The 57,671-nt window shown below is 40.1% G+C and carries 46 protein-coding genes and 1 other RNA gene (2 of these 47 running past the window's edge); 20 read left to right on the top strand and 27 right to left on the bottom strand.

All coding sequences use genetic code 11. From position 1 onward, the window contains the following. Positions 1–1,168 carry the start of an ATP-dependent Clp protease ATP-binding subunit gene (locus KME09_12140; GenBank protein ID MBW4534675.1) on the bottom strand. The gene continues 1,304 nt to the left of window position 1, outside the view, so 1,168 of the gene's 2,472 nt are visible here — the first part of the coding sequence; it begins with the start codon at positions 1,166–1,168; the stop codon falls past the left edge of the window. A gap of 101 nt (positions 1,169–1,269) precedes the next feature. Beyond that, a complete protein-coding gene (gene rimI / locus KME09_12135) occupies positions 1,270–1,830 on the bottom strand; it encodes a ribosomal protein S18-alanine N-acetyltransferase (protein MBW4534674.1) in 561 nt (186 codons plus the stop codon). 203 nt (positions 1,831–2,033) lie between these two features. Here rimI and lysA point away from each other — a divergent pair, with 203 nt between their 5' ends. The 5 genes from lysA (at position 2,034) to modA (ending at position 6,425) form a co-directional block, all read left to right on the top strand. Next, complete coding sequence (lysA, locus tag KME09_12130; protein MBW4534673.1) at positions 2,034–3,515, top strand: diaminopimelate decarboxylase; 1,482 nt, start codon at positions 2,034–2,036, stop codon at positions 3,513–3,515. A 123-nt stretch (positions 3,516–3,638) separates the two neighbouring features. After that, positions 3,639–4,556 carry a diadenylate cyclase CdaA gene (gene cdaA, locus KME09_12125; protein ID MBW4534672.1) on the top strand — a complete coding sequence of 306 codons (918 nt, stop codon included), beginning with the start codon at positions 3,639–3,641 and terminating at the stop codon, positions 4,554–4,556. Between the two features lie 100 nt (positions 4,557–4,656). Continuing rightward, positions 4,657–5,409 (top strand): di-trans,poly-cis-decaprenylcistransferase, encoded by a 753-nt coding sequence (uppS, locus tag KME09_12120; protein MBW4534671.1) that lies wholly within the window; start codon positions 4,657–4,659, stop codon positions 5,407–5,409. Positions 5,410–5,451: 42 nt separating this feature from the next. Continuing rightward, positions 5,452–5,548: signal recognition particle sRNA small type (ffs, locus tag KME09_12115), an RNA gene on the top strand. 73 nt (positions 5,549–5,621) lie between these two features. Continuing rightward, the gene (gene modA, locus KME09_12110) at positions 5,622–6,425 is read left to right on the top strand and encodes a molybdate ABC transporter substrate-binding protein (protein MBW4534670.1); all 804 of its coding nucleotides are present in this window, start codon (positions 5,622–5,624) and stop codon (positions 6,423–6,425) included. Between the two features lie 35 nt (positions 6,426–6,460). Here modA and KME09_12105 read toward each other — a convergent pair whose 3' ends face one another. After that, positions 6,461–7,804, bottom strand: a complete 1,344-nt coding sequence (locus tag KME09_12105) for a TldD/PmbA family protein (protein ID MBW4534669.1) — start codon at positions 7,802–7,804, stop codon at positions 6,461–6,463. Positions 7,805–7,926: 122 nt separating this feature from the next. Here KME09_12105 and KME09_12100 point away from each other — a divergent pair, with 122 nt between their 5' ends. Continuing rightward, positions 7,927–8,910 (top strand): alpha-ketoacid dehydrogenase subunit beta, encoded by a 984-nt coding sequence (locus tag KME09_12100; GenBank protein MBW4534668.1) that lies wholly within the window; start codon positions 7,927–7,929, stop codon positions 8,908–8,910. A gap of 152 nt (positions 8,911–9,062) precedes the next feature. Here the strand turns inward: KME09_12100 and KME09_12095 are convergent, their stop codons facing one another. From KME09_12095 to KME09_12065, 7 genes are all read right to left on the bottom strand, one after another. After that, positions 9,063–10,589: a hypothetical protein gene (locus tag KME09_12095; protein MBW4534667.1), complete on the bottom strand. Its 1,527-nt coding sequence runs from the start codon at positions 10,587–10,589 to the stop codon at positions 9,063–9,065. A gap of 125 nt (positions 10,590–10,714) precedes the next feature. After that, on the bottom strand, positions 10,715–11,563 hold the full coding sequence (locus KME09_12090) for an FkbM family methyltransferase (GenBank protein ID MBW4534666.1): 849 nt from the start codon (positions 11,561–11,563) through the stop codon (positions 10,715–10,717). 125 nt (positions 11,564–11,688) lie between these two features. Beyond that, a complete protein-coding gene (locus tag KME09_12085) occupies positions 11,689–13,230 on the bottom strand; it encodes a hypothetical protein (protein ID MBW4534665.1) in 1,542 nt (513 codons plus the stop codon). Positions 13,231–13,261: 31 nt separating this feature from the next. After that, positions 13,262–14,260 (bottom strand): flippase-like domain-containing protein, encoded by a 999-nt coding sequence (locus tag KME09_12080; GenBank protein MBW4534664.1) that lies wholly within the window; start codon positions 14,258–14,260, stop codon positions 13,262–13,264. 114 nt (positions 14,261–14,374) lie between these two features. After that, entirely contained in the window at positions 14,375–15,310 is a 936-nt protein-coding gene (locus KME09_12075) for a sulfotransferase (GenBank protein ID MBW4534663.1), read from the bottom strand. A gap of 80 nt (positions 15,311–15,390) precedes the next feature. Next, positions 15,391–16,335 carry a glycosyltransferase gene (locus KME09_12070; protein MBW4534662.1) on the bottom strand — a complete coding sequence of 315 codons (945 nt, stop codon included), beginning with the start codon at positions 16,333–16,335 and terminating at the stop codon, positions 15,391–15,393. After that, on the bottom strand, positions 16,332–17,519 hold the full coding sequence (locus KME09_12065) for a glycosyltransferase family 2 protein (GenBank protein MBW4534661.1): 1,188 nt from the start codon (positions 17,517–17,519) through the stop codon (positions 16,332–16,334). Before KME09_12065 ends, KME09_12070 begins: the two co-directional genes overlap by 4 nt. A 608-nt stretch (positions 17,520–18,127) precedes the next feature. Here KME09_12065 and KME09_12060 point away from each other — a divergent pair. Beyond that, the gene (locus tag KME09_12060) at positions 18,128–20,851 is read left to right on the top strand and encodes a UPF0182 family protein (protein MBW4534660.1); all 2,724 of its coding nucleotides are present in this window, start codon (positions 18,128–18,130) and stop codon (positions 20,849–20,851) included. 137 nt (positions 20,852–20,988) lie between these two features. Next, the gene (locus KME09_12055) at positions 20,989–22,383 is read left to right on the top strand and encodes a TldD/PmbA family protein (GenBank protein ID MBW4534659.1); all 1,395 of its coding nucleotides are present in this window, start codon (positions 20,989–20,991) and stop codon (positions 22,381–22,383) included. A 103-nt stretch (positions 22,384–22,486) separates the two neighbouring features. Here KME09_12055 and cysE read toward each other — a convergent pair whose 3' ends face one another. Together cysE and KME09_12045 are read right to left on the bottom strand one after the other, a co-directional pair. Then, positions 22,487–23,254 (bottom strand): serine O-acetyltransferase, encoded by a 768-nt coding sequence (gene cysE, locus KME09_12050; GenBank protein MBW4534658.1) that lies wholly within the window; start codon positions 23,252–23,254, stop codon positions 22,487–22,489. Positions 23,255–23,406: 152 nt separating this feature from the next. Then, positions 23,407–25,749, bottom strand: coding sequence for a DUF4101 domain-containing protein (locus tag KME09_12045; GenBank protein ID MBW4534657.1), 2,343 nt, complete (start codon positions 25,747–25,749; stop codon positions 23,407–23,409). Positions 25,750–25,976: 227 nt separating this feature from the next. Here KME09_12045 and KME09_12040 point away from each other — a divergent pair, with 227 nt between their 5' ends. From KME09_12040 to smpB, 5 genes are all read left to right on the top strand, one after another. Further along, positions 25,977–27,302 (top strand): four-carbon acid sugar kinase family protein, encoded by a 1,326-nt coding sequence (locus KME09_12040; protein ID MBW4534656.1) that lies wholly within the window; start codon positions 25,977–25,979, stop codon positions 27,300–27,302. Between the two features lie 99 nt (positions 27,303–27,401). Next, positions 27,402–28,235 carry a septum site-determining protein MinC gene (gene minC / locus KME09_12035; GenBank protein ID MBW4534655.1) on the top strand — a complete coding sequence of 278 codons (834 nt, stop codon included), beginning with the start codon at positions 27,402–27,404 and terminating at the stop codon, positions 28,233–28,235. Positions 28,236–28,265: 30 nt separating this feature from the next. After that, complete coding sequence (gene minD / locus KME09_12030) at positions 28,266–29,063, top strand: septum site-determining protein MinD (protein ID MBW4534654.1); 798 nt, start codon at positions 28,266–28,268, stop codon at positions 29,061–29,063. An 87-nt stretch (positions 29,064–29,150) separates the two neighbouring features. After that, positions 29,151–29,519 (top strand): cell division topological specificity factor MinE, encoded by a 369-nt coding sequence (gene minE / locus KME09_12025; protein MBW4534653.1) that lies wholly within the window; start codon positions 29,151–29,153, stop codon positions 29,517–29,519. A gap of 490 nt (positions 29,520–30,009) precedes the next feature. Then, positions 30,010–30,477, top strand: coding sequence for an SsrA-binding protein SmpB (smpB, locus tag KME09_12020; protein MBW4534652.1), 468 nt, complete (start codon positions 30,010–30,012; stop codon positions 30,475–30,477). A gap of 196 nt (positions 30,478–30,673) precedes the next feature. Here the strand turns inward: smpB and KME09_12015 are convergent, their stop codons facing one another. Beyond that, a complete protein-coding gene (locus KME09_12015) occupies positions 30,674–32,131 on the bottom strand; it encodes a DASH family cryptochrome (protein ID MBW4534651.1) in 1,458 nt (485 codons plus the stop codon). 721 nt (positions 32,132–32,852) lie between these two features. Here KME09_12015 and KME09_12010 point away from each other — a divergent pair. Further along, positions 32,853–33,461, top strand: a complete 609-nt coding sequence (locus tag KME09_12010; GenBank protein ID MBW4534650.1) for a DUF938 domain-containing protein — start codon at positions 32,853–32,855, stop codon at positions 33,459–33,461. A gap of 28 nt (positions 33,462–33,489) precedes the next feature. Next, positions 33,490–34,245, top strand: coding sequence for a response regulator transcription factor (locus KME09_12005; protein ID MBW4534649.1), 756 nt, complete (start codon positions 33,490–33,492; stop codon positions 34,243–34,245). Positions 34,246–34,258: 13 nt separating this feature from the next. Here the strand turns inward: KME09_12005 and KME09_12000 are convergent, their stop codons facing one another. After that, positions 34,259–35,050 (bottom strand): Crp/Fnr family transcriptional regulator, encoded by a 792-nt coding sequence (locus KME09_12000; protein ID MBW4534648.1) that lies wholly within the window; start codon positions 35,048–35,050, stop codon positions 34,259–34,261. 552 nt (positions 35,051–35,602) lie between these two features. Here KME09_12000 and KME09_11995 point away from each other — a divergent pair. Beyond that, the gene (locus KME09_11995; protein MBW4534647.1) at positions 35,603–36,970 is read left to right on the top strand and encodes an NAD-dependent succinate-semialdehyde dehydrogenase; all 1,368 of its coding nucleotides are present in this window, start codon (positions 35,603–35,605) and stop codon (positions 36,968–36,970) included. A 238-nt stretch (positions 36,971–37,208) separates the two neighbouring features. Here KME09_11995 and glcD read toward each other — a convergent pair whose 3' ends face one another. The 4 genes from glcD to KME09_11975 form a co-directional block, all read right to left on the bottom strand. Next, positions 37,209–38,699: a glycolate oxidase subunit GlcD gene (gene glcD, locus KME09_11990; GenBank protein MBW4534646.1), complete on the bottom strand. Its 1,491-nt coding sequence runs from the start codon at positions 38,697–38,699 to the stop codon at positions 37,209–37,211. A 68-nt stretch (positions 38,700–38,767) separates the two neighbouring features. Further along, complete coding sequence (locus tag KME09_11985) at positions 38,768–39,337, bottom strand: Uma2 family endonuclease (protein ID MBW4534645.1); 570 nt, start codon at positions 39,335–39,337, stop codon at positions 38,768–38,770. A gap of 159 nt (positions 39,338–39,496) precedes the next feature. Next, positions 39,497–40,711, bottom strand: a complete 1,215-nt coding sequence (locus KME09_11980) for an ATP phosphoribosyltransferase regulatory subunit (GenBank protein MBW4534644.1) — start codon at positions 40,709–40,711, stop codon at positions 39,497–39,499. A 140-nt stretch (positions 40,712–40,851) separates the two neighbouring features. Beyond that, positions 40,852–41,841 (bottom strand): DnaJ domain-containing protein, encoded by a 990-nt coding sequence (locus KME09_11975; protein ID MBW4534643.1) that lies wholly within the window; start codon positions 41,839–41,841, stop codon positions 40,852–40,854. Positions 41,842–42,704: 863 nt separating this feature from the next. Here KME09_11975 and KME09_11970 point away from each other — a divergent pair. Next, the gene (locus tag KME09_11970; GenBank protein MBW4534642.1) at positions 42,705–43,730 is read left to right on the top strand and encodes a DUF1517 domain-containing protein; all 1,026 of its coding nucleotides are present in this window, start codon (positions 42,705–42,707) and stop codon (positions 43,728–43,730) included. 116 nt (positions 43,731–43,846) lie between these two features. Here KME09_11970 and KME09_11965 read toward each other — a convergent pair whose 3' ends face one another. The 8 genes from KME09_11965 to KME09_11930 all read right to left on the bottom strand — a co-directional run bounded on the left by KME09_11965 (position 43,847) and on the right by KME09_11930 (position 53,603). After that, positions 43,847–44,893 (bottom strand): tetratricopeptide repeat protein, encoded by a 1,047-nt coding sequence (locus tag KME09_11965; protein MBW4534641.1) that lies wholly within the window; start codon positions 44,891–44,893, stop codon positions 43,847–43,849. A gap of 95 nt (positions 44,894–44,988) precedes the next feature. Beyond that, entirely contained in the window at positions 44,989–46,041 is a 1,053-nt protein-coding gene (locus tag KME09_11960) for a CHAT domain-containing protein (GenBank protein ID MBW4534640.1), read from the bottom strand. Positions 46,042–46,162: 121 nt separating this feature from the next. Continuing rightward, positions 46,163–46,987, bottom strand: a complete 825-nt coding sequence (locus tag KME09_11955) for an inositol monophosphatase (GenBank protein MBW4534639.1) — start codon at positions 46,985–46,987, stop codon at positions 46,163–46,165. Then, the gene (locus tag KME09_11950) at positions 46,984–47,505 is read right to left on the bottom strand and encodes a thermonuclease family protein (protein ID MBW4534638.1); all 522 of its coding nucleotides are present in this window, start codon (positions 47,503–47,505) and stop codon (positions 46,984–46,986) included. The genes KME09_11955 and KME09_11950 overlap by 4 nt, the downstream gene beginning before the upstream one ends. A gap of 240 nt (positions 47,506–47,745) precedes the next feature. After that, positions 47,746–48,633, bottom strand: a complete 888-nt coding sequence (locus KME09_11945; protein ID MBW4534637.1) for a sugar ABC transporter permease — start codon at positions 48,631–48,633, stop codon at positions 47,746–47,748. 208 nt (positions 48,634–48,841) lie between these two features. Further along, on the bottom strand, positions 48,842–50,512 hold the full coding sequence (locus KME09_11940; GenBank protein ID MBW4534636.1) for an NAD+ synthase: 1,671 nt from the start codon (positions 50,510–50,512) through the stop codon (positions 48,842–48,844). A 98-nt stretch (positions 50,513–50,610) separates the two neighbouring features. Next, positions 50,611–51,357 (bottom strand): NUDIX hydrolase, encoded by a 747-nt coding sequence (locus KME09_11935; GenBank protein ID MBW4534635.1) that lies wholly within the window; start codon positions 51,355–51,357, stop codon positions 50,611–50,613. A 305-nt stretch (positions 51,358–51,662) separates the two neighbouring features. Then, positions 51,663–53,603 (bottom strand): hypothetical protein, encoded by a 1,941-nt coding sequence (locus KME09_11930; protein ID MBW4534634.1) that lies wholly within the window; start codon positions 53,601–53,603, stop codon positions 51,663–51,665. Positions 53,604–53,858: 255 nt separating this feature from the next. On the opposite strand from KME09_11930, the gene KME09_11925 reads away from it, so the two are divergent. The 3 genes from KME09_11925 to KME09_11915 all read left to right on the top strand — a co-directional run bounded on the left by KME09_11925 (position 53,859) and on the right by KME09_11915 (position 56,315). Continuing rightward, positions 53,859–54,215 carry a hypothetical protein gene (locus KME09_11925; protein MBW4534633.1) on the top strand — a complete coding sequence of 119 codons (357 nt, stop codon included), beginning with the start codon at positions 53,859–53,861 and terminating at the stop codon, positions 54,213–54,215. Positions 54,216–54,275: 60 nt separating this feature from the next. Further along, positions 54,276–54,890, top strand: a complete 615-nt coding sequence (locus KME09_11920; GenBank protein MBW4534632.1) for a 7-carboxy-7-deazaguanine synthase QueE — start codon at positions 54,276–54,278, stop codon at positions 54,888–54,890. A gap of 579 nt (positions 54,891–55,469) precedes the next feature. Then, complete coding sequence (locus tag KME09_11915; protein MBW4534631.1) at positions 55,470–56,315, top strand: MOSC domain-containing protein; 846 nt, start codon at positions 55,470–55,472, stop codon at positions 56,313–56,315. A 38-nt stretch (positions 56,316–56,353) separates the two neighbouring features. On the opposite strand, the gene KME09_11910 is transcribed toward KME09_11915, so the two are convergent. Next, a protein-coding gene (locus KME09_11910) for a bifunctional orotidine-5'-phosphate decarboxylase/orotate phosphoribosyltransferase (protein ID MBW4534630.1) crosses the window boundary here: on the bottom strand, positions 56,354–57,671 show its 3' portion. Its footprint extends 122 nt past the window's final position; only the last 1,318 of its 1,440 coding nucleotides appear in the window; its start codon lies beyond the right edge, outside the window; it ends in the stop codon at positions 56,354–56,356.

Here is a 57,671-nt window from a genome sequence, read left to right as displayed (position 1 = left end):
CGGGTAAAAAGCGATCGCTAATATAACGATCTGACAGCTTGGCTGCTGCTTCTAAGGCTTCGTCTAATATTTTTAGCTTATGGTGTTGTTCGTAACGCTCACGCAAACCGTAGAGAATTTCAATCGTTTCATCTACTGATGGTTCACCTACCTGAACAGGTTGGAAACGGCGTTCTAAGGCTGCATCTCGCTCGATGTGTTTGCGGTACTCATCTAAAGTGGTAGCACCGATACACTGCAATTCACCCCTAGCCAAAGCTGGCTTAAGAATATTGGCAGCATCGATCGCCCCTTCGGCAGCACCAGCACCAATCAGAGTATGTACCTCGTCGATTACCAGAATTACATTGCCAGCTTGGCGAATTTCATCCATGATTTTCTTGAGACGTTCCTCAAATTCACCACGGTATTTTGTCCCAGCTACCAATAGACCGATATCTAAAGTAACGACTCGCTTGTCTTCCAAAATATCAGGAATATCGCGATTGGCAATGCGTTGTGCCAAACCTTCAGCGATCGCCGTTTTACCAACCCCAGGTTCACCAATGAGAACAGGGTTATTCTTGGTACGACGACCCAGAATTTGAATGACTCGCTCAATTTCTTTTTGTCTACCCACCACAGGGTCGAGTTTTCCTTCCCCTGCCATCTGAGTTAGATTTGAGCCAAATTCATCCAGAGTAGGAGTTTTATTTCTACCTTGAGTACCGCCTGAACCAGCAGCCACTTCAGCAGTTTCCCCTAACATTCTAATTACTTGGGTGCGGACTTTGGACAAGTCTACGCCCAGGTTTTCGAGGACTCTTGCAGCAACTCCTTCCCCTTCTCTAATTAATCCTAAAAGAAGATGTTCAGTACCAATATAGTTATGACCTAATTGACGAGCTTCTTCTAGAGATAATTCCAGAACCCTTTTCGCTCTTGGGGTAAAGGGAATTTCTACTGCTACAAAACCAGAACCACGCCCGATGATTTTTTCAACTTCAATCCGAGCATCTTTTAGATTTACTCCCATTGATTTGAGAACCTTAGCGGCGACTCCCGTACCCTCTCCGATTAAACCCAAGAGAATCTGTTCAGTCCCTACGAAATTATGACCCAGACGGCGTGCTTCCTCCTGGGCTAACATAATCACTTTTATTGCCTTTTCTGTGAAGCGTTCAAACATGTCTTTTCCATCCACCTGCTATGCCCTTATTATTGGTGATTTTAGCACAGCCTTTTGGTTTCCTGACTCTACTAAAATGGAGGGGAAATACGGTAGGGAATTTAACAGAATTTAGTCTGCTTTAAGTAGTAAGAATTTTTACTTAGACGATCGCTTAAATGCTGTTGCCATTGAATGAGATTGGACTTAAAAGTATCTTGCTGAATGCCTTTGAGCCAAAGAACCAGAGCATCATCGCCTGTTGGTTGATAATAATTTTTTCTTTTCCCCGCAATTTGAAAACCATACTTTTGATAGAGATTGAGCGCAGCTAAATTGTATTCATTCACTTCTAAAGTTGCCCATTCTAGCTGACGAGCGATCGCATCTTTTAATAAAATAATTAACAGTAATTGCCCTAATCCTTGGTGACGATGCTCAGGATGAATAGCCAACAGGGTGATATGCGCCTCTTCGACAATTGACCACAAACAAGCCATGCCAATCATCTGCGTCTGCGCTTTTTCATGTAGTAGCTGCAAAATGATCAAGGTACTGCGATCGCTGTCAATTTCTCTTAAATATCCTTCCCTAGTCCACAAGCCTCCTAAACAAATCTGGTCTAAAGCTACTATTGCTGGAACTTCAGCAGGGGTCAGTAATTTTATAGCAATTTTTTTCACAGAATAGTCAATTAACTAATTAAATAATAGCTAAGTACTAATTAGCCTAAACCTAGCTAATTAATCGGAATTTTTGGAAACAGAGAGCTAAAAATAACCAAGTTTGGTAGAAGCTAATCTACTTTAAAGGCACTAGACAACTGTAGACTATTAAAATAAGTAATTATTTATAATTTCACTCATCAATTAACCAACATATCACTATGCTTTCGACCGATCGCAGTTTACCAAATACGGGACATCGTTACATTCCTCAAATCACTAGTCTCGAAATTCCTCCTTCACCCAATCAAGAGTTGATGCCTCTGACTGCTAAAGTCAATCGCCACAATCAGCTAGAAATTGGCGATTGTGAACTGCAACAGTTGGTTGAACAGTATGGTTCTCCTCTATATGTTTTAGATGAGTTTACCCTCAGAACGGCTTGCAGCCAGTATCGCGATAGTTTTGCTACCTACTATGGCGGAGAATCTTTGGTTATTTACGCCTCTAAAGCCTGGAGCTGTATGGCGGTATGTCGTATTATTGACAGTGAAGGTTTAGGTTTTGATGTCGTGTCAGGGGGAGAGCTATACACTACCCTCGAAGCTGGAGTAAGTAAAGACAAAATTTATTTTCACGGCAATAATAAGTCGGCTGCTGAACTGGAATTTGCGGTAGAAGCAGGCTGTACGATTATGGTTGATAACTGGTTAGAGTTAAAAACTTTAACGCAAATAGCTGCGGATAAAAGCGATGAGACCCCGCGTCGCCGAAAGGCGCGACACGAAGTTAGTCCTTTAGGGCAAGGGAATGCTCATCAAGAAAGTTCGCAACCAGTTCCTATTATGGTGCGTCTGACTCCAGGAATTGAGTGTCATACTCACGAATATATTCGCACAGGACATTTAGATAGTAAGTTCGGCTTCGATCCTAATCAACTAGAAGAAGTATTTACCTATCTCGCTCAACAGACAAGTATTAGCTGCATTGGTCTACATGCCCATATCGGTTCACAAATTTTTGAACGTCAACCACACCAAGATTTAGCAGGGGTATTAGTAGAGTGGCTGAAAAAAGCTCAGGGTTATGGCTTGCCTGTAACAACTCTTAACGTTGGTGGTGGCTTGGGTATTTGTTATACAGAATCAGACGATCCTCCAAGTATTTCAGAATGGGTCAAGGCAGTCAGTCAAGCAGTAGAAAAAGCCTGTAGTGAAGCGGATTTACCCTTGCCTAGACTAATTGCAGAACCTGGCAGATCTTTAATTGGTTCAGCTTGTGTCACAGCATACACCGTTGGCAGTCGCAAAGAAATTCCCAATTTTCATACTTATGTGGCGGTAGATGGGGGAATGTCGGATAATCCTCGTCCAATTACCTACCAGTCTGTATATCGCGCTGTAATTGCTAACCGTATGTCTGAGCCTCTAACCGAAGAAGTTACAGTAGCAGGAAAACATTGCGAATCTGGAGATGTGGTAATTAAGCAAGCGACCTTACCAAAAACCGAACCAGGAGATATATTAGTAGTCCTGGATACGGGGGCGTACAATTACAGCATGGCGTCAAACTATAATCGTATCGGTAGACCAGCAGCAGTGGTAGTTTGTGAAGGAGAAGCCAATTTAATCATTGAGCGTGAAACCTATCATAATCTAATCGAACGCGATCGCCTGCCCGAGAGACTGGTAAAACGTCAATAAATTTAGTATAAAAGCCAGCCTACTATCATAGTGGCTGGTTGACCAGATTCCTTATTGTCATTCAGTATCTTGATCCAGGTTTGTCTCAATACCTTAATCACTCATAGCCGAGCAACTAAAATAATGTCATTGTCGGGTTTGGTTCCTGACTTAAACCAGATTTTTCCTCAGTTGCCAGATTTAATTAACATCATCGATTTGGGCTTAGTCTTAATCCTAAGTTATGCCCTGCTGTTAATTATTGGCGAAGGAGAACGTCGTAGCCTATGGATGGTCAGGGGTTTTATTGTCTTAATGTTGGCAACTGTAGTCAGTGGACAATTAAAGCTACAGTTACTTAAGTTTTTACTGGAAAAATTAGTGCTAGGTTCGGCTGTTGCTATGGCAGTCATTTTTCAGTCCCAATTTCGCCGTCTACTGGAGCAAATTGGGCGAGGTGAAGTCTTAAAACTATTTCAAGGATCTGGTCGACCAAAAACTCAGCCTGATAGCGTGATCGATCGCATTGTTGAGGCGGTAAAAGAACTATCGCAAAACCGTACAGGGGCGCTGATCTTAATGGAAACCACTGGATCTTTAGAAGACGAAGATTATGTTTCTGTGGGGGTTATTTTAAATGCAGAGGTTTCTAAGGAACTGCTACAAACTATTTTTCAGACTACTACCTTGCTACACGATGGCGCAGTAGTCATCAGTGGCTCAAGAATTTTGGCAGCAGCAGCAATTTTGCCTCTTTCAGAGCGTACCGCCTCCCGCCAGTTAGGAACTCGTCATCGTGCAGCAATGGGAATTACGGAACGAGTAGAGAAATGTCTATGTATCGTCGTCTCGGAAGAAACAGGCTCAATTTCTCTAGCGGAAAGAGGAACGTTAAATAGACCCCTAACCAGTAGTAAACTAAAAGAGCTATTACGAGAAAGATTTGCCCCAATAGCTGAAGGAGATGCCGTGCGTCTTAGTCGCAAAATTGGATTTCAAGGAAAGGTTTTGCTAGAGCGCGTTTTGCGTTTCTGGCCCTCTAATTCTCGCAAAAAGCATTAATCATTTATTAATTGAGCGTAAATTTTAAGTCGATTAATTCGCCGATTAATTTAAAAGATTTAATGCTTAGTGGTCGATGTTAAATGTTCAGTGTCAAACAATGAGCGTAGAGTCAGTCATTTTGCAGCAGTTACCTATGGATTTGAGTAAAGACCGTCTCCCACAGCACGTAGCGGTGATTATGGATGGGAATGGTCGTTGGGCTAAAAACCAGGGCAAACCCCGAATCATTGGTCATCAGAAGGGTGTAGATGCGCTTAAAGATTTATTACGCTGTTGTAAAGATTGGGGTATTCCTGCTCTAACTGCCTACGCCTTTTCGACGGAGAATTGGGGTAGACCTCACGGTGAAGTCCAGTTTCTCATGACCCTATTTGAACGGGTATTGCGACGAGAATTGCAGGAAATGAAGGCCGAAAATGTCCGAATTCGCTTTGTCGGCAATTTACTAGATTTACCCGCTTCCCTGCGCGAAGAAATCGATCGCTCGATGGAAGATACCAAAAATAATCAGGGCATTCAGTTTACTGTAGCGACTAACTACGGTGGTAGACATGAAATTATTCAGGCTTGTCAAGCGATCGCCTTGAAAGTAGAACATGGGTACTTAAAACCTGCTCAAATCAACGAAGAATTATTTGAACAACATTTATACACTCAAGGCATTCCTCACCCTGACTTGTTGATTCGGACTAGCGGTGAGATGCGCATTAGCAATTTCTTGCTCTGGCAAATGGCCTATGCTGAAATCTACGTTACTCCAACCCTCTGGCCAGATTTTGATCGTCAAGAGTTTCATCAAGCTCTAGCTACCTATCAAAAACGCGATCGCCGTTTTGGTAAAGTTAAATGATTACTGGTTAGTGATCGCAGTAAATATGCTATGCTAGTAAGTGATTCGGACTCATGCAGTATTAACGCCCGAACCTTGTCAGGGTCGGAAGACAGCAGCAATAAGGGATGCTTAACACAGGCGTGATATCCGAATCATCTGATATTTAGTTAGATCAACTCGTTTCCAGGTCTAATTTAAATTAAGCTTTTAACAACCTGGCGCTTTTATTAATTACCGTGGGCATAAATAGCGGAATTCAAAAGTTTTTAATTTTTAACTGTCTATTCCTTGGTTTAATTAGCAGTTGCGTTCCAGAAGCAGATCGCCAATCTCCCCAAGCAGAAATAATCATATCTGCTGCTACCAGTATGCAAAATGCACTGGAAGAAATCAAAGTTCTCTACCAGCAAAAACATCCTCAAGCAAAAATAGTTTTTAACTTTGGTTCATCTGGTTCTTTGCAACATCAAATAGAACAGGGTGCAGCCGTAGATCTGTTTATTTCCGCTGCTCCACAGCAGATGAACCATCTAGCTAGCAAGAAATTACTTCTGAGCCAAACTCGTCATGATTTAGCCCAGAATAAAATGGTTTTGATCGTGCCGAGAAATAATCAATCGATAGATAGCTTTGCTGATTTAGCCGAGGAGTCAGTAGAGCAGATTGCTTTGGGAGAACCGACTACTGTTCCTGCGGGACAATATGCTCAAGAAATTTTAACCAGCCTAGATCTAATTGATGAAGTCAAGCCAAAGGCTATATATGGCACAGATGTTCGCCAGGTTTTTAACTATGTTGCTACAGGTAATACTGAAGCGGGGATAGTGTACCGTACAGAAGCTTTAGACAATAAGCAGGTGAAAATAGTCGCTATTGCCCCAGAGAATACCTATTCTCCAATAGTTTATCCCGTGGCAATTATCAAACAGAGCAAAAATATTCAAGCTGCTAAACAAGTCCTACAATTTCTCTTGACAAAGGAAGCTCAAGCTATTTTTCAACGTAATGGTTTTACGCCATTAGATAGGAAGTAGGAAGTAGGAAGTAGGAAATAGGAAGAGAGAATAGATTAGACACTATCGGTAATGCTACTAAAGTGAAAATTGTTTACTTTACAGCCAGGAATGACGCTACCACTTAAGCGTTTGGCTTGACTTAGGGCAACTACGTTGTTGAGCATTTCAGGTAAAGACTGGTTAAAACGCAGGTTTTTAATGGGATGAGATATCTTGCCATTTTCAATTAGAAAAGTCCCGTCTCTGGTCATACCTGTGACTTCTAAAGTGCGGGGATTAACATAACGAACATACCAAGCGCGACTAACTAAAATACCTCGTTCGGTGCTGGCAATTAAATCAGCAACACTGTTAGCTGCACCTGTCATAACTATGGGATACATTCCCCCTGTTGGCTCTTGATTCTGTTCTTTTGCCCAATAGCGACTATAGGAAAGAGTCTGGGGAATACCATGTTTAATAATCTCTAGTGGTTGATTACTCAAGCCGTTGCCAAAGAATCTGTCACTCTGTAATAGAGGATGAGCAGGATTGCGCTGTACTTCGACAATGGGGTTAAATAATTGTTCGCCAACTTTGTTACCCGCCTTGCCAGAATCATCACTGCGGGACATAAAAGAGCGTCCTTCATCGGCTGCACGGGCATCTAAATTCCAAATAACCCAAGGCAATAAACTAGCAAAGGCAGCGGGTTCAAAAATGACAGTATAGTCTCCAGGTTCAACTATTTGCGGATTACGCGAAGCGATCGCTCTTTGAATTACTTGCTCTGTTAATTCGATAATGGGTAACTGGTCGATACTCCAAGCGGTGCAACGATTCCAGCTAGAACCATCGTCAATCCGAGCGGTAAAGCTAAAGTCGGCTTCAGTAGTGCGATCGCAACCGCGTAAACCAGCAGAATTGCCAATAGCATCAAGGGCTACTTTAAAACTTAGGGTTCCCGATCCATTTACTCCTGCATCCTTGCTTAAATCACATACCTGCTGAATAATTTCGCCTTGCTTGAGGGGAGAGAGGCTAGCAGTAGCTTGGTCAAAGGCTGGGGTGCGATCGCTGTAGGTTTGTGGCGGTAATAATTCGACCCATTCTGGATCTTCGGGGGCAATTCGCGCCAGATCTTCTGCACGTCTTAAAGTTTGGGCGATCGCTTCACGATCTAGTTCTGTAGTAGAGGCAGAGGCGCTTCGTTGACCAAAATAGCTAGTGACGGTAAGGCTAAAAGTATGCTTACGCACATTTTGACTAATCTGATTTTCCGAAAAACGACTAAGAGCGGTTTCACGGACACTAAGACTGATAAATACTCCATCGGCTTGAGATTGGGAAATCGCAAAATCAATTAAAGCAAGAGCTTCTTTTTGTGTAAGAAATGTATTAGAAGTGGCTAAAGTCATATTTAACTAACAATTGAAGAGTAAAAGGTTAGGATCTTTGAGCGATCGAGCCTAAGATAAAATTACATAGTAGCAATCTGGTAGTGATAATATTAGTTTCTGGTGACTAAAAATAAATTATTATGGCTGAAACTTTAATGTTTAACGCTTTGAGAGAAGCGACAGACGAAGAAATGGCAAGGGATAAGACTGTCTTCGTCTTAGGTGAAGATGTCGGACATTACGGTGGTTCATATAAAGTCACCAAGGATCTGCACAAAAAATATGGCGATTTACGTCTGCTGGATACTCCTATTGCGGAAAATAGCTTTTGTGGGATGGCTGTAGGGGCTGCTATGACTGGTTTGCGCCCTATAATTGAAGGGATGAATATGGGTTTTTTGCTCTTGGCATTTAACCAGATTGCTAACAATGCAGGAATGTTGCGCTATACCTCTGGTGGTAACTTCAAAATTCCCATGGTAATTCGTGGCCCTGGTGGGGTAGGCAGACAACTGGGTGCAGAACACTCTCAACGGTTGGAAGCTTATTTTCATGCTGTACCTGGATTAAAGATTGTTGCTTGTTCTACCGCTTATAACGCTAAGGGTTTGCTCAAGGCAGCAATTCGAGATGAGAATCCTGTCCTGTTTTTTGAACACGTTCTGCTTTACAATCTCAAAGATGATTTACCCGATGATGAATACGTTCTCCCTTTAGATAAGGCAGAAATGGTTAGAGAAGGCAAAGATGTAACCATTTTGACCTACTCACGGATGCGCCATCACTGTACTCAGGCGGTTAAAGAGATCGAAAAGCAGGGTTACGATCCTGAAATCATCGATCTGATTTCCCTCAAGCCTTTTGACATGGAAACGATTAGTAAGTCCGTGCGCAAGACTCACAAGGTAATTATTGTGGAAGAGTGCATGAAAACTGGTGGCATTGGTGCAGAACTGGTGGCGTTGATTAGCGAACAGTTATTTGATGAATTAGACGCGCCTGTCTTGCGTTTATCGTCTCAAGACATTCCTACTCCCTATAACGGTAAATTAGAGAATTTAACCATTGTTCAGCCAGCGCAAATTGCGGAAGCGGTACAAAAAATGATGAACGACCAGATTTAGGGAAATTGGGGTCTTGGGGATTTGGGGTCTTGGGGTCTTGGGGCAATAATTATCTCCTCATCTCCCTATTTCCCTAACTCCCTAACTCCCTAACTCCCTAACTCCCTAACTCCCTAACTCCCCAAATAAATCTTTGTCACTCGTTACCAGTTTCAAGGATCGATAAAATCTGCTGCATTAGCAGGAATCATGGTTAACTTGCCACAATCTTTGGGGTCGATCGCTGCTTTGACGCTGTAGTCATATTTTATTTCTGGGTGGAAATATGAACTATAGAAAAAAGCGTTAGCAATGGAAGCAAAAGGAACAGCATTAGGTCTAACGATCGCATGGCGGGCAATTAGACAAGTGCGCTGATTCGGAATCATTTGCTCTACCAATTCTGCTTTGATGTTGTTTTTTAAATAACGTTCTAAGGTTCTAAAATCTGGTTTAAGGTAATAATTATCGATTTTCACCCAGACGATCGCCATAAATAGTAGATAAACTAACCCTAAATATTTAACCTGCAACCAGCTCTTACCCTGATTTTGCAACCCAGATACTAGGGACAAATTTAAGGATACTAGGGTAATCATCCAGAACATGAAATAGCGCAATTCATGAGACTGAGGGAAGTTAGCAGGAATTAAAGATACTAATAGAATAGTGGCTAAAGCAGCGATCGCATTACGGGATTTTTGCTCAGTTGATTTTCTATTTAGTAATTGTTCTCTAATAGTTAAACCCAGCAACAATAGCAGATTAAATACTACATAAGCACCAAAGAAACCCCCCCCTCGATCCATATATTTCTCGTTACCACCATTCCATTGATCGGTTGACCACTTAGGAGTATTAATTTCTAAGATAGATTGCAGCCATTTTTGCGGACGATTCCCTTCACTATAAGTATCAGGAGTAAGTTTGTGATTGAGAACAATACCCGCCACTTGAATCTCGATCGGGTAAAAAGGATTGCCGTATAGCGCCACGTTTTTAATCGGTGTGGCAAAAATAAGTATAGAAGCGATCGCCGTTAACAGTACAGTCTGCCATAACCGACGTTGAGCTGAAGCAGTGTATTTAAAATAGAGCCATACCAGCCTAATTCCTGCTACCCAGAAAAGAACAAAGATTAAAGGCTGTAGCTGTGGTTTCGTATTTGCCGCCATCGCTGCACCCAAAAAGGCAAATAGCAGTTCTGGCTTACTGGGTAACTGAGACTGGCTAAAAAACCTGTAGATCATCATCATCAGTACCGCGACACCGATGTTGCCAGGGAGATCGACAAAACTAGTGCTAGCGTGAGTTAGAACCGCAGGAATCGCGAAAATGGCAATGGTAGAGAGGTAAAGTGGAACTTGGAAAAAGCTTCTTAGGGTCAGAAAATAAATAATTAAACTCAAGTATCCAACTAAATTAGCAGCCTGAACTCTGCCTGATAACTTCCACAATAGACCTTGAAAAAAATGCGTTAATAACGGAAAACCAGCATAGCGATACTCTACTATATTTTCCGAACTAAAAGATTCGACTGGTACAATGCCCCAAATTCTGGCAGCAAAAGGTAGATGATACCAACCCACATCATAATTAGTATCAATATCAATAAATGCCTTGAGAAATATTAATGTAGCGATCGTTAAAGCGATCGCACTGAGAATTATTTCTAATACTCGCTTTTGGTTTTTCTGCACTTAAAATTATGTGTAATTAACTATTACATCAGGATTTTTAAATATTATGGCAAAATAATGTTAAGATGTGACGTTAATCTTATTTCATTTCAGTTTTTATCCCAATGTAATTAATTTATTACTTTTTAATTACTTTCATCTTTGGGTACAGCAAACAAATGAACTCTACGGTCTATTTTTTGTTGTAAATCGAATGGTTGAGGTTCTTCTCCATCGTCCCATTGCACCCAAGTTTGATAAGATTCAATATTTATAAGCTCAAAGATTTCTTTGACGGAGGTATTATATCGAGATAGTATTTCTGTATGAATTTCAATTTCTAGTTTGGGAAGAGTTTTGAGAATTTCTGTTGCTCCTTTTAACACTTCACTTTCATATCCTTCGACATCTATTTTGATAAATGTGGGTAATGTTGATTGTGTTTGAGCATAATCATCTAAAGCAATGATCTCTACTTCATTAGTTCCATAAATAAAGTTTTTCAACCACCCCAAAGAAACTATTTTGGATGGAGTCACAGATGAATTCGATTTATTAAAGATTTTTTGCTGGCTTTTTTGACTTCCCAGTCCTTTTTGTTCGAGAATCACATTATTAATATTGTTTAGCTCAATATTTTTTTTCGCGATCGCAGCATTGTGATTATTGATTTCAAAAGTAACAATTTTGCCTTCTGTTCCTACCCACCTTGATAACAGCATGGCGGTTAAACCATGATGAGTTCCGCATTCAAATACTATATCTCCTGGTTTGATCAGTTGCTGAATAAACTTGAATTCTGGATTTAGTAGTTCTACTTGATTTTTCGGCGAGGAATCATACCATTGTTGTCCTTCTGAATCACCAATGACAAAATCAAAAGATACATCTTCAAATTGCTTTTTAATGATGTATTCGTTAATTTTTTGTTGTCTAATTGCTTGAGTTATTTTTTTGACGTTGTTCTCTAATTGCAGGTTAAAAATTTGAGTCACAATAATTACCAATAAGCTTGCTTTAGATATTTTAAACTAAATCAACTCAAATGAAGCGTTTGATCGCATTCAAGCAAAATTGATGTTAATTATATAGGGTTATTAATGATTTTCTCAATCTCTATCTATTTCTGGAAATAAAGCGGAATAATCTTGCGATCGCCACAGGATTCGGGTTTTAAAGCGGCTTGAATTGAGTAATCATAGTTTTTTTCAGGATGGAAATAAGAACTGTAGGCAAACACATATTTCAAAGCGACAATCGGCTCTCTTTTGACATTTTTGCCGATATGTTTACTGATCAAACAAACTCGATCGTTAGGTTGGATTTTACTCAAAAATTGTTGCTTAACCCCAAAATTGACGTACTGCTCCTCTGTTATTAAGGATGGTTTGACATAGAAACCTTGAGTCTTGACCAAAACAATCGTGAGAAAAATAGCGTAGATCAAACCCATATATTTAGGCTGTAACCATTTCCCCAATAGCCGAAGGTTTTTAGGCAAAGCAACGAGATAAAGATTGAGAGATACCAGAGAAATCATCCAGTACATAAAGTATCTCAACTCGTGGGATTGAGGAAAGTTGAGAGGGGGTAAAGACATAGCGATCGCTGTTAAGACAGCAAACTTAGCCGATTGAGAGCGATCGCTTTTGGGCAAAGATTTATTCTGGATTAATTCTCGCAGGAAAAATCCCAGCAACAGCAGGAAATTAAAGACTACATATGCGCCAAAGAAACCACCCCGACGATTACGCAGCAGATCGTCACTCCACTGATCGGGAGTCCATGTCAGAGGGGTATTAATATCTAATACTGATTTAAGCCAATTGAGCTGACGATTACCCTCTTCGTAGGCTTCGGGACTAAGTTTGTGATTGAGTACTATTCCCGCTACTTGAACTTTGATTGGATATAGAGGATTACCGTATAAAACAGTATTTTTAATCGGGCTGGCATAAATAATCACGCTGGCTAATAAAGCAACTGGCACTATTTTAGTTAGCTTTTGCACGGTTACTTGATGTCGCCACAGCCAACATAATCTAATCCCAGCGGCAATTAAGATGACAAATACCAAAGGTTGTAGCTGTGTTTTAGTATTGACAGCGATCGCTGCTCCCAAAAAAGCCATAAACAGTTCGCTCTTGGTTGGTAACTCCTGGCTTTGATAAAAGCGATAGCTCATCATGACTAGGATTGATACGCCAATATTTCCGAGTAAATCGACAAAGCTGGTACTAGCATGGGTGAGAACTAAGGGAATCGAAAATAGAGCGATTGCCGAAAGGTAAAGAGGAACTTGAAAGAATTTCCTGAGAAAGAATAAATAACCAATAACTGAGAGGAAGCTGACTAGGTTAGTTGATTGCATCCTCCCTGTAATTCGCCAGAAAAAACCTTGGAGAAAGTGCGCGAGCAAAGGAAAGCCATCAAAGCGCGGTTCAAACCATTTCTCGTCCCCGATAAACATTGATTTGGGTAGAATCCCCCAAATTCTGCCAGCAAAAGGGAGATGATACCAGCCAGGATCGTAGTTGTTATCGACATCTAAAACTGCCTTCAGAAATATCGCGACGATCAAGACAACAGCACTTACAGCTAAAACGGTTTCTATTGTCAGTGGGCGCTGTTTCGATCGTTCTTTGGTAGCAAGATTCAACATTGATAAACAATAACTATTAAATATCTAGTAATTAATTTTGTTTGGAGGAGAATAAGGCGAATCGGTCAATCAACGAGACTACAGCAAACACCGCGAGAATAATGACCACCGCGACTATGTAGAGAAAGCGCTGCATGAGAGAAAACTGCACGGCGACTTCACCTGGGACATTAGACAATTCCAGTAAGCCAATCCAGCTAAACTCCATAAATCCTAAGTTAGCGGGGGTAAAGCTGAGTAACATGGCTAATTGGACAATTGGCGTGACAAAGACAACTGCCCACAGCTTAATTTTGAAACCACCAGCGATCGCAATGAAAATTCCGCGAATCGTCCACACTCCATAGCGAACAACTGAAATCCAATATAAATAAAGAGTAAAGTCTTTGCCTAAGATCGAGTCATTACTACTACCTATTTCTAGTTGTGAGTTGCGATTTTTACCTGACTTTAACTGCTTGAGCCAAGTTAAGGTTTTAATTAACCAAGAGATTAAACGACGATGCCATTTATTAATAATAAAATGGGTGGCAATAATGGTCGCAATCCACATAAAAACCGCTACCGATGAAGAAACATACCCTAATACATAAAGTATTGAAGCAGGAAACAGCAGTAGAGGAATCAGCATATTAAAAAATTGATCGTAAATGATTGATAAAAAACCCCGCGAAAAAGAACTTATTTTATGCGCCCGCAGAGCAAAATTCTGCACCATAACCATGCCTACATATTGGGGCATAAACTGCATGGTTAACGAACCTAACGTTGTATAAAATAAATAAAATTTTAACGGTTGTTGATTATTAGGAGTTAGTTTTTGAGTAACCAGCGCCCACTTGTAGGCGGTAAAAAATGTATGAATAATTAAGCTACTAATAGCTAATCCTGCCAGTAGAGGATTTAAGCTATAAAAAGTAGCCACAATTTCTGCTAAGTCAACCTCAGTAAAACGTAAAATTAGCCAGACTAAGAAAAATCCTAAAGCCAGAGATAAAACACTAGAGATAATATTCTTTTTATTCAGCATTTCCTCTTTTACGTTAAATATTTATTATTAAGAATCAAATTAATTTCTCCAGAAAACTAAGATTATGCTCTTAACCCATTACCCATTACCCGTTACCCATTACCTATTATTTAATCAGTCAGACAAAGTATCATACCCCCACTTGGACAGCAAATCTAGCTGGAGTAACTCGGAAATCTTAGCTACTTCTGGTTGATACTGTTGCATTAACTGGAGTTTGATTTCTTCTGGTATTTTTGCTTTTGGTGCTTGATGCCAGAGCAGTTTTTCGACCACATTATCTCGCACAAACTCATTAAATTCTTGAGAAAGTAAGTTTTTAGAAATACTTTTAGCCAGAGGATTATTAATTAAATTATTAATAGCTTTAAACTTAACTTCTTTATTGACGTTAATCGCTGAATATTCAGGAGTAAAGTTAGGTTCGACTCCCAAAAATTCTAAAATCTCGCGAAAAATACGCTCGTTTGCTGATTTAAATTCTTCAAAGATAATCACTTTAATTTGCTCTGGTTTAAAGCGATCGCAATAACGTTTGACCTGCTGATAATACTGTACCCGTTGAGAGTAATATAAATAGCTGGGGCTGGTAACTCTAGGACTTAGAGCTTCTTCTTGTTTGCGCTTTGTTTCTAACGCTAAGGCTGTGAGAAAATCTGGCTCATTTTCTTCCGTAAACTTAACGTAGTGGCTATGAAGAGAATAGAGAAACTTAGCTGGTTCTCGTAATACTATAATGATTTTGGCATCAGGATTGAAATTGTAAATTTTTTCTGCTGCTACTTGAGAATAAAGATAATTAGTCGAAGATTCTCCAGCAACTTTAATGTTTTTTGCCTTGCTAAATAACTGGAGATAAGCCGACTCACTTCTAAAGTCATAAAAACGCTGTTTGCCATAGGCGCGATCGCTTTCTAAATGAAAATCAGCACAAAAAAAATGTGGTTCTTTGATGCTCGACATATATATTTCAGGATGTTGTCCCAAAAATTGATGCAAAGCGGTTGTTCCTGTTTTTGGTTGCCCGACGATAAATAAATTAGGCTTCATAAAGATTACGACTTAATACCTTGGCATAAGCTTATAGCTCATGACTAATAACTTCTAAAATAACTTCAAACTTATCCCTGTTATCCCTGTGTTTGTATTTTTGCTTTTAAACGAGCAGAAATACGCTCTTGAATTCGCGAATCTTGCCAATATCTCCACCAACCAGTAGGCCCAAGCAAAACAAAATCTAGAGCTAGTTGCAATAAATTCGTCGATTCGCCATGAACCATTGCTGCTAGGGTTGTATTAACCTCCGTGGAAAAAAAAGCCACCTTGCTAACTTCTCGACTAGATTTCAGGGAAAGGTGTTTATCCACCACTGAGCGCATCTGTTGGCGAAATTCGGCGACGCTGGAACTACGACGAATTGTCTGAGAATCACCATGTACTCTAAAAGCTGCTAGAGGCTTGGGAATATAACAGGTATCTCCTAAAGCAGCTAACTTGAGCCAAAAGTCCCAATCGGCGGTGTACCATAGTCGATCATTTAAACCCCCTATTTCGATGGCAGCAGTGCGTTTAAATACAGGTGAGGGTATAGCTACGAAGTTCTGCACCAAGAGCTTTTCGATCATGTCATCGGCAGAGATAATTCTCCGTCTGCTTGCCAAAGGACAACTCCATAAACCCAGAGGCTTACCCTGTTCGTCAATAAATATAGAGTCGTGGAGATATAAACTAGCTTGGGGATAAGCTGCGATCGCTTTTTTGATCTGCTCTAATCTTCCTTCTAGCCACAAATCATCCTGATGTAAGAAACAGGCATATTCCCCAGTCGCCTCCATTAAAGCATGATTTGTATTGACAACCCAGTTACCAGCTCTTGCTTTAGTAATTAACTTGATTCTCAATCGGTCTTGAAAGCTTTCGACGATGGCCAGAGTATGATCGGTCGAGCCATCATCAATTACCACACATTCAAGCCGCTCGTCTTGCTGCACCACCACAGAGTTTAAAGCTGCGGTTAAATACTTACTACCGTTGTAGGTCGGTATTATGACCGATAACCAAGGTTGCTGACTCATCGTTTTAGACCCAAAATACTGAGGAAGAAGCTAGAAAAGATTGCTTGAATACCCAATGCCAGACAGGTAACACCAGGAATCACAATCGGCATAGTCTCGGTGGGATTGAGCGAGCCATAATCATGTTGCCCCCAGATACCAAAGGCATAAACTGAGGCTGCCATGCCAATCGCTAACAGAACTGTTCCCGCAATCAAGCCTGTCTCTAAGTTAAGATAGTCAAACAGTTTGTTTAAACGTCTATCTTCTGGTAGTAAGCCTTCGCTGATACCAAACACTTTAGTAAATAGAGCAAACGTCACAATCTGAAAGCCAATTGTCATTGCGGTTGAGGAGTACAGTAAACTGTGTACTTTAGGGCTGGGCAAGAGGGATAGAGTTGCCAGAAAACCAGCGAGAATCAAAAATATCCCAGGGTAGAAAAATAGCCAACGGGGACTATACATCAATAAGAAACGTAAGTGTCTCCAACCATCACGCCACGTATTGAGGTGAGGAGGACGACTGCGACCATCAGGAGATAAGGTTGTGGGTACTTCAGTAATCTGCATTTTGTGTAGGGTAGCTTTGACCACCATCTCACTCGCAAATTCCATGCCAGTAGTCTGCAATGACAAATTAGCGATCGCATCCTTGCGAAAGCCTCGTAATCCACAGTGAAAATCATTACAGGGGCTACCGAATAGCAGTTTACCAATACCTGTCAGTACGGGATTACCTAAATAGCGATGGAGGAAAGGCATTGCTCCAGATTCGATTCCACCTCGGAAACGATTCCCCATCACCAAATCATAACCATTGCGTAACTTGACCAAGAAAGGATTGAGGTTACTAAAGTCATAACTATCATCCGCATCGCCCATGATGATATATTGCCCACGCGCGGCAGCAATCCCACCTTTGAGCGCACTACCGTACCCCTTGGCAGGAACATCGATTACTCTAGCGTTTAGTCTTCTAGCTATTTCTTGAGAACCATCATTACTACCGTTGTCGGCAATAATTACTTCTCCTGCCAGATCGTTCTCAGCAATAAACCACTGAGCTTTGCGGATGCAAGTTTCTAAAGTCTCTGCTTCATTTAGGCAAGGCATGATGATTGATACTTCCATCGCACTTGTCTGTTCTGTGCGCTCAAAACTTCCACTTACTGGTGTTTCTCTAGCCCTGATGTTGCCCAACATAGTTAATCCTCTCTTGATGATTACTCAAAGGTCTTAGACCTGGTTTTACGGTTATTTGCTTACAGATACTCTCTGGTTCAATGCGCTTGAATTAATAGCTAAACTGAAAAAAATAAAATATGAGATAACTAGCAACTTAGTTGAAGCAATGAACTCTAATACCTATTGACCCAACTTTGTATTCAGTAAGCTTCACAGCAATAAGCTTTGGCTTTCTTACAATCTTTTTTACAATTTCGTGGTTATTTTTAACTACATAAAAACAGCCAGCGTAATCGATTTCTTCACTTTTTGACCAGCCTGTAAGCATGATTTTTAACAACCATGAATTTTGCTTGGACGATATTGTTTTCAATAAAAATAAGTTGGAAATAGACAAGAAGAAAATACTTCAATAGTAATTAAGCTTATTTAAATAAAGTAACTAATTTGTGTAAAAGTCTGGTGAACGAAAACCTGTTTAAGAGTAGAGTGTTGGCAGGTAAACAAGTTATTTAAAATAATTATCAACAAATATAGTGCTGAACTAGCCAAAAAGCTATGATACTGAAGAGTAGCATCATAATCTCAGCTTTCTTTAGAAGCTAGTTTTTATTCCCAGGCAACTCATGCAAAAAACAATAACTTATCTGCTGATCGTCACGATCGCCAGTTTAACTTTGGTCTCCTCAGTAGTGCATCTTCTGACTGAGTCTTGGTGGTTTGAGACAGTGGGGTTGACGACGGTTTTTTGGCAGCGAATTACTTGGCAGGTGAGCATTTGGCTGGCTACATTTGCGCTCTATGGTGCTTTTTTGGGTCTTAACTACTGGTTAGCGTTGCGTCTGACGGGCGATCGCCGTTTTCGCTTTCTCGAATCGAGCGAATTTGAGCCATATACCCATAAAATTGCCAATTATCTCATCGCTATAATCATTTTTTTCACTGCTCTAAACGTAGCTAATCTGAGTGCAGCAGCCTGGGAATTATTTCCGCGATTTATTAACGCCACTGAGTTCAAACAAATTGACCCGATTTATCAACAAGATTTGGGCTTTTATATCTTTCAGTTACCTTTATTAGATAGCATCGAAAATTGGTGGCTAACTCTTTTAATTGCTGGATTAGTTTTGTCAGTCTTAGTGTATGTCTTTAAAGGTATTTTGCGTTTTGATTGGCAGTGGAAAAGTCTAGTAATTGAACAGCAATGGCAAAAATTCATTACCAAACCCATAAAAGTCCACCTTAGTTTGCTACTAGCGGCGATCGCTCTCGATATTGCCGTAGATTTTTGGTTGGAACGTTACGAACTGCTCTATTCTTCTCAGGGAGTAGTTTGGGGGGCAGACTATACCGATACCCATGCTCGTCTTTTTGCCTTCTGGGTGATGATTTTCGCTTCCATCTTGCTGGGAATCTGGCTAATTGTTGCTACCTGGTCAAATAGTTTGCTGCGTCCTGTTTATGGCATTGGCGTTTATGCCTTAATTCTGGTGCTAGTCAATGGAACTTATCCCGTGTTGCAGCAGCGTTTTATCGTCGAACCCAACGAGCTAACTAAAGAAACTCCCTATATTAAACACAACATTAAGTTTACGCGACAGGCTTACGATTTAGCCAAAATCAATAATCAAGACTATCAACTGGCTTCCTCAGCCAATGCTAATGCCGATGTCTTAACCGAAAATAAAGCTACGATCGACAACATTCGTCTTTGGGATGAGCTGCCACTGTTGAGTACTTATCGACAGCTACAAGAAATCCGCTTTTACTATCGGTTTAATGATATTGATGTCGATCGCTATACCCTCAACGGTGATTATCGTCAGGTAATGCTGTCTGCCAGAGAATTCGACTATACTCAAGTCCCCTCCTCGGCAAAAACTTGGGTCAATCAAAGACTTAAATATACTCATGGCTATGGCCTAGTCATGAATCCTGTAAACGAGGTAACAGCCGATGGTTTACCCGTACTGTTTGTCAAAAATATTCCCCCCGTATCCCAAACCGACTTAAAGATTACAGAACCAGGAATTTATTACGGTGAGTTAACCACAGACTATGTTTACACAGGGATGGATACCTATGAGTTCGACTATCCACGTGGTGATGAAAACGCTTTTACCAAATACGATGGCTTAGGAGGAGTCCCTTTAAACAACTGGTGGCGCAGATTAGCCTATGCCTATGAACAGGGTAGCCTGAAAATTTTGATTTCTAACTACTTTACCCCCAATTCCCGCATCCATTACTATCGGCAAGTTAGCGATCGCGTGCATCATGCTGCGCCTTTTCTCAAATACGACAACGATCCCTATTTAGTAGTGGTTGACGGCAGACTAAAATGGATTATTGATGCCTATACTACCAGCGATCGCTATCCCTATGCTGAAGCTGTGGCACACGAACAAGAAACCGAATTAATTACCGATCAGCGGACTAACTATATTCGTAACCCCGTCAAAGTGGTAATAGATGCCAAGGATGGCACAATGCAGTTCTATGTAGTGGATGAAAACGAGCCGATTTTAGCAACTTACCGCAAGATGTTTCCTCAATTGTTTCAAAGTACCGCCAGCATTCCGCCAGCAATTCAGGCTCACTTTCGCTACCCCCAAGATTTATTTGAAATTCAAGCCAAAATGTACTTAAGCTATCACGTAGAAGATCCTCAAGTATTCTACAACCGCGAAGACGATTGGCGATTTGCTACTGAACTTGAAGGCGATCGACAGCAACAGGTTGAACCCGATTATTTAATTATGAAGCTGCCAGGGTCAAACGTCGGCGAATTTGTCTTGATTCTGCCCTTTACTCCCGTTAATCGCGATAACATGATAGCCTGGATGGCTGCTCGTTCAGACGGTAACAATTACGGCAAACTAAGCCTCTATGAATTTCCCAAACAAGAGCTAGTTTATGGCCCATTTCAAATCGAAGCCAGAATCGATCAAGATCCAGAAATAGCCGAACAAATAACTCTTTGGAGTCAACGAGGTTCAAGGGTAATTCGCGGTGACATCCTAGTGATTCCCCTTGACGGTTCTTTGCTGTATGTCCAACCCCTCTATTTAAGCGCCGAACAGGGAGAATTGCCCGAACTTACTCGCGTGATCGTGGCTTATGACAAAGAAATAGTCATGACTCCCAGCCTAGAGCAATCCTTAGCTCAGGTATTCGATCGAGTTCCCCCTGGATTAATCGACTCCAATATTCCAGCAATTGATTCTACCTCTGGAGAATCGGCATTACAGATCTATCAGCAAGCGCAAGAGGCTTTGCAAAAAGGAGACTGGGTAAACTATGGTCGTTATCAACAGCAGTTGCAAGATATTTTGCGTGAATTAAATTAGCGTTTCCCTCGCCCATAGCTAAAAGAGAAGTTACTCAAGCAATTATTCTTTAAGATATATTTAGCGTCCATCAAATTAAGAACTCAAAATTAAAAACTAATCTATCTAACGTTTAAACCAGAAAAAAACTAGACAAAATGACTACAACTATATCAACAACAGCAACCACAGAACAGTTAAAAAGTGCGATCGCCACATACAAAGACCAAGTAGACTACCTCGAAATTCGGGTTGAGCAGAGCGAATCTACAGGGCTTTCTTTTCGCGGTAAACAGTTAGACTCCGTAGATCGTAGTTTTTCTCTGGGGGGAGGCATTCGCGCCTGTCATAAGGGTGGTTGGAGTTTTGTTACTTTCAATGGCTTACAAGAGCTTAACACCAGAATCGAAGAGGCAATTTCCCAAGCCAAGTTAGTCGGGAAGGAAGAGACGCAGCTAGCCACAGTTGAACCGATTGAAGATTATGTGCCAGAAGAAATTAAACGCGATCCGCGTACAGTGTCTCTCAAAGATAAGCGTGAACTATTAGAAGCCTATAACGAGATCTTGCTCAATTTTGACCCGCGCATTCAAACCACCATGGCAAGTATTGGCGATCGCTTTGCGACTAAAACTTTTATTAACTCTACTGGTAGCTGTATTGTCCAAGAAAGACTAGATATCAACGGACGGTTTGCGGCGATCGCTAAAGGAGAAGACGGAATTGTCCGTCAGGGTTTTGAATCGGTTCATTCGCGTAATGATTTTGATGCTTTAGTAGGCATTGAAGATCGGGTTAAAGGGGCAGCCGAAAGAGCAGTCAGACAGTTGGAAGCGAAATCTGTTAAAGGTGGTCAATATACGGTAATTCTCGATCCTTATCTCTCTGGGGTGTTTATTCACGAGGCTTTTGGACATCTATCTGAGGCGGATTTTGTCTATGAAAACCCCAAAATGCAGGAATTACTAACTTTGGGTAAACCGATGGGCATTAAACAGTTAAATGTGGTTGATGATGCCACGATGGAAAATTTGCCTGGATCGATGAAGTACGATGACGAAGGAGTCCCAGGACAACGCAAGTATTTAATTAAAAACGGTGTCTTAACTGAAAGATTACACTCCCGTGAGACAGCAGGCAAGATGACTGAAGCACCTACAGGCAATGCTAGAGCAATTCGGGCTAACTATCCTCCCATTGTCAGGATGACTAATACGGCGATCGAGCCTGGAGATACTCCCCTAGAAGAAATGTTTGCAGGGATTGAAGAAGGGGTTTATGCCGTCAGAATGCTGGGGGGACAAACCAATGGCGAAATGTTTACCTTTGCAGCAGCCGAAGGCTACATGATCCGTGATGGCAAAATTGCTGAACCAGTCAGCGATGTAACTTTATCAGGTAATGTCTTTCAAACTCTCCAGGATATAGATGCAATTAGTAGCGACACTTTATATACCAATGGTGGTTGCGGTAAAGGAGGACAAATGCCTTTACCAGTGAGCGTTGGCGGGCCTCATATTCGGATCAGAAACGTCGTAGTTGGTGGCAGATAAAACAATTTTTTAACGATTGATATTGTTTGAGAGTTGGGGACTTAGGGACTTGGGGCAATAATCATAATTAGCTCCCTACTTCCTATTTCCTATTTCCTACTTCCTATAGTAACTCTTCACCTAAAAACTCTCGAATCTCTTTGTCTCGTAATAAACAGCTATCTTCTACTTGATGACACCGATCCTGATCTCCAGACTCAGATAATACTGCGGCGACTAAGAATTTGCTTGCCGATTGAGACTGTCTTAGCTGTTTTACTTCTTGTTCTAAAGACTCAATGCGATCGACTAAAGTACGAATTACCGCTGCTTCTGAATCGGGTAGATTGCCATGTTCTAAAGGATCTACCTTGACTCCTGAACGATAAATTACTCTACCAGGTATACCAACTACCGTACAGTTGGAAGGCACGTCTCGCAACACTACCGAACCTGCACCAATACGCACATCATTACCAATCTGAATATTACCTAAAACTTTTGCCCCACCGCCAAGTACCACGTTTTCCCCCAAGGTAGGATGACGTTTTCCCGTTTCTTTTCCTGTTCCGCCTAAAGTAACTCCCTGATAGATTAAGCAGTAGTCACCAATAATTGCAGTTTCACCAATCACCACTCCCATGCCATGGTCGATAAATACCCCTTGACCAATTTGCGCCCCTGGGTGAATTTCAATGCCTGTGAAAAAACGTGCTAAATGAGAAATGAAGCGCGGAAAAAAAGGAATGCCAATTTGATAAAGCCAATGGGCAATACGATGTAAAGATAGGGCCTGTAGACCTGGATAACAAACTATCACCTCAAGCCAGTTGCGGGCTGCGGGGTCGCGTTCAAAAATGATGCGAAAGTCAGCGACTAGTGAGGAAAGCATCCTTTATTATCCCTTATTGATTAATGTTTAAGATGGACGAAACTATTTTATCTTTTTCAGGGCATTTGTGAGATCTATAATTTGGAGTAATATCACACCAAATATAAGTTGTGTTTAGTTAATTTTTGACTAATTTGTGACTCCTACTTTAATTAGAGCGTTTTTAAAACTTCTGCCTGTTGAATCAGCCATTTTTCTCCTTGACGAATTAACTGATAACGCACTAATAAGTTATCGTCATAGGATTGAGCATTATCTAGCTGACCCGATTGGTAGTGTTTGGCGATTTCTTTTACTTCTGCTTCTACCGTTGCCTTATTTTGATCGTTCGGGTCTACTTTTGCCGATCGCATGACGATCGCATGTTGATACTCTCTATAGCTGTTTTCTGCTTGATATAGTTTAGCGCTTGCCCGCCAAGTAGTTAAGAGAGGTTCTGCCAAGATAGTGTTTAACTGGTCAATTTGATGTTCCTTACCAAACGCAGCAGCTTTACTATTTAACCAATCTTCAATTGTCTGTTGGGATTGCTGAGTCAAAGTTAATTCGGGCTTAGGTTCGACTGTTACAGGTTTGGGCTTGGCCTTCTGCGGGGGAATTTCTACCGAAGCTTGATTAAGAGCGATCGCCAACTCCGCCTCACTAGCTGTTTTGGTTGGTGAAGATAGAAAAAGCTTCATCCCGCAATAGCCAATCGTGCCGATGCCTAAAATCAAGCCGATTATAAATAGCCAGCCTCGCCAAATTGTCTCAGGGCTGCGTTTTTTCTTCTTCTTACCAGCTTTTTTCTTCCTGGCTTTTGTCTGTGCCTTGCGGATGACAGATTCTGGTACAGCTCTAGTGCTTTCTGTCTCTAGAGGTAATGAAAGAGATTTTCTGGGGCTAGATTGATGATGAGTATTTTGAACTGAAATAGGGGTGGATTGAGACAGAGGCTTCACTTCTGAGGCGGTAGTAACTCGATCGCGTTCAATAGTGGCAGTAGACGAACCCTTATACTCACTGCTGTTAGCTCCTGCCATCTCTTTTTGGGCAAAAGCAACACGGGACGCACCGACGGTTGATTTCTCTTTCGAGAACATATTACGCCATAAAGACATAATGTTTAAATTTGCCTTTTCAGCTCGATCCTTACTGTTTTGCCCTGCTGCTTGCGAAGCTGATTGCTCGCCTGTAGTTTCGGCGATGGTGGGTGGTGCTAATTGTTCTAGATAAGCTTGTACTTCTCGATCGGCAAAATATTCTTTAAGGGTCAGTTCGGTAGCTAATAAATCGCTAAATTGACCCAGGACATCTTGTAATAGCCACTGTTCACCATAAAAGCACAATCCTGGTAACAAGTCAGAACTATCCAAAGCATGTTGTTGCACCTGCTCAAGTTGACTGGGATCGGGAGAATTTTCTAATTTATAAATTGCTTTTTCTGCATGTCCTAACAACAAAGCGGCGATCGCCTGTTCCCAGCTAACATCTTGTTTTTCACTCAGATAATCTAATTTTCTCTGGGCGCGCAACACCAATTCTGGTTGTTTAAGAGCAAATCCTCGTCCCAACAGGGCATAAACTGCCAAATAATTAGCGATCGCTGATTTTTCCTGACTCTCACTATCAAACAGTTCTTGTTGTTCGGCGGAAGTAAGATATGTTCTCAACTGCTGTATAAAACATAAAAACTGATCGAAGTTTAGACCAGAGCGATCTTCTCCTTTACCCTCAATCCCCTGACGCTGGAGCAACATAGACTGCAATAATTTAAACCCTTCTGTCCTAGCAGGCGACTGGGCGGGATTGCGCGAAATTAATTCTAAAACTCGGTAGGGTCGAAGTTTAGCTAAATCTTGTTCTAACTCTACCTGCAAGTGAGGAAACAAACTCTTTTGCTGGAGCAGATCGATGCCTAATGCACCCGACAGTGCTGCATTTTCATATTCCCGACGATGCCACTGCTCCCTACCTAACTCCATATAGGCCAAAGTCAAAACCAGAATTAAATCTTCTTGAGTTGTGTCGAGAGCCAGCTCATTTTCTGGTTGCTGTTTCCGCTGTTTTATTTCTCGACTGTTAAATTCATCTATCCCCAGCTTGAGAACTGTTTCATACTCCCCCAATTCTTGCAAAATTAATAAAGCCCCAACAATCTGGGTTGCCGAAATTTCAATCATCGGGTTGGCTCGATCAATACTTTCTTGTGTTACCTCCTCCGCTACACCTGCCGTTTTAGTCTCAGCTACTGATTCACTCTTCTCGATTAATTCTGGAGTTGCTAGAGGCTGCATATTTAGCAAAAACTGCGCATCGTAACTAGCTCTTTGATCCGAATTGGACAACACCTGATACGAGTATTGAATTAATTGCTGACGAGCTTCCACTGCCTCTTCGCTATATTCACGACGAGGCTTCTGTAAAAGACGATCATTACAAGCCTGCTCTAACTGTGCCAAAGTAGCTTTGACAGGAACACTGAGAATACGGTAATAGTCGAGGGGGATTCGCACGATAATAGATTCCTCTGGACGGCTTTACGTCCTGGTAAGTGACAAGTAAGTGTAAGAATAGAAAGTTCTTAGCCGAACTCTTTCATCGGGATTTCGACAATCTGGTACACTCGAAAATCCCATGTTGCGCTTTTTGCCAGCATTCTAACTCAACTTTGTTTAAACCACATAAAATAAACAGATTTATTTGAGAAAATACAGACATCTGTAAACTTTGCTAAAAAAATATGAATAAAACACAGCCAAAAATCATTGTGATTGACGATGACCCCACAGGCTCTCAAACAGTACATAGTTGCCTATTACTAATGCAGTGGGATATAGATACTCTGATGCAAGGTTTACAGGATAGCGCGCCGATTTTCTTTATCCTGAGTAACACCAGAGCAATGAATCCCGAACAAGCGATCGCCACTACCCAAGAAATCTGCCACAATCTCAAAATTGCGATCGCCAACACAGAAACTAAAGACTTTTTGGTGGTAAGTCGCTCCGATTCTACCCTACGCGGACATTATCCCGTTGAAACTGATGTCATTGCCCAAGAATTGGGTGGTTTTGACGCTCATTTTTTGACTCCAGCTTTTTTTGAAGGAGGCAGGATTACCGTCGATCAAACTCACTATCTACTCATTGATGGGGTTAAAACTCCTGTCGCCGAGACAGAATTCGCTCGCGATTCAGTGTTTAGCTATAGTCATAGCTATCTTCCCGACTACGTTGCGGAAAAAACTCAGGGTCAGATTACCCCAGAGCAAGTAGTTAAATTTTCTTTGTCTAATATTCGTACAGGTAAAATTCAGTCTCGCTTATTGGAGCTTAAGGATAATCAGTGTGTGGTGGTTGATGGCGAATGTCAAGAGGACTTTGATTTACTAGCGACGGCAATTTTACAGGCGACTGCTCAGGGCAAACGCTTTCTCTTTCGCTCCGCTGCTAGCTTGTTGACTTCTTTGGCACAGTTGGGAGAACAGCCAATTGCCGCCGAAAATATGGCACGCTACCGACCGACGGAGCAACCTGGAGTAGTTTTAGTGGGTTCTCATGTACAGAAAACCACCCAACAGCTCAATCAGTTACTCAAACAAGAGCAGGTGGTAGGAATTGAAGTTGATGTCGTGGCTTTACGCGAGCGTCCGCAAACCAAACAGGCGATTCTGGAGTCAATTTTTGCGACTATTGAAGAGGTCTTTGCTCAAAGCAAAACTCCTGTAGTTTATACCAGTAGGGCAGAATTAAGTTTTGACGATATACAACAAAGATTACAGTTTGGCGTGGCCGTTTCTGCTTTATTGATGGAAGTGGTTCAAGGTTTACCATCCGACCTGAGTTTTTTAATTAGCAAAGGGGGTATCACCTCAAATGATGTTCTCAGCGTTGGTCTAAACTTAACTCAAGCCCGACTTTTAGGACAGATTCTCCCAGGTTGTTCCGTCATTCGTACCGCACCGAATCATCCTCAGTTTCCCAATTTACCAGTGGTTTTATTTCCAGGTAATGTCGGCGAGCAAAATAGTTTAGTCGCTGTTTGGCAACGCTTAACAATTTCGTAATCTTTCATTGACAGAAACTTACGTTAGTATGTGAAGCGTGAAAACAGAAATACTTAGACAGTAGACATACGTAGATATACGGATGATCAGGATGGTTGCATGACTTTCGAGCCTACTATCTCCCTGGATAAAAATGACGATCTGACTGATTCGTCTCCTCTCGTCAATCGCTATTCTCAAATTTATTTGAAGCACGATGACGAACAAATGTTACTGGTACTACCCAGTCAAGCAGAACTTAGTGCTGATTTACCTTGGTCAGAGACTTGGCAAGAGCTAAAACATCTGTTACAAACCAAGGAGCAATCTTGGCAAGTAGGGACAAATGTGTGTTTAGTTGCTCAAGATCGGCTGCTTGATGCCAGACAATTACAAACTATTGCGGAAACTCTTAATGATGTAAAACTATCACTTTTGACAGTCAGCACTAATCGGCGACAAACGGCAGTGGCAGCAGCGACTAGCGGTTATTCCGTACAGCAACAAGCTGTTGCTCAACCTTTGATTAAACCAGCGAGTGACTCAGAAGAACTTTCTACCTTAGCAGATCCGCTGTATTTACAAAGTACCGTTCGTTCTGGAGTAGAAATACGCCATCCAGGAACTATTATCATTTTCGGCGATCTCAATCCAGGTGGAAAAGCGATCGCCGCAGGAGACATTTTGGTGTGGGGTCGTTTGCGGGGTATTGCTCACGCAGGAGCGCAAGGGAATTCTCAATGTCGAATTACGGCACTACAAATGGAATTTACCCAGTTGCGGATTGCTGACGCTGTTGCTAGAGCGCCTAAGTTAAGACCTAGGCGTTTATCCCCAGAGTTAGCCTTCATGACTACAGAGGGAATTCGTTTGGCGAAAATTTCCGAGTTTACCAAACGCTATATTTTCTCGTCGCCAAGCAAGGCATGGATCGATCAAAATCAAGCAAAATAATTACAGCTACACAAATCGTAAACAAGCAATATGAGTCGTATAATTGTTGTTACTTCAGGCAAAGGAGGAGTGGGTAAAACCACCACCACATCTAATTTAGGAGCTGCGATTGCTAAACAGAACCGTTCTGTTGCTTTGATAGATGCTGACTTTGGACTCAGAAATCTAGACCTGTTATTAGGCTTAGAAGAGAGAGTTGTCTATACTGCGATCGACGTTTTAGCTGGAGAGTGTCGTCTGGCACAAGCTCTGGTCAAAGATAAGCGCCTTAAAGGCTTAGTGTTGCTTCCGGCAGCGCAAAATCGTAATAAAGAGTCAGTTCAACCTGAACAGATGAAGAAGATCGCCACTGCCTTGGCTAAAGGCTACGATTATATTTTAATCGATTGTCCCGCAGGTATTGAATTGGGTTTTCGTAACGCCATTTCTGCTGCTGAAGAAGCCTTAATTGTTACAACTCCAGAGGTGGCAGCCGTAAGGGATGCAGATCGTGTAATCGGCTTATTGGAAGCGGAAGGGGTCAACAAAATTAACCTAATCGTTAATCGAGTTAAACCCTGGATGATTGAGGAAAATAAAATGATGAGCGTCGAAGACGTACTTGAATTATTAGGCGTGCCGTTAATTGGTGTTGTCCCTGATGATGAGAAAGTAATTGTCGCGACTAATAAGGGAGAACCTTTAGTCTTAGGAGAGTATGATTCTCTTCCTGCTCAAGCATATCTTAATATTGCTCGTCGTTTAGAAGGCGAAAAAGTACCCTTTTTGGACTTAATGGCAAATCAAGGTAATCTTTTGACTCGTTTGCGTCGGATGTTTGGTGGTTAATCAACATAACTTAGTTGAATTTTGCCAATACTTCCGTGAACAACGCTGCTTGAGTCTGTTCGTCCAATGTAGACCATGTTAAACATGATTAGAAGGTTGCTGGAAATGATTTTTCCCTGGAATAATAATACCAATAGTCGAAGTCACGCTAAAAGTCGTTTAAAACTAATTATTGCTCACGATCGCGCCAGCATTAATCCCGATATGATGGAAGCTATGCGAGAAGAAATCCTCGACGTAGTAGCACGCTATGTTGAAGTAGATCGCGATGAAATGGAATTTTCTCTTTCTAACGATCAACGCATGACTTCTTTGACGGCTAATTTACCAATTCGTCAAATTAAACGTATGGGTGAGCTTACAGAGCGGCTCAAAGAAAATAAATCCCTAGATTTACAGTATCTAGATGTTGTCGAAATCGATCAAGAAGCTGAGGCTAAACCCAAAACTCAATAAGAGTTTACAGTAAATTGTTAATTTACCTTCTGCTCGATCAACATGAGTTAGATTTTGTCTAGTAATATCTAGCTAGATAGCCAGTAATTCTCAAAGGATTTAGTGGCTACAACAATGTTGAAAATTATTATTAATACTTATATTTGGTCACTTTAAATTTGCTGAATTTACTAAATATATGTTTCCCTTAAACAATTAGCAATATAGTCTAGTGAATAACTTGATAGTTAAACAATAGATTCAGTTCGCTCTGATTTACCCTTAAGTGATTAAGGTTGATGGGGCGAATTTTTTTGATATAGCAATCCTAAATGAAATGAAAAATTTTTACTATCTACTACCTACTACCTAAAAACCAATCAATGTAGTTTCATGAATCAAATAGGACTGCTATAGCGTCTTGATTTTTAACTCGATCATTCTTTTGTCCCCACCAAATAAAAGTCAAATGATATACTAATAGATCCTCAGCAAGCTGCAAAATATTAGAATGGCGGAACAAACAGCAGGCGTTAAGATAGTTAGCGATAATCGTCAGGCTCGTTATCTTTACGAAATACAAGAAACCTACGAAGCAGGAATTGAATTATTCGGCACAGAAGTTAAATCAATTCGCGCAGGCAAAGTCAACCTTAGAGATGGCTATGCCTTTATTAAAAATGGCGAAGCTTGGTTAAGCAACGTGCATATTTCGCCCTACGAAGCAGGAGGCAGTCATTTTAATCATGAGCCTCTAAGAATTCGTAAATTGTTGCTACACCGTAAAGAAATTAACAAACTGATTGGACAGACAGAACAAAAAGGTTTAACTCTTGTTCCTCTAAAAATGTATTTTAAAGGAGGCAGAGTTAAAGTTGGAATTGGTTTGGGTAAGGGCAAGAAACTTCACGATAAGCGGGAAGCTTCTAAAAAACGTGACGATCAACGCGATATGGCAAGAGCAATGAAGCGAGAATAAGCCTCTTGTATTAATGCTGTTTGTTTAGCGATTGTTGTTTGAGACTTGGGGAATTGGGGAATTGGGGACTTGGGGCAATAATCATAATTCTCTCCCTACTTCCCTACTTCCCTACTTCCCTACTTCCCTACTTCCCTACTTCCCTACTTCCCTACTTCCCTACTTCTCTACTTCCCTATTTCCTATTTCCTATTTCCTATTTCTTACTTCCTAGATAGATCTTTTCATTAGCCTTAACCGATTTAAAAAAGTCCACAACAGGGCGAGGATAATCTACCCCTAGCTTCACTCCATAATGTACTTGTTCATCTTGAGTCAACTTATCAGGCTCACGAACTTTATCTCCAGGTAGAGAAGCTAATTCTGGTAGCCAATGTTTAATATATTGCCCTTGAGGATCGTAGTCTTTTGTTTGCTTGGCAATATTAAAATAACGAAAGCCTCGCGCATCGTTACCTACCCCCGCAGTGTAATTCCAGTTACCCCAGTTGCTACAGACATCGTAATCAATCAGCAGCGACTCAAACCATTCTGCGCCCATGCGCCAGTCGATACCCAGATTTTTAGTTAAGAAGCTAGCTACATTTTGTCTGCCACGGTTAGACATAAAACCAGTGGCTGCTATTTCTCGCATATTGGCGTCAATCAACGGATAGCCAGTTTTTCCTGCTCGCCAAAGATCGAAGCGTTGCCAATCTTGTTTCCAGGCAATTTCTACTCCCTGCATTCCCTCAATCCTAAATACCTGATTGCCATGTTTAGCCACAATAAAGCGGAAGAAGTCGCGCCAGATAAGTTCAAAGACGAGCCAGTAGGTTGAGTCGTTTTTGACTCTTTCTGTCTCATATTTAATCACCTGATCGTTAATATACCGTGGGGAAATGCAGCCTAAAGCTAGCCAAGGGGAAAACTTAGAAGAATAATTTGCCCCCAGCATCCCGTTGCGGGTTTCTTTGTAATCTTTAAGGCAATCTTGCTGCCAAAAATATTCTTGTAATCGTTTAATTGCCTCAGTTTCTCCCCCCTTAAATTTTAATACCCCCCGTCGATCCAATTCGGGAGTAGATAGACCAAAATCGATTAGGGTAGGAATTTCCCCTGGTTCAATTTCTGGTAAAGGTAGCAGTTGCTTCGGCGCAGTCAAAGACTGATTAATCTCTGACTTTTTCTCTACCTGCTTACGAAAGTTGGTATATAACTCTGGAGTTTGTTCGATCGCAAAGGGTAAATCCTCTGGTAAATATAGCGTTGCTTCCCAGTAAGAATTTACCTGAATATTTTTCGCCAAGAGAGCTTGCTTCAGCTTCTTCTCAACTTGCTTCTCTTGGCTAGTAACCTCTTGACTATAACAAACTCGATCTACTTTTAACTGCTCGGCGATCGCTGGTATAATTTTTTCAGGTAAACCGCGACGCACTACTAAATTACTACCTAATTTCTGAAACGAAGCACGCAAATCCGCCACAGATTCAATTAAAAACTGAGCGCGATAGTTACCCGTTTTGGGAAATCCAAAAGAAGTCTCGCCAAAATTGCGATCGTCAAAACAGTATACAGGAATAATCTCAGCCTGCTGCTCCACCGCTTCATCTAGCGCCAGAAGATCGTGAACTCTCAAGTCGCTGCGATACCAAATTAAAATTCTTTGAGTCATTTTATTATTTCAAACTATAAAAGTAATATAAAATGTTGTCTTAATTGGTTTTAAGAAGGAAAACATAGATGTGAATAAGCTAGAAATTTAACCATGCAGAATCTAAAAGATAAATATTACGATTTAAAAGCCTGTGTACTAAGTCAACTGAAAAGAACTCATCATGTTGCGAGTATAACAACTCCAGAATTAGCTTCTAAGCTATTATTTATCAATTGCGATAGTGTTAAATTAATGACAATTATTAAACAGATTATGTACTATAGTCCAAGTAAGTCGGTTGAATGGTACTGTGAACAAGCTGTTACTTACTTAAATCGCCAACTTTAATCAGCAGCTAGATGAATATTAAATGTATATAAATTGTTTTTTACTGATAGGATCTACAACTTAGTCTTATTCCAAAAAAAATTTGATTGGACAAAAAAACTGCTTTTTTTAGCCATAAATTTAATATCCATCGCGAGCAGTATCTGTAATTTGTTAGATGCTAATTGTATGATTTTAACCTATTCTAGTGATCGTTTTCCAGCAATAGACATAAACAACATTAAATATCAAGTTTGTAATGAAGAGTTAAACTAAAATTTTTTCCCATTCCCTAATTCTTTAACATTATTTAATTATTAAACCTAACCTAACTTATCCTGAAACATTTTAATTCTAATTATAGAATAGCTAATTTAACTGCTCTTCGTTTTAAATCATTGAACTTTAACCAATGGATTCCAGACAATATGCCCCAGCGACTCAACGTAATCGCGAGCCGATTCTCAAGATTCTCTCGGAAACTTTACCGACCAAGAGTAATGTGCTAGAAATAGCGAGTGGGACGGGAGAACATGCCATTTTCTTTGCTTCCGAGTTAAAATTATGTCGCTGGATTCCTTCTGATGTTGATTTTGGGGCGAGGGAAAGCATTCTTGCTTGGAAAAATACTTGTCTTGTGGATAATTTAGAGTTACCCTTGCTTATCGATGTAACCCAAAACGATTGGCAAAAGCAGGTGAAAAATCGCGAAATTAACGCCATCGTTAATATCAACATGATTCATATTGCTCCTTGGCAGGCTTGTTTAGGCTTAATTCAAGGGGCTGGACAAATTTTACCTGATGATGGCATTCTTTATTTCTATGGCCCATATAAGCGTAATGGAGAGCATACTGCTGCAAGCAACGCCAGTTTTGACCATTCTTTACGCGATCGCAATCCTCTTTGGGGCGTGAGAGATTTAGAGGAGGTAGTCGAAACAGCAGCAGCACAAAACTTAAAATTACAGCAAGTTATTGAAATGCCTGCTAACAATTTATCCGTTATCTTTAGTCGCTGAATATTTAGCTTATAGACCAGCATATTTTATGAAGATCAAAATTTTTCTAGCTGACGATCAATATCTAATGTTAGAAGGCATCAAAGCAATTTTAAAACATGAGCCAGAAATAGAGATCGTCGGTACAGCTCAAGATGGTCATAGTGCGGTGACTCAGGTAATCAAACTACAGCCCGACTTGGTTTTAATCGATATTGAAATGCCCAAGATGAACGGTATTGTGGCTACGAAATATATCTGCAAACACGTACCCGATACTAAAGTAATTGTGTTAAGCAGTCATAAACAACAGAGTTACATCACCGAGGCTATACGGGCAGGAGCATCAGGATACCTTTCAAAAGATAGTTTAATTCAGGATCTTAAACGGGCGATTCATTCTTTGGGTACAAACTATGCCCGCGCTGAAGGTAACTTACTCACCCAAACAGTCGAACGCAAACAAACGGTAAATATTGTTAAGTACCCCAAAAAAAGCTTGTATCTGCAAAGATACCGCAAAAGTATTTATCAACCAGCCCTAAAAAAGCAGCGCCTTCAGATCAAACAAAATAGCAATACTTTAGTTCGCAATTCAGCTAATGGTATTAGTAAAGCTAGTTTAGCTCCTATTTTTGATTTTGATTCTCTCTCAGCTCAAGAAATTCGCCTGCTCTACCGAACAAAGTCTCATAATCGCCGAGCTTACTATCAACCGCCATTTAATCGCCAACGCTATATTCAAAGAATCATTTTAATGCTGATCGCGATCGCCAGCTTCGTCATATCAGTAATTGCTTTTTAAATTTACTTAATATTTACTTTAGAGGCCACCAGTCAACTTTATCCCTAGTCGCGCCATACACTACCTTTAACCCTTCAGGATCGACCACCGTTACCAGATCGTTTTGCGCCTTATGAGGTCTTAACATTCCCGCTTTGGTTAAACCTTTAAGCACTTGCTCCACTGTACGGTTGTTTAACTGACAAGCCTTGGCAATGACTTCTACTGGCAGATCGAAAACAAACATATCTCCTTGAGGTTGATTACCTAATTCCCTTTCTTGATAAATTAAAGCCCGCAACAAAGCTGCTACTGCTTGAGGAGGATAGGTACTACAGTTAAGCAAATGATATTGAAACTTTTGCTGTAGCTCAAACATTAATCCATAACGTTGGCGAAACACTTCAGATTCCTGATGGATTAAGCTGATAGTTGCTAAAGGAATTTTAATAACGTCGGTTGTTTTATAGGCTTCTACTAGGCTAGGAAAAGCGCGTGAAAACTTTCCATAGCTCAAAGCAAGGTCTTGCATCCCAAAACAACTGTTACGGTAAGTAATGGCAATAATGCGGTCTAAGGGAGTGCTGCGGACGACAATTGGGCCACCATCAACTATTGCATAGAGATGTTCTAAGGTCGAGTCAGGCTTAAATGCTGTATAGATGGGACGGCTTGAATAAAGTTTTTCTACAACAAGCGGCTGGGAATTAAGACACTTGGCAATTAAAGCTGGGTCTAAATCTTTAAATAAAAAATTATGCTGAGTTAACGTTTCTAAACTGTCTGCTGACTCTGATTTTGGCAATTGCTGATTAGCTTTTTTCATAATTGAAATCTTATCGACCTATTAAAAGTTTAAACAACTCTGGGACAATCCTCTACTAATTCAAAATCAATTTAGATCTATTTTTAATTAAGTTTCAATCCATTTAAATATTTTTTACGCTCTACTTTGATTTAAAATACCTGATTTTGCCTAATTTTAGCTAGATTTGGACATGAGAGTAAGAAGATAAAAATCTCGTCGCATTTTTTAGCTAGTAAAATTTACTAATTTTATTTTTTCCAAGGTAGTTTAGTTCCCATTTCCGTTACTGCGGAGAAAATTAAGTAGCTGATTAAGAAGCCGACTCCGAGCAAAAAAGGGACTAGATCATTTTCCATGATTGATTAAAATTGAGACGACCAAATAATCTTACCAATCCTACTGCTGTAAATTCTGACTTAAATCATAAAAACGTAGAGTGATTTAAGGGCGATTTGGAGAGTGCGATCGCCGTATATTGAATTCAACTAATGATTACGTTTTCTATAAAAATAGTAGTCCTTGCAAATCAGGAAGCTAGTCTGATAAATATAGCTACCAAGATAAAGATATATGGCGATCGCAACTATTAACCCCGCAACTGGGGAAACTCTCAAAACTTTTACGCCTCTGAGTGATGCTGAAATAGAAACTAAGCTAGCTTTAGCACAATCTACTTTTAAGTCATATCGCCAAACAACCTTTGCTCAACGTAGCCAGTGGTTGAACCAAGCAGCAGAGATCTTAGAACAAGATACCCTTAAGTTTGCGGAGATTATGACCACAGAAATGGGTAAGACGCTCCAAAGTGCGATCGCCGAAGCGGAAAAGTGTGCTAAAGTTTGTCGTTTTTATGCCGAAAAAGCACCTGAATTTTTAGCCGATGTAGCGATCGCTAGTGATGCCAGCCACAGTTATGTAGCATATCAGCCTTTAGGTACAATTTTGGCGGTGATGCCCTGGAATTTCCCTTTCTGGCAGGTATTTCGCTTTGCTGCGCCTGCTTTGATGGCGGGGAATGTGGGGCTGCTTAAACATGCTTCTAATGTGCCTCAATGTGCGTTGGCGATCGAGTCGATTATTGCGCAAGCTGGATTTCCTCCAGGGGCATTTCAAACTTTATTAATTGGTGCGAGTCAGGTTCAATCGATCGTGGAAGACGATCGCGTCAAGGCAGCAACTTTAACTGGAAGTGAGCCAGCAGGGGCAGCATTAGCCTCGGTTGCGGGACAACAGATTAAAAAGGTCGTGTTGGAATTAGGCGGTAGCGATCCGTTTATTGTCCTGGAAAGTGCCGATATCGAGGAGGCAGTCAGCACGGCAGTTAAAGCTAGAATGCTGAATAATGGACAGTCTTGTATTGCTGCTAAACGGTTTATTGTGGCAGAAAGTATCGGCGATCGCTTTCAAGAACAACTATTAAACCAGTTTCAAGCTCTAACTATCGGCGATCCAATGCACAAAGATACCGATATTGGCCCATTAGCAACAGAAAGTATTCGCTCAGAGTTAGACCAGCAGGTTAAAGCAGCAGTGCAGCAGGGAGCCAAGATTTTAACTGGTGGAGAGCCAATTACAGATCGTCCAGGCAATTATTATCCCCCCACAATTTTGATAGATATCCCTGTGAATTCGGCGACGGCGCAAGAAGAGTTTTTTGGCCCTGTAGCATTGTTATTTCGCGTTCAAAATCTTGATCAGGCGATCGCTTTAGCCAATCATATTCCCTTTGGTTTAGGCGCTAGTGCCTGGACGAACAATCCTGAAGAAAGCCAGCGTTTAGTTAGCGAAATCGAAGCGGGAGCAGTATTTATCAACGGGATGGTTAAGTCCGATCCTCGTTTACCTTTCGGTGGAATCAAGCGCTCGGGCTATGGTCGAGAATTAAGTAGCCAGGGGATTCATGAGTTTGTCAATATTAAAACTATTTGGATTAAGTAAATAGGAAGTAGGAAATAGGAAATAGGAAGTAGGGAGATAATATCAAGTCCGCTTAAGTGCTTTTAATAAAATCTTTGCGCTTCTGCGTCTTTGCGCGAGTTTTAATTGGAATTGTTTAAACGGAGTTCATATAATATGATTATTGTCCCAAATCTTAAACAACAATCGTTAACCGAACAGCATTGGGGTGGGGGTACGATCAATTAAGCTCAATCACAACAGCACATCTGTCAGCTTGTTAATATAGTTCTGCATCTTTAAACTGCTGACTCTGCTGGATCTTCTGAGCATTTGCTGCTTCTCCACAACTACGAGGAGTTGGAAAGATTTTATCTGGATTAGCCAATCCTTTTTGGTTTAATGCCGTGCGAATATACTGCATGGTTTCGAGATCTGTAGAGTTAAACATATAGGGCATATAGCAGTTTTTATCTGCACCAATACCATGCTCTCCTGATAAACTACCTCCTGCATCGACACACAGCTTGAGGATCTCGCCACCAATTTCTTCTACCGTAGCAAATGCTCCTGGCACATCATTATCATAGAGAATCAAGGGGTGAAGATTGCCATCGCCCGCATGGAACACATTGGCGATTTTATAGCCATAGCGATCGCTTAAGGCATTGATTTCCGCTAGCACTTCTACCAGCTTGGTGCGAGGAATTACTCCATCCTGAACAAAATAATTAGGACTCATTTTTCCTGCTGCGGCAAAAGCAGCCTTTCTACCCTTCCATAGTTTGGCGCGAGTATCTAAATCATCAGCACTAGTAATCCCTGTCGCGTGATGCTGGCGACAGATCGACTCAACTTTTGCTTGATAAGCTTCTACTTCTACTTTTAAACCGTCTAATTCGACTAATAATACTGCTGCTGCTTGGCGATCGTAGCAACCTGTATTAACAATGTCTTCTACAGCATTAATACTCAAATTGTCCATAATTTCCATTCCCGCAGGAATGATGCCCGAACTAATAATTTCGGCTACCGCTGCTCCCGAATCTTCTACAGTTGGGAAGTTAGCTAATAAGACAAATACCGATTCAGGACGCTTGAGAATTCGTAGAGTAATTTCGGTGGCAATCCCCAAAGTCCCCTCAGAGCCTACAAATAGACCTGTTAAGTCGTATCCAGGCATCTCAGGTACCATACCGCCGACATCAATAATCTCGCCTTCGGTAGTGACTAGCTTGAGGCTTAAAACATGGTTGGTAGTTACACCATACTTTAGACAATGAACTCCCCCAGAGTTTTCCGCCACATTCCCGCCAATCGAACAAATAATCTGACTGGAAGGATCGGGAGCATAATAAAAACCTGCTCCACTTACCGCCTGAGTCACCCAGTTGTTAATTACTCCTGGTTGGACAGTAATACAGTGATTATCTAGGTCTTGAGCTAAGATTTGATTCATTCTCGCTGTTACAATTAGCACTCCCTCCCCATGAGGCAAAGCACCACCAGATAGACCCGTCCCTGCACCCCTAGCAACCCACGGTATATTATGGTCATGGCATATTTTAACCGCAGCAGCGACCTCTTCTGTGGTGCGGGGTAAAACCACCAAAGCGGGACGCTGACGATAGCTCGCCAAACCATCACACTCGTATGTCAGCAGTTCTTCTTTTCGCTGGATCACGCCATCCTTACCAACTATATCTTCAAGCTGTTTTACTATCGGCTGCCACTTGTCTTTCTTAGCTAGAAAAAGCTTACTTAAAACCATCGCAATTATTAAATCTGGTTATTTTCTCCCTATCGATCATGATATCTGACTTGATGAATTGAGCTAATTCAATCAAAATTTAACCAACTAAATAAATTTGCTGCTGAAAGTTGATAACTAGCTAAAGCTTCTAAAACCAACAAAATATCACGATCGGCTTTGACTACGGGTGTTACATTTGGTTCAAAAACCACCACTGATTCATCTTCAGGATCGATCAACCAGCCTAGTTTTGTACCTTGACTCAAACAAAAAGTAATTTTTCTAATCACTCGATTGGGAGATTGATTAGGAGATAATATTTCAATTGTCCAATCTGGAGCAACCTCAAACTTATTAGCAATTCTTCCACTGGTTTTTAAGGGAATATTTTGCCACTCAAACACCGCTACATCAGGAACAATAGAACTTCCTGCAAAAGTACAACGCAACTCTGGAAAGGCACAGGCTAGCTTTTGTGGTTTCCCTACTCGATTAATTTCTGTAACCAACCCAGCTTGCAAAACACTATGCTCTCCTTGTGGCATCGGCTTCTGAGATATTTCTCCTGCTAGATATTCTTGTTCTGGCTTTGTTTCGACAAGTTGCAAGAATTCTGCCAATGTCGGTTTAGATATAGTCTGATTAGGTAAATTCATTTTATTTTTGACTATACTTTCATTATCCATGATAACCATTTGAAGTAAAGCGATCGCAACTTCAACCACTTCTAATGAGGGTTTGTAATCCAAAAACAGGCTGGAAAAAACCGCGATCGCTTTTAGTTTAAGATTGAAAACAGAATCCGTGGTTCTAAATTAATCAAGTTGTTCAATTTTAGGCGTACCATCCGCTTCAATCCAGATTAATTGCTCGATGCGACAGGTTTGAGCATATTGCTTAACTGCTGCTGCTGGGCGATCGCTTAATTCTACTTCTACTTTAACGGACTTTTCTTGTCTTAGCTGGCGAGCATATTGCAGCGCTGCCGATGCTGCTGCTGGAGAGGTAGGAATAACTAAACAGTCACTACTGGGTGCTTGTTGCGGTAATTTATTGGTAGCCAATAGACAAGAGTGTAGATCTTCAATAGAGAGGTAAAAGCCAATGCCTGGAGAGGTCTTTCCTTGGGGATCGTATAGTCCGAGTAATTGATCGTAGCGTCCGCCTTCAGCTAGAACATAAGATTGATGATCTTGGAAACTAACGACCTTAAACACTATTCCCGTATAGTAATCAAAAGTTTGTAGCAGACTCAAATCTAAAGTTAGGGGGAGCGGTTTTTCTGAGCTACTGTTGAGCAATTCAATCAGGGATTTAAGATTATTTACCGTTGCTTGGGCATCAGCGTCTAAATCCAGAGTAGATATTTTATTCAGCACATCTTCTGGCTTACCTCTCAGGTCAAATAAAACTAAAGCCTGTTTTTTTAGCTCTGGGTCTAGCTCTAAACCTTCAAGGGTAATACGGTCTAGATTAGCAATACAGTTACGGACTGAGGTGCGGATTGCTGCGGGGAAAACTGCTAACAGCGATCGCGTTAATCCAGCTTCCCCCAATAAAATTGACCAATCGGGAATTTCCAAATCATGTAAACATTCTGCCAACAACAAAATTGTTTCGGCATCGGCTAAGACACCACCAGCAAATAGTAATTCGACACCTGCTTGATAAAACTCTAGCTGACGACCATGATGGCTGCCAGAGGCATTACGAAATACGTTGGCACGATAGCAAAGACGCTGCGGATCGCTATTACCAGCCATGCGTGTCACTGCTGCACGGGCGATCGAAGCAGTAAGTTCAGGTCGTAAACCTAAAGCATGTTCCCCATTGTTACGCAGTTGAATTACCTTATCTGGTCTAATTGCCCCACCTGCTGTTAGGGTATCTAGCCATTCTAGAGTAGAGGTGACAATCCGCTGATAGCCCCAGGTTTGAAACTGATGCTGAAGGCGATCGTTAATCCAACGTTTTTGCTCTACCTCTAAAGGTAATAAGTCTCTTGCTCCAGCGGGTGGTTGATAGATCATTTCTAATAAGTGTAAGAATTGCGACAAGCCAAATGAGCGAGATCTACTTGCTCGCTAGAGTACTTCCAGTGCATTCTTCTTGACAAAATGCACCAAAACTTTCGACTTAGATATTGAATGCAATATCTACTGGTGTCATCTTACTTTTTTTTCGGCCCAAAAAAACCACTAAAGAAACCACTATTCCCAGGTTTGTTATTTTTGTCAGTAGATTTACTATCACTACCAGGATGAGATGTTTTAGATTGATTGGTTGTTCTATTTAACCTATCCAGAGCTTTTTTGCTTTCCATCACAATTTCATTATGGGGTTCAGCTTGAAAAGCTTTGTCAATATGAACTTTTGCCATAGTCAACTGCTTTTTATGCAGATAAGCTCTACCCATTACGGCATGAGTAACACCATGATTAGGATTAATTCTTAAAGCATCTTTTAATTCTTGGATTGCTTGATCGAATTCTCCCTTAGAGATGTACTGTTGCGCTCGAGCGATAAAAGCATTAACTCGTGAATCTGTGGTCGGTTCTTCTACAGGGCTGGGAGCTACAGAAGACTGGGTTGGAGTTACAGAAGACTGGGTTGGAGTTACAGGAACTTGACTGGGTTGAGCTGGAGCGGGAGCTGCTGGAATACGACTACGGTTAATTCCGCGATCGCTTTTTAACATTAAGTAAACTAAATTTAGCTCACTAATGGCTTCAATTAGCTCTCCTGATTGTGACAAAGATTGATATTGCTCGGTAGTTAATTGTTTTAACAGCTTAAGATAAACTAACTCAGCACCATCTCCAGCTTTGAGCAAATCCTGAGCCAACTGGCTTTTAACTGGCAAATTATTTTTATTAGCCGCTAGTTTTTTGCCAATTTGAGTCAAAACTAATTGGTGTTCAGCAAAAGCGCTTTTGCGCGATAGTTGCTCATAAGCAGGATTAACCAATCTTGATAAAATCTGTTCTGCTGTTCTGGCTTTAGCTGGATCAGAGCGACACTTATCTGGATGTAGCTGTTGCGCTATTTTGAGATACTGTCCACGAATTTGCTTCGCTTCAGCGTCAATTGATACACCTAATATGGCGTGGTGATCGGTGATATTGAGTTTAAAAAGTCCCTGTTTAATCGCAAAAGACATATAAAAATAAAGATATAAATGAGCCAGCAGTCAAACATATCCTGGTGGAGGAAACGTCAATTTACAGTAGTTTTCGATTGAGTAGACAGATTAATTTATCGAAGTAATGGGTAATGGGTAGTAGGTAATAGATAATAGGTAATAGATAATAGGTAATGGGTTCTATTCAACTGAAATTCGCTGTAGATTGAACGCTGTCTTAATATAGTTCCCCAAAGTTCTGAGGAAATAACCACAAAGTTAATTATTCAATTCCAGAATTTAGAGCTAATTGATTTTGTATCTGTACAATTTTGTCTTCTAAAGCTGATTTCGGCAACTTATTTTGAGCAAAAAATTAGATTTTAATCATTAAGTAAGATCCCGTCTAGCTGAAGCCTTTTAATTAAAGCGATCGCTATATTCTTATTACTCGCTTGAACTACCAGTTATATTTACTTTAAGTAATAGACATCTATGCAGGGTTATTGACAGGGCTATTTTGTTCTAACTGTAGTGAACCAAGAAATAAATTTCTTGGCTTAAAATTAAAGTTCGTTTAAACGGACTTAATCTACTTAGACAGAGAATAAATTCTCTGGATATATGAGAATGAAATAGCCCTGGGGTTATTGACGATTAACTATTATAAAAAAGTTTAAAATTATTTTATTTATAATACAATTAGACAACATTAGCAAAAACTTTCTCACACCTACTTTGAGTGAATTTACTATCAATTAAATTAAATTAAATTTGTTACAGCTTATCTGATGTATTTTCGTGATTTAGATCATTATTATCGAATATTTGGGAAAGCTATACTTTAGCCGTTCTCATTATTTAGTACTTTTGTATTTAAAATTCAAAATATTTTTAGATAAATGGTAAATCAAAAAAAAGCAAGTAAAAGTAATTTGCTGTTGAGTACATTTTTTGCTTTTACATTATTAAATATTACAGACCTTCCTATTCAAGCTAATTTTTTAAATAGTCAGATTGATTTTAGTCAGCAAGTTTTAGCTAAAAGAAGCGGAGGACGTAGTGGTGGAGGCTCTTTTAGAAGCCGTTCTTCAAGTTCTAGCAATACAACTAGAAGATCTCGCTCCAGTCGAGGCAAAAATCACAATAACACAGTAATTATTCATAATAGTTCTTATCATCGTGCTTATGGTCATGGTGGAGATATTAATCTATTAGATTTACTATTTTTCTTAGTATTTTTTGGTATTTTTGGCTGCATTGCCTATACAATTTATGCTCAAAACCAAGTAAGTCGAAAAGTAAGAAAAAGAGAATCTAGAGAAGAAACAGAGCTAAAAAATCGTCAAGTTACTATTTCTAAATTACACATCGCCTTGACTGCTGAAGCCATAGCAATCTCAAAACAGTTATCTCAATTGACACTAAGTATTGATACTAATACACAACAAGGTTTAATCGAGCTTTTGCAAGAATCAATGATTATTTTGCTAAGAAATAGTGAACACTGGACTCATATTTCATCTCGTTCTTTTCCAATTAAAATGGATAAGGCTGAAGCAGCTTTTAATCGATTATCTATCGCTCAAAGAAGTAAGTTTAGCTGCGAAACAGTAAGCAATATCAATGGCAAAATTCGTGATTATACAGATGAGACTAGAAATGAATCTCACAACCAAGCAAACGATAATTTAAATTTACCTGCTTATGTCGTTGTAACTATCTTAATCGGCTCTGCTGGAGAAGAACCTCTATTCCATCGCATTCATTCTTGTGAAGAATTAAAATTAACTTTGGAAAAATTAGCTGTGATTAGTGAAGATGATTTAATGAAGTTGGAAGTACTTTGGACTCCTCAATCAGAAGACGAACCTTTAACTAATGATGAATTTATTCTGGAACATCCCGATATGATTCAGTTAGGATAGAACGATTTTATCCACGTGAATTCGATGAAATTAAAAAAGGGCAGGAGGCAGGGTAGAAATTCTCACCCGCGATCGCATTAATCTCCTATTTACCGAGGACTTTGTTTGGCGTGTGTCTACTCCCTATTTAATGATTGAATTTCTTTTTCAGCTTCAGCTTTTAGAGACAATTCTATCTTGTTTGGATTATTTTTATTCTTAGTTAATTCAATAACTTTTTGGAAGTTACGTATTGCTTGGTCTTTACTACCTTTGTTTTTATAAGCATCACCTAGCTTTTTATAAGCATCGGTATCTTTGGGGTTTAATTTGATAGCTGAACTGTAATCAGCAATGGCAAAGTCATATTCTCCTTTTTCAGAGTAAGCATCGCCGCGATTGTTATAAGCATAGGTATATTTAGGGTCTAATTTGATAGCTGCACTGTAATCAGCAATGGCAAAGTCATATTCTTCTTTTTCGTAGTAAGCACGTCCACGAAGATTGTAAGCAAAAGTAGATTTAGAATCTAATTTGATAGCTGCACTGTAATCAGCAATGGCAAAGTCATATTCTCCTTTTCCATAGTAAGCATAGCCGCGACCGATGTAAGCATAGGTAAATTTAGAATCTAATTTGATAGCTGAACTGTAATCAGCAATGGCTTGGTCATTTTCTCCTTTTCTAGAGTAAGCAAGTCCACGAAGATTGTAAGCATAGGTAAATTTAGAATCTAATTTGATAGCTGAACTATAATCAGCAATGGCCAGGTCATTTTCTCCTTTCGCTGTGTAAGCACGTCCGCGATTGTTGTAAGCATAGGTAAATTTAGAGTCTAATTTAATAGCTGAATTGTAATCAGCAATAGCCAGGTCATATTCTCCTTTTTCGTAATAAGCATAACCGCGACCGTTGTAAGCATAGGCATATTTAGGATCTAATTTAATAGCTGAACTGTAATCAGCAATGGCTTGGTCATATTCTCCTTGTTCGTAGCAAACATCGCCGAGACCTTTATAAGCAAGGGTATATTTAGGATCTAATTTAATAGATAACTTAAAAAAACTAAATATATTAATATTCTGAATTTGGCTAAGATTATCTCCAGCTTGCCCAATCTGTGATTTCCTAAATAAGGAATTATCACTCTCGAAATTTTGCTGAGAATTTGGTTGTTGATTCATAAGTTATTAACCAAACTATTACCTAAGTTTTATTTACCTAATTTGATCTATAATAGGTTTTATTATTTCTACTATGCAATTAGGTTATTTGAAAGTTAAATGAAACTTCTTGCGGCAATTCCTAACCAAGGAACTAATTGTTTAGCAATTGGTTCTAACTTCTGCCAAAGCCCTTGACCTACACCCAAAGTTTCGTTCGCTTCTTTCAAAACTTGAGTGGCTTTTTGTAAACTTTTTGCAGCAATATTTTTGTCTGGTTCTTTTTCTTGAACTGCATCCTTGGCATAATCTATATGTTTCAGAGCTTGTTTCTTTTGATTATCAGGTAAATCTGAATGGCTAAATAAAGATTCAATTTTTTCTATTAGTTCAACAACCTCTGTGAGAGATAATTGTTTCTCCACACTCTCTTGATTATTGTACTGATTTTGTTTCAGGTTCCCGCCTGCTTGTCCTATTTGTCCTGAATAACTACCACCATTAAAAACAATTGATTGTGAAGGTTTTTCTGGTGTAATAGCCTGAATTGATTCGTTTTCAACTTCTGATTGTTTGCGTTCTTTTATACTGTCTTCAATAGGAAAAGAAGACCTCCGCCTTGCTTTTAGCTGTGGGGTTGAATGTTCTGGAATACCCTGCAAGTCAATAGAAGCACAGCCAACTTCAAAACATTCTTCATAGGATCTGCCAGCAAACAGCCCATCATAAAATCCAATAGCAAACTCAATGGCTGCGACATCCCCAATTGCCCGATTCATGCCCACTACATAATCAATATGTTGATGAATTGCTTCAGCTTGGGCTTGTGAATAACAGGCATTCAGTAAAACACACTCTATTGAACTCTGAAACAAACCAAATAACCTTGCTAAAGATTCTGTACTTACTAGTTGTATTTCCCCAGAATTATTTTCCAAGGCTAAACCATTAGTGCCAGAACCATGCCCCGAAAAATGAACAATAGTTGGTTGATACTCTAATAAAGCACGACGCAGATCTTCAACTCGCACTGCCAAGAGCGTAACAGTTTGAAACTGTTCTCTATTTTGGGATTGTTTTAGAGCTGCCTGAATTTCTCGCATCTCTTCATCTAGGCGCAGCTTATCTGTATTTTTTGGATTGGCTGAGATAATTAAAATTTTCTTCATGTGCCATCTCTCTACAGGATATTGATATAGCAAGACTCATACTGACATTTTATGACAAAGTTGAGAAGCTAATGCAGACAGCGATCGCGATTGGCGATTTGGAGTTAATGTTAGTTGGTTATTACTGCCATTTTTTTAATGCAGGAGTTTCACCCAGAGCTTTACTCAATTCAGTATGAATCAAGCTGTTGGTTGCCAAGATCCGACCAGAAGCAATATCTAGAGGACTGCCATCATATGCAGTTACCTTGCCTCCCGCTTCTCTTAAGATGACGATTCCTGCTGCCATATCCCAGGGTTGAATTCCTCGTTCCCAATAGCCGTCTAGTCTACCGCAGGCTACTCCAGCCAGATCCATCGAAGCGCATCCTAAGCGACGCACTCCTTGAGTTAAATGAGTTAGATGACAGAATTCTGCATAATTATTGTCGTTGGTTTCCCGTCGATCGTAGGCAAAACCAGTAATTAAGAGGCTTTTGCTCAATTCTTTAGTTGCTGAAACTCTAATCGGACGACGATTACAGGTTGCGCCTAACCCTGTTGCTGCTTGAAATAGCTCATCACTGAAAGGATTATATACAGCACCCACCGCAGGAACACCATTAATCATCAAGCCGACAGAGGTTGCCACTAAAGGTAAGCCATGAGCATAGTTAGTTGTACCGTCCAAAGGATCGATCGCCCAAAGATATTCACTATCAGCATTACCTAATGCTCCCGACTCTTCTGCTAAGATTTGATGCTCGGGAAGATGACGCTTTAAAACTTTGAGGACTTCTGCTTCTGCTAGCTTGTCCGCTTCTGTTACTAAATCCCCAGGACGACCTTTTTCTTGAATATCATTTAATTTGCCCCAACGTTCTTTTAATACTGCTCCCGCAGCCAATACTGAGGCGGTGGCGACATCGAGAAAAATCTGTAGTTGTTCGGAGGTAGGTTGAGTCATTTAATTAGTTGAGGATTCATTGAACGAAATTGACTAGGAGTGTAGCGCATTGCCAGCTTTGGATTCCAAATTCCGTAACCCATTAAGCGGGCATATTCTTGAGACTCCATAAGCAGCTTACTATATGAATGGGGATCTCTATCGTTTACCAGCACACATCCTGATTTAAGTAACTCTTGACTAATTAAAGTTTTATCCTGCCAAAGATGTCCTAGAAGACGATTATAGCGATCGCGGGTTAGATTTTCTGCCTCAATTTTGATCGGCTTGCTCATGACTAATTCTGTTAGCTTTTGCTTGGCTGTTTCTCCCCAAGGAGACTGTCGCCAGTCGGGAGCATCAATCCCTGCAATTCTCACTTTGACCACCTTAGATGTACCTGTCAAGATTACTTCCACTGCTTGACCACTAACTACTCGCGTTACTTCTCCTAAATACAAGTTCTTTGGCTCAGGTGGCTTCTTGCATCCAAATAACAGGATTAAACAGCAGCAGATAATAATAGTTTTAATCTTCATTATTTATTGGATTTCTTATACCATTTCTTCTTAAGGTTGCACTTAATATTTTGATTGTAGGTCTCGCGCAAAGACGCAAAGACGCAAAGGGATCAAATCTGATTTAATGCATTTTCATATAGAATTGGTATTACATTAATAGCAGATTAATGTTTTTACCTTTAACCTTTCCACTAAACTAAGCGGTGCAAGCCCTTTTCCCTCGTAACAAGGTATTTAGTTATGATTCTTGCAAGAAGTCTATTTATTACTATCTGCCGTTAACTTCAAATTAATAATTGAAAGTCCTAAAATACCTAAAAATAAAACTAAGCCAATGGTGCAAGCATAGCTAATATCTAAATCTTGAAATGCTCGTTCATAAAGATAATAAACAACGGTTTTAGAGCTATTTCCTGGGCCTCCTTGAGTCATAATAAATATTTCTTCAAAGACTTTAGTTGCTGAGATGGCAGAGATTACACCAACTAAAAATAAATAGGGACGCATTAAGGGAAGAGTAATATCTAAATGCTTTTGCCAGCCATCTGAACCATCGATCGCCGCCGCTTCATAAAGTTCGGGAGAAATTGACTGTAAGCCAGCTAGATAAATTACCATATAATATCCCAAGCCTTTCCAGATCGTAACCAGCATCACACTCCAAAGAGCTAGTTGAGGATCGGTTAACCAGGGTATACCTTCTGTAAATCCTAATTGTTTAAGAAATTGATTTAATAAACCATTTTGAGTATAAAAAGCTTTCCAAGCGATTCCTGCCACCACCATAGAAATTACGACAGGGGTATAAAAAGCGGTGCGAAACCAATTAATCCCACGCAGTTTTTGATTAACTAGAATTGCCAAGCCTAAAGGCAAGATAATTAAAATTGGCACTACGCCAATTAAATACAGCAGGGTATTTTTAATCGTTTGCCAGAAAACCTCGTCTTGCCAAAGCCGTTGAAAATTAGCAATGCCGATCCACTCTGGAGGTTGAGTTATATCGTATTCATAGCGCGTAAAACTGAGGGCAAATGCCTGAATTGCGGGGAAGAATACTGTTAACCCAAGTAAGGCGATCGCGGGGAACAAAAATAGATAAGGAGTTAGCTTTTGTTGATTAATTAATGATTTTTGATAATTCATACGCCTAATGTGAATTGAAAATCGTAGTGATTCATTTTTAGCTATAAGCTATAAGCCATAGGCTTTTCAGGTTTTTAGATTTTTAGATTTTCTAGCAGCGTATTATATAAGTTCCACGAACAGCATCAGTATTTTCATGATTATTGGGTTCTAGATTAGATCTACGTATTGATAGCTAAGAGCTAAGAGCTAATAGCTAATAGCTAGTTCATATAATAGGCAATCTTTTAGCGATCGGCATCCGCCAGCCAGTACCAAAGGCGCGATCGGTGATCTTAATGCCTGGTGGTGCTTGACGGCGTTTAAATTCAGCACGGGTAACTAACGCCCTTACTTTACTCACTATTTCTGGATCGTGTCCACCTGCTACTATTTCTGCTGAGGATTGATGCTGGCAGATCATGCGTTCTAGAATATCATCTAAGATTTCATAGTCGGGCAAGGAGTCGGCATCTTTTTGATCTGGTTTTAATTCGGCACTAGGAGGTTTAGTAATAATATTGCTAGGGATGACTTCCTGTTCACGGTTCAACCAGCGACACAGTTCAAATACTCTGGTTTTTGGCACATCAGCAATTACTGCTAACCCGCCATTCATATCGCCGTAGAGAGTACAGTAACCAACCGCCATCTCTGATTTATTACCCGTAGAGAGCAAAAGATAACCAAACTTATTGGCGATCGCCATTAATAAATTACCCCGAATCCGCGACTGGATATTCTCTTCGGCAATCCCGAATTCTGTTCCAGTAAACATCGGCTCAAGTAGGCGATCGTAAGCCTCCATTGCTGCTTTAATTTCCAGTTTCTGCCTTCTTATTCTCAAATTATTCACTAGATCCACTGCATCACTGATAGAATGCTCGGAACTATAGGGAGATGGCATCAATACCCCTAATACATTCTCTGCACCTAAAGCCTCAGAGGCGATCGCTGCTACTAAAGCCGAATCGATTCCACCACTCAAGCCTAAGATCGCCTGGCGGAAACCACACTTCCTGGCGTAGTCTTTAACTCCTAATACTAAGGCGCTAAATATTTCTGCATTTTCTGATTCTGTTTCCCCTGTCTTAAAAGTAGCAGGATCATAGGAGTTGGAAATTAACGCAGCCAATTCCACTATAATTAAATCCGTATCAAAACCTTGAGCGCGATCGACTATTTCCCCTGCACGATTCAACGCCACGCTGTTACCGTCAAATACCAGATCATCATTTCCCCCCACCTGATTGACATATAAAATTGGCGTTTGATAAGCAGTTGCTGCATGGTGCAATATCGCTTCCCTTAGTTGCTGCTTACCTACCGTGTAGGGAGAAGCCGACAGATTAACAATTACATCTACGCCTAATTGTGCCAACTCTTCAATCGGGTTAACTTCATAGCTGCGTTTACCCCAAAAGCGCTCATCATTCCATAAATCTTCGCAGATACTTACCCCAAACTTTGTGCCATCGAGGGTGAAATAATTAGCCTCATATCCAGGTTCAAAATAACGATCCTCATCAAATACATCATAAGTGGGCAATAAGCGCTTATGAAAGACTTGTTTAATACCTCCATCTAATAGCGCCATGCTGTTATACAACGGTTTTTGTCCTTTAGAAGCTGCATGAGGATTAATTTCTACTGTACCGATCAACACCGCCATGTTTTCAGGGAGCAGATTGGCGATCGCTTTTAACTCTTGAGCGATCGACTCAACAAAACCAGGATCGAGTAATAGATCTCTAGGAGGATAGCCACAAAGAGATAGTTCAGGGGTTAGTAATAAACGGATATTTTGTTCCGCTGCCTCTCTAGCAGCAGCAAGTATCTCCTGGGCATTATTAGTAATGTCGCCGATAGTGGGATTTAGTTGTGCGATCGCTATCTTCATGGTGAATATTTTCTAGAATAGAATAGTTATATTAGTGATGAATTATTGATTGTATTTATAAATAAAAAAGATTCAATAAAGTTAAAATTATCTTAATTTTAAATAAATAGTAAAGGTTGATCTTTCAAGGGTAAAAAAGCCTCTGAATCAAACTTATATAAACTTGCGGGACGACCAGCACCTCGACATACTTTCTTTCCTGTATCTGATAAAAATCCTAGCTTTAATAAGCGAGAGCGAAAATTAGAATAGTCAGCAAAATGTTCACCTAAAATTGTGCAGTAAAGTTGATAAACTTCGTTTAAAGTAAATTCTGTTGGTAAAACATCAAAAGCAATTGGACTATATTGAAGTTTATTTTTTAAACGATTCCAGCCATAATTGAGAATATTATCGTGGTCAAAAGCTAGTGAGGGAATTTCATTTACTTTATGCCAAGAAATGTCATAATTATTTTTATTAATTATTTTTGCTGCTTCATATCTAACTAAAGCAAAGTAACTAACAGATAAATATCTAACTCCAAAACTATCTGGATTTTCGCGAGGATCTCTACCAGGATCGCCAAAAGAATATAGCTGTTCTAAATATAGATTATCTACCTGAATTTTTTCGGCTAAAGTTCGATAAGCAGCATCAGTAAGTGATTCTCCTTGACGTACTAAAGTTCCTGGCAAACTCCAATAATGATTAAAAGGATCTTCATCTCTTTTTCGCAATAAAACTAGTACACGATTATAAGTAGTATCTACCGAAAAGATCACGTTATCCACACCAACTTTAAAATCAGCTAGCTTTTCTAATTTACTATTATTTTTTGCTATAGTCTTAGAATCAATTTTCATCTTAATTTTAAAAGAAGTTAAAATAATTTAATTATTTGAAGTAACAATAAATTAAATATACAAGTTGAACATAACCAACAAAATAAAGTTTTATAACCTCTTAATCACTGCTAATTTGAATCATAGATTTTAATAAAATTAGGACATCTTTAAAATACTACTTCCTAAGTAACAATTAAACCCAGCACCAGCCAACAAATAGAATTCATGGAGTATGAAGCTCTCTCAAAACGGTTTTTAGCTCCTAAATTCAATCTAGAAATAGGCTGGCTAGGTTTATTTTAAAGCTACGAGATTGTCGGAATCTAGAGGAGAATTACGAGCTGATAGGGTTCAAGCACTAACTTCTGGATAGCTGAAATTGTCTTACCAGAGACAAGATCGGTAAATATTTTACGCATTCCGAGTAATCTTAATTGTTTAGCCATAATTTCCTGTTCGAGATCGCTAAAGTTAGCCAACACGAGAACATTTTGTTCCTGTTGAGAACGAAAATAACCAAAGATGCAGTCATTACCTGTATCAATAATTTCAGTTTCTCCACGACTAAAAGCTCGATTTTGCTGGCGAATTTGAATTAACTTGAGCAATCCCAGATAAATTTTTCCTGGAACAGTAGAGCTATCTTTCCTCTTTAATGCACGTTCATCATTAAATGCCGAACGGTGAACCCAGCGACTGTCTCCGTCTTTTTCTGGCGAATTGGTATAAGTGTAGTCGTTTAAAGTCCCGATTTCGTCTCCTAAATAGATCAGGGGAATACCACCGATGGTTAAAATAACTCCGTGTAACAAGAGGATACGTCGTACTGCTAGATCGATCTCTAGACGATGATTTTCATCCGTTAATTTCTCTAGACCACACAAGGATGCAGTAGTACCCGCAATTCTGGCTTCTCCAGTTTCCAACTTTTCTTGAAAGGGTAAACCTTTGGCAAAACTGCCTGCAAATCGACCAGTAAAAAATTCGGTTAGAAACTTTCGATGATCGTAAGGATTAATTTGCAAGTCTCGCATATCATCGTCAGCAATTGCCCAACCAATATCATCGTGGCAGCGAATATAGTTGACCCAAGCACAGTCTTGAGGGATTGTAAACCGCTTGGACATTCCATGACGTAGTAGCCGAATATTTCTCACAGCTAAGGCATCCCATAGCAGTGCCATCAACTGTGGATTATAAGACAAGGGACATTCTTCTTGACTGATATAGCGGGTTACTTCGTCAGGATGAACGATCGCTTCCGACTTAAACGCCATCGCTGGAGCAGCGATCTTAACAATTGTATTAAACGCCTGAATGAGTAAATGCGCTTCGGGCAAATTTTCACAACTTGTGCCTAATTTTTTCCAGAGAAATGCTACTGCATCTAGACGTAAGACTTCCACGCCAATGTTCGCCAGAAACAACATTTCTTCCACCATCCCGCTAAAAACTACGGGATTTTCATAGTTTAAATCCCACTGATAGTTACAAAAAGTTGTCCAAACCCATTTACGAATCTTATTTTTGTAGGTAAAGCAACCTGGACGTTCATCAGGAAAGACTGAATTAACCGTTTTTTCAAAAGCATTAGGCTGTTCTCGATTTGGATACATCCGATAATACTCTTGATATTCTTCATTTCCTGCTAAGGCTCGTTTTGCCCACTCATGTTCGTCTGAAGTATGATTAAATACAAAATCAAGTACTAAACTAATACCATGCTGTCTTAATTCTGTAGCTAAGAGTGATAACTCTTCCATCGTACCCAAAGCGGGATTGACCTCTTGATAGCTACTAACGGCATAACCACCGTCATTATCGCCTTCAGGACATTTAAATAAAGGCATCAAATGCAGATAGGTAATACCCAACTCAGTTAAATAAGGAATGCGATCGCGAATTCCTTGGAGGTTACCAGCAAACAAATCGACATAGCACATTACCCCTACCATTCGATTTGATTGATACCACTGAGGATCTGCTTGACGCATTACGTCTAAAGCCTTGAGGTCATCAGATCTGGCTAACCACATCGAAGTAGCCGAAGCCAAAATATTTTCTAGATGGTAAAAGAAATCGTACTGATTGCCATAAAGTTGATACAGCAGTTGAAACAAGCGGGGGAAATGAGTATTAATGCGTTCTAGATAACCCTGCCATTCTACTGTATCAACGTGGTCGCAAAAACGTTCTTCTAGTCTAGGTAACAAACGCGACAACGAAGTAGCACTCCGCTTTTTCCAAGAATCAACTTGACCCATAGATATAATAACAATCCTCTTTATCAATCAAATACTTATATTGTCAGCTTTTTATGCAGAATGGTAATTACCTGGTCAAATATTCATAGATAATTAAGCATCTATCGCCAAAATATAGAGCGATCGCCATAGTTATAAAGATATTTTCTCATTTAATTCTCAATTGAAGTCAAAAGCTTAAAGCCTAGAGCCTCAAGAATCAAGATATAATCTACTTAGAGTAGCTATTTAGAAACTGTTTAACAACATTATCTTATGAGTAATAATCCTGTGACCAACGCCTTCTTTTTTGGCAGAGCATTAGCTGAAATTATGAGCGAAAAGCTTGAAGAATCTTTTACCAGTACAATGAGCGATCTGGGTAAATTTGATGCCGAACAACGCGAAAATTTACGGCAGTTTATGGAAGAAGTACAGCTAAGAGCAGAACGCGCATCAGGCACAACTGTTTATCCTAACAGCAGTAATAATGGCAGTCGTACAACTAGTTCCTATCGAGGGGTCAACATTGATACTAGCAGCACTAACTCTGAAGATCTCCAGACGATGCTGGATCAGCTTAGAGCTGAAATTGCTACATTGAGGACAGAATTAAAGAAATATCGTAATTAGTAAATTAGTAGGGGTTGAGTTGAGGTAACTTTTAACGAACGGTTAGAGAGTAAAAACATTTTGAACACTGCGACTGAAATCATTACCTATCCCGTTGTCGAAACCTTTCATTCTTTGCAAGGAGAGGGTTATTGGACAGGAGTGAACGCCTTTTTTATTCGTTTAGGCGGATGCGATGTTCATTGTCCTTGGTGCGACACCAAACACTCCTGGAATCCTCAACGTCATCCCCAGCAGTCGGCACAAGATTTGACCCTCATAGCTCAATCAGTTAATCCAGCGATCGTGATTATTACTGGCGGAGAGCCGTTGATGCACGATTTGTTTCCTTTAACTACAGCTCTAAAAAATGCAAGATTGCAGGTTCATTTAGAAACTTCTGGCGCTCATCCTTTGACGGGAGATTTTGATTGGATTACCTTTTCTCCTAAGCAGTTTAAAGCGCCTCATCCGAGCATTTACGATCGCGCTAGTGAATTAAAAGTCGTGGTCACTGGCGAATATGATTTAAAATGGGCAGAACAACAGGCGCGTTTAGTCCCTAAATCTACCTTGTGTTACCTACAGCCTGAATGGAACTCTCCTGAGAGTAAAAGTTTGATTTTTGACTATATTTTGCAACATCCTCAGTGGCGTATTAGCCTGCAAACACATAAACTATTGGATATTCAGTAGCGAGTCTCCTGAAGCGGGAGCGAAATAGCGAGTATTATAGCCGTACAAAATTAGTTGAGGACAATTAAGGTGATTGGCTCGAAGGTAGTGGGTAGTCCTAGTAGTGGGTAGTCCTAAAGGACGACGCGTAGCTAGTCCTAAAGGATAAGCTTCGCAAATGCTTTAGCATAAGCTTCGTGACCGTAGGGAATCCTTTAGGGCAAATAGGTAGTGGGTATCAATAAATGAAACGTCCTAACTTTATCTAGTATTGCTTAAGGAAATAAGCTTAACTTACAGCGAATTTCAGTTGGATAGAACCCATTACCCATTACCCATTACCCATTACTTCGATAAATTAATGTGTCTACTCAATTGAAAACTGCTGTAAGCTTATTTTTGGCATTTTGTCACTCTGAATCAAATTAAATCGTTAAAAAGTGGACGAATCTCAATTTTTGCCTTACAAAACAGAGAGAAACAAATATTTGACTGTTTGCTGATTATCTGATTGTTGCTTTTAGATAATTTTCAGGCTGGGATAATCACACATCGCCTACTTAAATTACTCGTTTTATTGTTGCAAAATTATCCAAGCTTATGATTGTCTCGAAACTTTGTGTTTATCCTCTTAAATCTGCTCAAGGAATTGAGCTACAACAGGTGCAGGTAGAAACTAAAGGATTTGTTGGCGATCGCGAAATGATGCTTGTTGCGGGAAATGGTAGGTTTATCACTCAAAGACAGTTTCCTCAGTTGGCGAAGATCCAAGTCACAATTGTCGAACAAAGTATCACTTTACAGGTAATAGATCATACTTTTCCGTCGATTACTTTTATTTCTCCTTTAGATGGTGCGTTAATCGAAGTAGAAATCTGGCGCGATCGCTTTTTGGCGATCGATCAGGGAAATGAAGTAGCTCAGTGGTTTCATCAGTTTTTAAATCTGCCAGGGGATAAAGTTTGTCGTTTAGTTAAACAGTCTTCAGCACATAGTCGCTTATTAGAGAAGAAATATCCTAGCGAAGAGGATCGGCTGTTGAGTTTGGCAGATAATTATCCTGTGATGCTGACAGCTACCGCTTCTTTAATGGAACTCAACCAAAGAATTATTGAAATTCATCAACAGCGTAGTCAAGCAATATCCATGAAACGTTTTCGTCCTAATATAGTTATAGAAACTATTGAGCCATTTATTGAAGACTCCTGGAGATTAATTCAAATTGGCGAGATTCAGTTTGGGCTGCTAAAACCTTGTAGTCGCTGTATCATCACCACGATCGATCAAAATAACGGTGCGAAAAATAGCTTAAAAGAACCATTAAATACCCTCGGAACTTTTCGCCAATTAAGCGAGCAGGGAGTTATGTTTGGCGTTAATCTGATTCCTCAGAATGAAGGTATGATCCGAGTAGGCGATCGCCTAGAAGTTTTAGAAACTAGATGATAATTATATTAATCTGAATGCATCTAAACGCAATAGTATTAATGATTCTCTTTAAAAGAATTATATTGTTCTTGATTAATTCTACCCGCCTCATAGAGAGTGTCGGTAATTTCGGAAATACTCAATACAGAATGAGCGCGATAGCCATTGTCTCTTAATCTGTCTTTGACACCTCCTTCATGGTCGATAAATACTACAATATCCTCGATCTTTAAACCCGCAGATTTTAGTTTTTCTGCCCCTTCCATGACGCTTTTGCCACTAATTAGGATATCGTCGATTACCACTACTTTTTCGCCTGGGTGAAAATTCCCCTCAATTAAACGCCTAGTACCGTGTGCCTTAACCTCCTTGCGGGGAAAAATCATTGGACGTTGAAGATTTAAAGCTAATCCTGTCGCCGTGGGTAATGCACCATAAGGAATACCAGCAATGCGATCAAATTCTAGCTGCCGTACGATATCACCATAGGCATCCAACACCTGATTAAATAGATGGGGATTAGAAATAATTTTGCGCAGATCGATGTAGTAAGAAAAGGTTGCCCCCGATGCTTGAACATACTCGCCAAAAAGCAAACAACCAATATCAAACAGTTCGAGAATTAAAGCTTGATAGGGGTGAAAAGTGAGTAAGCAAACATCAGGAGTCCAAAGATCGCAGCTTGCAGCCTGATTGGTTTTTGCTACGCGATAGGTATTGAGCTTTTGATTGAGATGAGCCACTTCTGACGCTAGATGATTGCTCGCTAAAAAATCTTGGGGAATGGGAATCAACAACCCTTCTCCCATGCTGTTTAAACCGATATTAATTAACGCTTCTAAATTATTTTTTTTACTCCACAGACTACGTAGCAAAATTGTTCTTTCAGGAGCGATCGCTCTAATTTTACCTAATACTTCAGTGTTAGTTGTCCCCACCTCTAAATATAGCTGTTCGGGAGTTGCCCAGGATTGCGCTTCTTGAACTACCTGGAGATAAAATGGCTGCTCGAAACTAGGATATCTCTGCAAAGTCTCCGCTTTGGGATTGGAAGTATGAGCCAGAATAAACACTGCTTTGTCGGTATAAACCAAAAATGGCGCTGCATGATCTTGTCCAGCGAAAGGAGTTAGAGTAACAGCATCAACCTGCCACTGTTCAAAGATCGCTTTAGCAAAGACAGTACTGGTATTAAGATCGCTGTGTTTGGCATCCAAAATTACGGGTAGAGACTTGGGTATCGCTGCCAAAATTCGTGCTAATAACTGCAATCCTGCCATACCTAATGCTTCATAGAACCCCAAAGTTGGCTTGTAGGCACAGACGCGATCGCTTGTTGATTCAATCACCCACAATAACCAGGTTTCCAAATCT

The organism is Pleurocapsa minor HA4230-MV1 (genome assembly GCA_019359095.1).
GTDB lineage: Bacteria > Cyanobacteriota > Cyanobacteriia > Cyanobacteriales > Xenococcaceae > Waterburya > Waterburya minor.
This window is presented reverse-complemented; position numbering and strand designations above follow the sequence as displayed.

Coding starts and splice junctions, on each gene's coding strand:
- KME09_12015 (MBW4534651.1), bottom strand. CDS start 32,131: ATGACTCAAAGAATTTTAATTTGGTATCGCAGCGACTTGAGAGTTCAC.
- KME09_12070 (MBW4534662.1), bottom strand. CDS start 16,335: ATGAGTCAGCAACCTTGGTTATCGGTCATAATACCGACCTACAACGGT.
- KME09_12075 (MBW4534663.1), bottom strand. CDS start 15,310: ATGAAGCCTAATTTATTTATCGTCGGGCAACCAAAAACAGGAACAACC.
- KME09_11930 (MBW4534634.1), bottom strand. CDS start 53,603: ATGGGTCAAGTTGATTCTTGGAAAAAGCGGAGTGCTACTTCGTTGTCG.
- KME09_12055 (MBW4534659.1), top strand. CDS start 20,989: ATGACTACAACTATATCAACAACAGCAACCACAGAACAGTTAAAAAGT.
- minD (MBW4534654.1), top strand. CDS start 28,266: ATGAGTCGTATAATTGTTGTTACTTCAGGCAAAGGAGGAGTGGGTAAA.
- KME09_12105 (MBW4534669.1), bottom strand. CDS start 7,804: ATGACTTTAGCCACTTCTAATACATTTCTTACACAAAAAGAAGCTCTT.
- KME09_11970 (MBW4534642.1), top strand. CDS start 42,705: ATGGTAAATCAAAAAAAAGCAAGTAAAAGTAATTTGCTGTTGAGTACA.
- KME09_12065 (MBW4534661.1), bottom strand. CDS start 17,519: ATGTTGGGCAACATCAGGGCTAGAGAAACACCAGTAAGTGGAAGTTTT.
- KME09_11995 (MBW4534647.1), top strand. CDS start 35,603: ATGGCGATCGCAACTATTAACCCCGCAACTGGGGAAACTCTCAAAACT.
- minC (MBW4534655.1), top strand. CDS start 27,402: ATGACTTTCGAGCCTACTATCTCCCTGGATAAAAATGACGATCTGACT.
- cysE (MBW4534658.1), bottom strand. CDS start 23,254: ATGCTTTCCTCACTAGTCGCTGACTTTCGCATCATTTTTGAACGCGAC.
- cdaA (MBW4534672.1), top strand. CDS start 3,639: ATGTCATTGTCGGGTTTGGTTCCTGACTTAAACCAGATTTTTCCTCAG.
- KME09_12060 (MBW4534660.1), top strand. CDS start 18,128: ATGCAAAAAACAATAACTTATCTGCTGATCGTCACGATCGCCAGTTTA.
- KME09_11980 (MBW4534644.1), bottom strand. CDS start 40,711: ATGATCTATCAACCACCCGCTGGAGCAAGAGACTTATTACCTTTAGAG.
- lysA (MBW4534673.1), top strand. CDS start 2,034: ATGCTTTCGACCGATCGCAGTTTACCAAATACGGGACATCGTTACATT.
- KME09_11935 (MBW4534635.1), bottom strand. CDS start 51,357: ATGAAAATTGATTCTAAGACTATAGCAAAAAATAATAGTAAATTAGAA.
- KME09_11940 (MBW4534636.1), bottom strand. CDS start 50,512: ATGAAGATAGCGATCGCACAACTAAATCCCACTATCGGCGACATTACT.
- KME09_12000 (MBW4534648.1), bottom strand. CDS start 35,050: ATGAAAAAAGCTAATCAGCAATTGCCAAAATCAGAGTCAGCAGACAGT.
- uppS (MBW4534671.1), top strand. CDS start 4,657: ATGAGCGTAGAGTCAGTCATTTTGCAGCAGTTACCTATGGATTTGAGT.
- KME09_12085 (MBW4534665.1), bottom strand. CDS start 13,230: ATGTTGAATCTTGCTACCAAAGAACGATCGAAACAGCGCCCACTGACA.
- KME09_12005 (MBW4534649.1), top strand. CDS start 33,490: ATGAAGATCAAAATTTTTCTAGCTGACGATCAATATCTAATGTTAGAA.
- KME09_11960 (MBW4534640.1), bottom strand. CDS start 46,041: ATGAAGAAAATTTTAATTATCTCAGCCAATCCAAAAAATACAGATAAG.
- KME09_11925 (MBW4534633.1), top strand. CDS start 53,859: ATGAGTAATAATCCTGTGACCAACGCCTTCTTTTTTGGCAGAGCATTA.
- KME09_11985 (MBW4534645.1), bottom strand. CDS start 39,337: ATGAATTTACCTAATCAGACTATATCTAAACCGACATTGGCAGAATTC.
- KME09_11915 (MBW4534631.1), top strand. CDS start 55,470: ATGATTGTCTCGAAACTTTGTGTTTATCCTCTTAAATCTGCTCAAGGA.
- KME09_12010 (MBW4534650.1), top strand. CDS start 32,853: ATGGATTCCAGACAATATGCCCCAGCGACTCAACGTAATCGCGAGCCG.
- KME09_12040 (MBW4534656.1), top strand. CDS start 25,977: ATGAATAAAACACAGCCAAAAATCATTGTGATTGACGATGACCCCACA.
- KME09_11950 (MBW4534638.1), bottom strand. CDS start 47,505: ATGAAGATTAAAACTATTATTATCTGCTGCTGTTTAATCCTGTTATTT.
- KME09_11965 (MBW4534641.1), bottom strand. CDS start 44,893: ATGAATCAACAACCAAATTCTCAGCAAAATTTCGAGAGTGATAATTCC.
- KME09_11975 (MBW4534643.1), bottom strand. CDS start 41,841: ATGTCTTTTGCGATTAAACAGGGACTTTTTAAACTCAATATCACCGAT.
- KME09_12080 (MBW4534664.1), bottom strand. CDS start 14,260: ATGCTGAATAAAAAGAATATTATCTCTAGTGTTTTATCTCTGGCTTTA.
- KME09_11955 (MBW4534639.1), bottom strand. CDS start 46,987: ATGACTCAACCTACCTCCGAACAACTACAGATTTTTCTCGATGTCGCC.
- smpB (MBW4534652.1), top strand. CDS start 30,010: ATGGCGGAACAAACAGCAGGCGTTAAGATAGTTAGCGATAATCGTCAG.
- KME09_12100 (MBW4534668.1), top strand. CDS start 7,927: ATGGCTGAAACTTTAATGTTTAACGCTTTGAGAGAAGCGACAGACGAA.
- glcD (MBW4534646.1), bottom strand. CDS start 38,699: ATGGTTTTAAGTAAGCTTTTTCTAGCTAAGAAAGACAAGTGGCAGCCG.
- KME09_11945 (MBW4534637.1), bottom strand. CDS start 48,633: ATGAATTATCAAAAATCATTAATTAATCAACAAAAGCTAACTCCTTAT.